The 46,412-nt window shown below is 71.1% G+C and carries 38 protein-coding genes (1 of these 38 cut by a window edge); 13 read left to right on the top strand and 25 right to left on the bottom strand.

Annotation, left to right across the window (positions count from 1 at the left end; genetic code table 11):
• From ACTMTJ_RS38155 to ACTMTJ_RS38130, 6 genes are all read right to left on the bottom strand, one after another.
• Positions 1–155, bottom strand: a 155-nt coding sequence (locus tag ACTMTJ_RS38155; RefSeq protein WP_441223617.1) for an adenosylhomocysteinase, incomplete at its 3' end; no start/stop codon positions are given.
• Between the two features lie 336 nt (positions 156–491).
• Complete coding sequence (gene manA / locus ACTMTJ_RS38150) at positions 492–1,589, bottom strand: mannose-6-phosphate isomerase, class I (RefSeq protein ID WP_441223600.1); 1,098 nt, start codon at positions 1,587–1,589, stop codon at positions 492–494.
• A 3-nt stretch (positions 1,590–1,592) separates the two neighbouring features.
• Positions 1,593–2,537 carry a cation diffusion facilitator family transporter gene (locus tag ACTMTJ_RS38145; protein WP_441223598.1) on the bottom strand — a complete coding sequence of 315 codons (945 nt, stop codon included), beginning with the start codon at positions 2,535–2,537 and terminating at the stop codon, positions 1,593–1,595.
• Positions 2,534–3,718 carry an SIS domain-containing protein gene (locus tag ACTMTJ_RS38140; protein ID WP_441223596.1) on the bottom strand — a complete coding sequence of 395 codons (1,185 nt, stop codon included), beginning with the start codon at positions 3,716–3,718 and terminating at the stop codon, positions 2,534–2,536. The genes ACTMTJ_RS38145 and ACTMTJ_RS38140 overlap by 4 nt, the downstream gene beginning before the upstream one ends.
• Positions 3,715–3,918 (bottom strand): Trm112 family protein, encoded by a 204-nt coding sequence (locus ACTMTJ_RS38135; RefSeq protein WP_441223594.1) that lies wholly within the window; start codon positions 3,916–3,918, stop codon positions 3,715–3,717. The genes ACTMTJ_RS38140 and ACTMTJ_RS38135 overlap by 4 nt, the downstream gene beginning before the upstream one ends.
• Positions 3,919–3,957: 39 nt before the next feature.
• Positions 3,958–4,716: an HAD-IIB family hydrolase gene (locus ACTMTJ_RS38130; RefSeq protein ID WP_441223592.1), complete on the bottom strand. Its 759-nt coding sequence runs from the start codon at positions 4,714–4,716 to the stop codon at positions 3,958–3,960.
• Positions 4,717–4,797: 81 nt separating this feature from the next.
• Here ACTMTJ_RS38130 and pgm point away from each other — a divergent pair, with 81 nt between their 5' ends.
• A complete protein-coding gene (gene pgm / locus ACTMTJ_RS38125; protein WP_441223590.1) occupies positions 4,798–6,453 on the top strand; it encodes a phosphoglucomutase (alpha-D-glucose-1,6-bisphosphate-dependent) in 1,656 nt (551 codons plus the stop codon).
• Positions 6,454–6,692: 239 nt separating this feature from the next.
• On the opposite strand, the gene ACTMTJ_RS38120 is transcribed toward pgm, so the two are convergent.
• Positions 6,693–8,132 (bottom strand): aldehyde dehydrogenase family protein, encoded by a 1,440-nt coding sequence (locus ACTMTJ_RS38120; RefSeq protein ID WP_441223588.1) that lies wholly within the window; start codon positions 8,130–8,132, stop codon positions 6,693–6,695.
• A gap of 113 nt (positions 8,133–8,245) precedes the next feature.
• On the opposite strand from ACTMTJ_RS38120, the gene ACTMTJ_RS38115 reads away from it, so the two are divergent.
• Genes ACTMTJ_RS38115 through ACTMTJ_RS38105 form a run of 3 tightly spaced genes read left to right on the top strand, consistent with a single transcriptional unit; the run spans position 8,246 to position 11,751 of the window.
• Positions 8,246–9,679: a gamma-aminobutyraldehyde dehydrogenase gene (locus ACTMTJ_RS38115; RefSeq protein WP_441223587.1), complete on the top strand. Its 1,434-nt coding sequence runs from the start codon at positions 8,246–8,248 to the stop codon at positions 9,677–9,679.
• Positions 9,680–9,682: 3 nt separating this feature from the next.
• Positions 9,683–10,963, top strand: a complete 1,281-nt coding sequence (gene gabT, locus ACTMTJ_RS38110; protein ID WP_441223586.1) for a 4-aminobutyrate--2-oxoglutarate transaminase — start codon at positions 9,683–9,685, stop codon at positions 10,961–10,963.
• A 44-nt stretch (positions 10,964–11,007) separates the two neighbouring features.
• Positions 11,008–11,751 carry a HipA domain-containing protein gene (locus ACTMTJ_RS38105; RefSeq protein ID WP_441223584.1) on the top strand — a complete coding sequence of 248 codons (744 nt, stop codon included), beginning with the start codon at positions 11,008–11,010 and terminating at the stop codon, positions 11,749–11,751.
• Between the two features lie 135 nt (positions 11,752–11,886).
• On the opposite strand, the gene ACTMTJ_RS38100 is transcribed toward ACTMTJ_RS38105, so the two are convergent.
• Genes ACTMTJ_RS38100 through ACTMTJ_RS38090 form a run of 3 tightly spaced genes read right to left on the bottom strand, consistent with a single transcriptional unit; the run spans position 11,887 to position 16,104 of the window.
• A complete protein-coding gene (locus ACTMTJ_RS38100; RefSeq protein ID WP_441223583.1) occupies positions 11,887–12,297 on the bottom strand; it encodes a roadblock/LC7 domain-containing protein in 411 nt (136 codons plus the stop codon).
• Positions 12,298–12,322: 25 nt separating this feature from the next.
• A complete protein-coding gene (locus ACTMTJ_RS38095; protein ID WP_441223581.1) occupies positions 12,323–14,848 on the bottom strand; it encodes a LuxR C-terminal-related transcriptional regulator in 2,526 nt (841 codons plus the stop codon).
• A complete protein-coding gene (locus tag ACTMTJ_RS38090) occupies positions 14,845–16,104 on the bottom strand; it encodes an Hsp70 family protein (RefSeq protein WP_441223579.1) in 1,260 nt (419 codons plus the stop codon). Before ACTMTJ_RS38090 ends, ACTMTJ_RS38095 begins: the two co-directional genes overlap by 4 nt.
• A gap of 158 nt (positions 16,105–16,262) precedes the next feature.
• On the opposite strand from ACTMTJ_RS38090, the gene ACTMTJ_RS38085 reads away from it, so the two are divergent.
• The 3 genes from ACTMTJ_RS38085 to ACTMTJ_RS38075 all read left to right on the top strand — a co-directional run bounded on the left by ACTMTJ_RS38085 (position 16,263) and on the right by ACTMTJ_RS38075 (position 20,619).
• On the top strand, positions 16,263–17,162 hold the full coding sequence (locus tag ACTMTJ_RS38085) for an IniB N-terminal domain-containing protein (RefSeq protein WP_441223578.1): 900 nt from the start codon (positions 16,263–16,265) through the stop codon (positions 17,160–17,162).
• Positions 17,163–17,318: 156 nt separating this feature from the next.
• Positions 17,319–19,139 (top strand): dynamin family protein, encoded by a 1,821-nt coding sequence (locus ACTMTJ_RS38080; protein ID WP_441223616.1) that lies wholly within the window; start codon positions 17,319–17,321, stop codon positions 19,137–19,139.
• Between the two features lie 52 nt (positions 19,140–19,191).
• On the top strand, positions 19,192–20,619 hold the full coding sequence (locus tag ACTMTJ_RS38075; protein WP_441223577.1) for a dynamin family protein: 1,428 nt from the start codon (positions 19,192–19,194) through the stop codon (positions 20,617–20,619).
• A gap of 312 nt (positions 20,620–20,931) precedes the next feature.
• Here the strand turns inward: ACTMTJ_RS38075 and ACTMTJ_RS38070 are convergent, their stop codons facing one another.
• The 9 genes from ACTMTJ_RS38070 to ACTMTJ_RS38030 form a co-directional block, all read right to left on the bottom strand.
• The gene (locus ACTMTJ_RS38070; protein WP_441223575.1) at positions 20,932–25,824 is read right to left on the bottom strand and encodes a DNA repair ATPase; all 4,893 of its coding nucleotides are present in this window, start codon (positions 25,822–25,824) and stop codon (positions 20,932–20,934) included.
• Positions 25,821–27,890 carry a flotillin family protein gene (locus ACTMTJ_RS38065; RefSeq protein WP_441223574.1) on the bottom strand — a complete coding sequence of 690 codons (2,070 nt, stop codon included), beginning with the start codon at positions 27,888–27,890 and terminating at the stop codon, positions 25,821–25,823. Before ACTMTJ_RS38065 ends, ACTMTJ_RS38070 begins: the two co-directional genes overlap by 4 nt.
• A gap of 13 nt (positions 27,891–27,903) precedes the next feature.
• Positions 27,904–28,494 (bottom strand): hypothetical protein, encoded by a 591-nt coding sequence (locus ACTMTJ_RS38060; protein ID WP_441223573.1) that lies wholly within the window; start codon positions 28,492–28,494, stop codon positions 27,904–27,906.
• A gap of 215 nt (positions 28,495–28,709) precedes the next feature.
• Positions 28,710–29,711 carry an agmatinase gene (gene speB / locus ACTMTJ_RS38055; protein ID WP_441223571.1) on the bottom strand — a complete coding sequence of 334 codons (1,002 nt, stop codon included), beginning with the start codon at positions 29,709–29,711 and terminating at the stop codon, positions 28,710–28,712.
• Complete coding sequence (locus ACTMTJ_RS38050) at positions 29,708–30,910, bottom strand: saccharopine dehydrogenase family protein (RefSeq protein WP_441223570.1); 1,203 nt, start codon at positions 30,908–30,910, stop codon at positions 29,708–29,710. The genes speB and ACTMTJ_RS38050 overlap by 4 nt, the downstream gene beginning before the upstream one ends.
• The gene (locus tag ACTMTJ_RS38045; protein ID WP_441223568.1) at positions 30,910–31,698 is read right to left on the bottom strand and encodes an ABC transporter permease; all 789 of its coding nucleotides are present in this window, start codon (positions 31,696–31,698) and stop codon (positions 30,910–30,912) included. Before ACTMTJ_RS38045 ends, ACTMTJ_RS38050 begins: the two co-directional genes overlap by 1 nt.
• A gap of 1 nt (position 31,699) precedes the next feature.
• Complete coding sequence (locus ACTMTJ_RS38040; protein WP_441223567.1) at positions 31,700–32,611, bottom strand: ABC transporter permease; 912 nt, start codon at positions 32,609–32,611, stop codon at positions 31,700–31,702.
• On the bottom strand, positions 32,608–33,738 hold the full coding sequence (locus ACTMTJ_RS38035; RefSeq protein WP_441223615.1) for an ABC transporter ATP-binding protein: 1,131 nt from the start codon (positions 33,736–33,738) through the stop codon (positions 32,608–32,610). Before ACTMTJ_RS38035 ends, ACTMTJ_RS38040 begins: the two co-directional genes overlap by 4 nt.
• A 2-nt stretch (positions 33,739–33,740) precedes the next feature.
• Entirely contained in the window at positions 33,741–34,955 is a 1,215-nt protein-coding gene (locus ACTMTJ_RS38030) for a polyamine ABC transporter substrate-binding protein (protein ID WP_441223566.1), read from the bottom strand.
• 158 nt (positions 34,956–35,113) lie between these two features.
• Between ACTMTJ_RS38030 and ACTMTJ_RS38025 the strand changes: the two genes are divergently transcribed.
• The gene (locus ACTMTJ_RS38025) at positions 35,114–35,599 is read left to right on the top strand and encodes an Lrp/AsnC family transcriptional regulator (RefSeq protein ID WP_441223564.1); all 486 of its coding nucleotides are present in this window, start codon (positions 35,114–35,116) and stop codon (positions 35,597–35,599) included.
• Here the strand turns inward: ACTMTJ_RS38025 and ACTMTJ_RS38020 are convergent.
• On the bottom strand, positions 35,596–36,609 hold the full coding sequence (locus ACTMTJ_RS38020; RefSeq protein WP_441223563.1) for a DUF4331 family protein: 1,014 nt from the start codon (positions 36,607–36,609) through the stop codon (positions 35,596–35,598). The genes ACTMTJ_RS38025 and ACTMTJ_RS38020 overlap by 4 nt on opposite strands.
• 59 nt (positions 36,610–36,668) lie before the next feature.
• Positions 36,669–37,283, bottom strand: a complete 615-nt coding sequence (locus ACTMTJ_RS38015) for a class I SAM-dependent methyltransferase (protein ID WP_441223562.1) — start codon at positions 37,281–37,283, stop codon at positions 36,669–36,671.
• A gap of 155 nt (positions 37,284–37,438) precedes the next feature.
• Here ACTMTJ_RS38015 and ACTMTJ_RS38010 point away from each other — a divergent pair, with 155 nt between their 5' ends.
• Positions 37,439–38,785: an aspartate aminotransferase family protein gene (locus ACTMTJ_RS38010; protein WP_441223560.1), complete on the top strand. Its 1,347-nt coding sequence runs from the start codon at positions 37,439–37,441 to the stop codon at positions 38,783–38,785.
• Positions 38,770–40,074 carry an NAD(P)/FAD-dependent oxidoreductase gene (locus ACTMTJ_RS38005; protein WP_441223558.1) on the top strand — a complete coding sequence of 435 codons (1,305 nt, stop codon included), beginning with the start codon at positions 38,770–38,772 and terminating at the stop codon, positions 40,072–40,074. Before ACTMTJ_RS38010 ends, ACTMTJ_RS38005 begins: the two co-directional genes overlap by 16 nt.
• Here the strand turns inward: ACTMTJ_RS38005 and ACTMTJ_RS38000 are convergent.
• Together ACTMTJ_RS38000 and ACTMTJ_RS37995 are read right to left on the bottom strand one after the other, a co-directional pair.
• Positions 40,046–40,810, bottom strand: a complete 765-nt coding sequence (locus ACTMTJ_RS38000) for a hypothetical protein (protein ID WP_441223557.1) — start codon at positions 40,808–40,810, stop codon at positions 40,046–40,048. The two genes, ACTMTJ_RS38005 and ACTMTJ_RS38000, sit on opposite strands and share 29 nt — an antisense overlap.
• A gap of 5 nt (positions 40,811–40,815) precedes the next feature.
• On the bottom strand, positions 40,816–41,805 hold the full coding sequence (locus ACTMTJ_RS37995; protein ID WP_441223555.1) for an ABC transporter substrate-binding protein: 990 nt from the start codon (positions 41,803–41,805) through the stop codon (positions 40,816–40,818).
• Positions 41,806–41,874: 69 nt separating this feature from the next.
• Between ACTMTJ_RS37995 and ACTMTJ_RS37990 the strand changes: the two genes are divergently transcribed.
• The gene (locus ACTMTJ_RS37990; protein ID WP_441223554.1) at positions 41,875–42,921 is read left to right on the top strand and encodes a FecCD family ABC transporter permease; all 1,047 of its coding nucleotides are present in this window, start codon (positions 41,875–41,877) and stop codon (positions 42,919–42,921) included.
• Positions 42,918–43,898 carry a FecCD family ABC transporter permease gene (locus ACTMTJ_RS37985; RefSeq protein ID WP_441223553.1) on the top strand — a complete coding sequence of 327 codons (981 nt, stop codon included), beginning with the start codon at positions 42,918–42,920 and terminating at the stop codon, positions 43,896–43,898. The genes ACTMTJ_RS37990 and ACTMTJ_RS37985 overlap by 4 nt, the downstream gene beginning before the upstream one ends.
• Before the next feature lie 8 nt (positions 43,899–43,906).
• Here ACTMTJ_RS37985 and ACTMTJ_RS37980 read toward each other — a convergent pair whose 3' ends face one another.
• Together ACTMTJ_RS37980 and ACTMTJ_RS37975 are read right to left on the bottom strand one after the other, a co-directional pair.
• Positions 43,907–44,983 carry a hypothetical protein gene (locus ACTMTJ_RS37980; protein ID WP_441223552.1) on the bottom strand — a complete coding sequence of 359 codons (1,077 nt, stop codon included), beginning with the start codon at positions 44,981–44,983 and terminating at the stop codon, positions 43,907–43,909.
• Positions 44,984–45,047: 64 nt separating this feature from the next.
• Positions 45,048–45,698 (bottom strand): hypothetical protein, encoded by a 651-nt coding sequence (locus ACTMTJ_RS37975; protein WP_441223551.1) that lies wholly within the window; start codon positions 45,696–45,698, stop codon positions 45,048–45,050.
• 53 nt (positions 45,699–45,751) lie between these two features.
• Between ACTMTJ_RS37975 and ACTMTJ_RS37970 the strand changes: the two genes are divergently transcribed.
• Positions 45,752–46,412 carry the 5' portion of an acetoacetate--CoA ligase gene (locus tag ACTMTJ_RS37970; protein WP_441223550.1) on the top strand. The gene runs 1,262 nt beyond the window's last position, so only the first 661 of its 1,923 coding nucleotides appear in the window; the start codon lies at positions 45,752–45,754; its stop codon lies beyond the right edge, outside the window.

Here is a 46,412-nt window from a genome sequence, read left to right as displayed (position 1 = left end):
AAGGCCATCAGCCCGGGCATCTCGTGCTCCGCGAGCTGGATCTCCTTGCGACCGAAACCGGCCAACGACAGGTCCGCTACCTTGTAGTCGCCTTCGGCGACGGTGCGCGGGCGGGCCGAGGCCGACGCGTCCGGCGCCGGCAGAGTGCTGGTCATGAAAGCTCCTGTCGAACGCGTCCGTTGCAACGAGCAACCACCATACGCGGGCGGCCTCAAGCGCAAATAGAGGGCTCGGATCGGGGCACTCTACGCAGCGCGCGGGGCGGCGGGTCATGAGCGGGCTCTCCGCTCAACTCCCACCGCCCCGCGCATCCCCCCGGTTTGGTTCCCCCGCGCGTGACTCGGACCTTTCGTCGCGATAACGCTGCGTGGTTATAGCGTTACATTGCGCTATGGCGGTGTCAAGCGAATCAGGAAATTTCTTGATCTGTACGTGTGTGCGAATGGCGCAAACGCCTAGGTGGGAACGGAGCCCACCCCAGAAGCCCAGAGTTACGCCGGCACGGACGCGACGTACGCCTCTCCGGATCCGACGAACGTGAGCGCGGCGGGACCGGCCGTGGCGAAGGCCGCCTCGCCACCGGCCAGCGCCACCTCGCCTGCGCCGTCGTCGACGATCAGGTCGCCGGCCAGGCAGATCACTACCCGCGGCCCGAGCACCGGCAGCACCGCGGCACCGGCGGTCGGCCGCACGCGGTGCAGGGCGAACTCCTCCACCGGCGCCGGCCACCGCACGATCCCCGGACCCACCTGCTCGGGACGCACGACCGGGTCGGCCAGCACTTCGAAGCGCAGCACCCGCAGCAGCTCGGGCACGTCGACATGCTTGGGCGTCAGACCGCCGCGCAGCACGTTGTCGCTGGCCGCCATGATCTCTACGCCGGTGCCCTCGAGGTACGCGTGCAGGTTTCCGGCCGGCATCCAGATCGCCTCGCCGGGCGCGAGCGTGACGTGGTTGAGCAACAGCGCCACGAGTACCCCGGGATCGCCCGGATAGCCGGCGGCGAGCCGGCGGACGAGCGCGGGCGCGTCGGGCCCCGCCGTCGCCTCGGTGACCGCGGCCGCCGGTAGCGCGACGAGGTCGGCCATCGCGGCGCGGAGGTCGCCCCGGCCGAGCGCGGCGACGACCGGCTTGAGTGCGGGTGCATCCATAGTGGACAGCGCGGCGGCGGACGCCGCGGGGTCGCGAAACCCGCACAGCGCCTCGAAATCCGACACCGCCACGAGCAGCTCGGGCTTGTGGTACGCGTCGACGTAGCTCGGATGCCCGGCCGCGAACCGCTCCCGCGCCTGCTCCGCGTCCGGGTGCGCCTGGAGCGACAGCGGCGCGGCGGCGGCGAGCACCTTCATCAGGTACGGCAGGCGCGGGCCGAAGCGCGCCACCACCTCGCCGCCGAGCATGCCCTCCGGCTCGGCGGCGATCAGGTCGGCCAGGCTCGCCCCGTCGACCGTGGCGGGGTCGCCCGGATGGGCGCCCAGCCACAGCTCCGCCTCCGGCCCCTCGCTGGGCACCGGCCGCCCCTGCAACCGTGCGATCGCGGTGCGGGAACCCCACGCGTACGGCCGGACGCGGCCGGACAGGCGGCGCACCGCTCAGCCCGCGGCCGGGGCGGTCTCGGCCGGCACCTGGTAGATGTCCGGCTCGAGGTAGATGACCCGGGCGATCGGGACGGCCGCGCGGATGCGCGCCTCGGTCGAGTTGATGTGCCGCGCGATGTCCTCGCCGCTCTCGTGCCCGCGAATCGCGATCTTCGCCGCGACCAGCAGCTCCTCCGGGCCGAGGTGCAGCGTCTTCATGTGGATGACCCGCTCGACCTCCGGGCCCGTGGTGATCGCTTCCACGATCTTGGCCTCGTCTTCGGGGGTGGCGCTCTCCCCGAGCAGCAGGCTCTTGGTCTCCAATGCGAGCACGATCGCGATCGTGACCAGCAGGATGCCGATGGCCGCGGTGCCGAGCGCGTCCCAGGTGCCGTCACCGGTGATCAGCGTCATCGACACGCCGATGAGCGCGAAGATCAGACCGACCAGCGCACCGAGGTCTTCCAGCAGCACCACGGGCAGCTCGGGCGCCCGGGCCCGGCGGACAAACTGGACCCACGATGCCTTGCCCCGCACGTGGTTGGACTCGACGATCGCCGTACGGAACGAGAACGACTCCATGACGATCGCGGCCGAGAGCACGACCACCGGCACCCAGTGCCACTGTGTGATGCCCTCGTCCCGGTGACCCCACTTGTGGTACGCCTCGTACAACGCGAAGCATCCGCCGAGGCTGAAGAGCACGATCGAGACGATGAACGCGTAGATGTAGCGCTCCCGCCCAAACCCGAAGGGGTGCTGCGGGGTGGCCTCCCGCCGCGCCCGGCGCCCGCCGAGCAGCAGCAGCGCCTGGTTGCCGGAGTCGGCCACGGAGTGGATCGACTCGGCCAGCATCGACGACGACTGGGTGAGCAGCCACGCGAGGAACTTCGTGACCGCGATACCCAGGTTTGCCAGCAGCGCTGCGATGATCGCTCTGGTGCCGCCGGAGGTACTCACGGGTTGCTCAGCTCCTTCATCTCGGTGACGGCCGGCACGGCCATGGGGTCGAGTCCGTGTGCGAGAGCGAGGTAGATCGAGGCGAAGTCGGGCACGGCGACCAGCGAGGCCAGCCGCTCCAGCGGTGAGCCGCCCTCGGCGGTGACCACGTCGCAGCGGACACCGCGCCGCTCGGCCAGCGTCTGCACCGCGTCGGCCCGCCGCTCCTCGACCGCGACCGGCTCGTCGGCGTCTTCCTCGTTGCCGAGGCCGCCGTCGCGGAGCAGCACCACGCGAAGCCGCGTGACGTCCTGCTCCTCCCCCTCGTCGGCGAAGATGTCGCGGGACGACTCCACCAGGCCGCCGAAGACGCCGTCGAGCAGGCCCACCCGACCGCGGCCGGCCTCACCCAGAGCGCCGGCGACCACGGGGTAGCGGGCGTTCGCGGAGATCGTGTCGGCGAAGCGCCGGGCGGCCACCGCGGCCAGCGGCGACGAGCCCCACACGATCGGCACCGAGCCGGCCAGGCCCAGCGCCAGCGACTTCGCCGGGTTGACGAAGGACTCGGCCGTCGGGCGGCAGCGATCGGCGTCCGCGTCGAGCCGCGACGCGGTCTCGGCCAGGTCGGCCTCGTTGACCTTCACCAGGCCGAACGTGCGGGCGGCCAGCAGCACCGGCACCGTCAGCCCCCAGAGGCTGGCGCGGGCCGGGGCCCGCCGAGGCACCGGGATGAACGGCGCCCGCGCGCCCTCCGCCACCGACTGGAGCAGCGAGTCGGGCGCGCCGACCGCCACGAGGCGCGCGCCCCGGCGGGCGGCCGCCTCGGCGGCGCCGAGCGCCTCGGGGCTGCGGCCGGAGGCGCTGACCGCGATCACCACGTCGGCGGCGCCGACCCAGCCGGGCACGCCGGCGCTGCGGTGCGCGATCACGGGGACGGGACAGCGGGGGCCGGCGACCGTCGCGAGGATCTCGCCGGTGCGGCCAGCGGTGCCGATGCCCGCGATCACGACGGCACGCGGGCGGCCCTCGTCACTCAGCGCGGCCAGGTTGGCCTCCGCGGCGAGCGCCGCCGTCTCGCGGACCTGCGCGCCCGCGGAAGCGGTGGCCCGCAGCATGCCGCCTGGGTCGTTTTCCGCCAGGGCGTCGGGGTTGTCCAACAGTGCCTCGTCGACCGTGCGGCGGCCGCGCACGCTCGCGCTCATTTCTCGCCTTCAGGGGTAGGGGGCTCGCCCTCCGGGGTACGGGCCTCGTCCAGCAGCAGCACCGGGATGCCGTCTCGCACCTCGAAGATCCGGCCGCACTCGGTGCAGGTCAGGGTCTCGGCGGCGGCGTCGTACTCCAGGGGTGCGTGATGCGTGTCTGGGCACGCGAGGATCTCCAGCAACTGCGTGTCCAGCGACACCGGACGCTCCTTCCAAACGCGGGCGGGGCTGCGATGATCCTAAACGTCCCCGGGTACACCGTCCGGCAGCGTGGTGAGCAGCCGCTCGACGTAGTCCGCGGTGTCCTGCCAGCGGGTCACCGCCACGGAGCGGATACCCATCGCCTTCACCGGGTAGTCGTTGCCGCCCTCGTCGAGGCGGTCGCCGACGAAGAGCACCTCTTCGATGGCCAGGCCGAGGTGCTCGATCAGTTTGCCCATGCCGTACGCCTTGTCGACGCCCATCTTGGTCACGTCGACCGACGTGGAGCCGCCGCTACGCACCTCCAGGTCGGGCAGGCGGGCGGCCGCGTAGTCACGCAGGGCCGCCTTCTTGGCGCCGTCGGGGTCCCACGCGTACTTGGCGTCGACCGGCGCCCGCTGCCCCAGCGCCGAGAACGTCACCTGGCTTCCGCGGTCTTCGACGATGTCGCCCCACGGCTCGGGCTCCCAGATGCCGAGCGCCTTCGCACCCTCGACCAGCACCGCGACGATGCGCTCCTTGGCCTCTTCGGTGAGGTCCTCGGCGTACACGAGGCCCCAGCCGCCGTCGATCCAGCGGTAGTAGCGGGTGCCGCAGGTGGGCATCAGGTGCAGCCGCTGACGCGCGACGGCATCGAGGTCTAGATGGCGCAGCACCTGGGTATCGAACTGCTCGAACCGCCCGCCCGAGATCACGCAGACGTCGACCTGAGCCAGCAACTGGGCCAGCAGCTTCGCCATCCGGTCGTCGATTTGGGACTTCGACACGGCGAGTGTGTCGTCGAGGTCAAAGGCCACGACCCGAATGTTGCCCGCCAACAGAAGCCTCCCACACGACTACGATCGAAACCGCTTCCCGACTTCCCGAGAGGATACGTCGTGTCCGATACTGCCCGGCTTCACCCTCGCGCCGGTCGCGTCGCCGAGTCTGGTGATCTCGTCGACGTGCCCCACCTCGTCTCGGCCTACTACACCGGTAAGCCGGACGTGGCGGAGGCCGGGCAGCGGGTCGGGTTCGGCACATCGGGGCACCGGGGGTCCAGCCTGAAGCTGGCGTTCAACGAAGACCACGTGGTCGCGATGAGCCAGGCCATCTGCGAGTACCGGGCGGAGCGCGGCATCGACGGCCCGCTCTACCTGGCCCGCGACACCCACGCCCTCTCCGAGCCGGCGCTGCTGAGCGCGCTGGAGGTCTTCGCCGCCAACGGGGTGCGGGTGCGGCTCGACAGCCGCGACGGCTACACGCCGACGCCGGCGGTGTCGCACGCGATCCTCACCTACAACCGTGGTCGGACGAGCGGGCTGGCCGACGGTGTGGTCGTCACGCCGTCACACAACCCGCCGCAGGACGGCGGCTTCAAGTACAACCCGCCGTCGGGCGGGCCGGCCGGCACCGACGTCACCAAGGTGATCGAAGACCGCGCCAACGCGCTGCTGGAGAGCGGGCTCAAGGAGGTCCGGCGGGTCACCGTCACGCGCGCGCGGGCCGCCGAGACCACCGAGACGTACGACTATGTCGGCACCTATGTCGGCGACCTCCCCAACGTGGTCGACATCGATGCGATCCGCGCGGCCGGGGTGCGCATCGGCGCCGACCCGCTCGGCGGCGCGAGCGTCGCGTACTGGGACGAGATCGCCAGCCGCCACGGGCTCGACCTCACCGTGGTCAACCCGCAGGTCGACCCGACGTGGCGGTTCATGACGCTCGACTGGGACGGCAAGATCCGGATGGACTGCTCGTCGCCGTACGCGATGGCCTCGCTGATCGAGCAGCGCGGCGCGTTCCAGGTGGCCACCGGAAACGACGCGGACGCCGACCGCCACGGCATCGTCACCCCAGACGGCGGCCTGATGAACCCCAACCACTACCTGGCCGTCGCGATCGACTACCTCTACCGCAACCGCCCGCGGTGGGCCGCGGACGCCGCCGTGGGCAAGACGCTTGTCTCCTCCTCGATGATCGACCGCGTGGCCAACGACCTCGGCCGCCGGCTGATGGAGGTGCCGGTCGGTTTCAAGTGGTTCGTCGACGGCCTCGTCGACGGCAGCGTGGGCTTCGGCGGCGAAGAGAGCGCCGGCGCGTCTTTCCTGCGCCAGGACGGCTCGGTGTGGACCACCGACAAGGACGGCATCATCCTCTGCCTGCTCGCCTCCGAGATCATCGCGGTCACCGGCCGCTCGCCGAGCGAGCGGTACGCCGAGCTGACCGACCGGTTCGGCGCGCCCGCCTACGCCCGGATCGACGCACCGGCCAGCCGCGAGGAAAAGGCCGTGCTGGCCAAGCTCTCGGCCGACCAGGTAACCGCGAGCGAGCTCGCCGGCGACCCGATCACCGCCGTCCTCTCCAACGCCCCCGGCAACAACGCCCCGATCGGCGGCGTCAAGATCGTCACCGCGTCGGGCTGGCTGGCCGCCCGCCCCTCCGGCACCGAAGACGTCTACAAGCTCTACGCCGAGTCCTTCAAAGGCCCCGACCACCTGGCCCAACTCCAGCAGGAAGGCCAAGCCCTAGTCTCGTCGGCGCTCAAGGCCTAGAGGATCTACCCCAAGAGATCGAAATTCTGAGCTACCGCGACGCCCGTCGTGGTCCAGACCGCTGCTCCCGCGGCCTCACCCGTCCGCCGTTGGTGAGGCGTCGCTTCGCGACGCCCAAGGGCTTGTCCCGCGGAGCTGGCAGCGGAGGCCGGGGATCTCGGCTCGCCCTGCGAGCCGCCGGGCTCCGCGGTCTCCGGCGGGAGCGGCGGTCCGCGGGTGACGCGGACCCGGGACCTGATCTAAAGGTCGATGCCGGTCAGGACCATGACTCTCGGTTCTGTGTAGTCGTCCATCGCGCTGCGGAGGCCTTCGCGGCCGACGCCGCTGCCTTTGAGGCCGCCGTAGGGCATCTGGTCGGCGCGGTAGGAGGGCACGTCGCCGATGATCACGCCGCCCACCTCCAGCGTGCGGTGTGCGGTGAACGCGGTCTGGAGGTTGTGCGTGAAGACGCCGGCTTGCAGGCCGAACGCCGAGTCGTTGACGGCCGCCAGCCCGGCCGCGTCGTCGGGAACGCGGGCCACCGCGAGCACCGGGCCGAAGACCTCCTCGGTGAGCACCTTCGCGCCGGCCGGCACGCCGGTCAGCACCGTGGGTGGGAAGGTGGCGCCCTGCCGCTGGCCGCCGGCGACGACGGTGGCGCCACCCGCCACGGCCTCGTCGACCCAGCTCTCCACCCGCTTCGCGGCGTCTTCGCTGATCATCGGGCCGACGTCGACGGTCTCGTCGGACGGGTCGCCGGTCTTCAGCGCTTCCACGGCGGCGACGAGCCGGGGGACGAATGCGTCCTCCAGGTATTCGTGCACGAACACGCGCTGGACCGCGATGCAGCTCTGCCCGGCCTGGTAGTTGGAGAAGAGCGCGATCCGCCGCGCCGCCCATTCCAGATCCTCGATCGACGACCAGTCGCCGCAGACCAGGGCCGCCGCGTTGCCGCCCAGCTCCAGCGTCACGTGCTTGTGCGGCACGCGGTCGCGGATCGCGTAGCCGACCGGGCCGGAGCCGGTGAACGACACGACCGGCAGGCGCGGGTCCTCGACCAGCGCGCCGGCGCGATCGTTGGGCACCGGGAGCACGGAGAACATGCCCGCCGGCAGGTCCGTCTCGGCCAGGATCGAGCCGAGCAGCAGCGCGGTCAGCGGGGTGGCCGGGGCCGGCTTGAGGACGATCGGTGCGCCGACCGCGATGGCCGGTGCCACCTTGTGGGCGACAAGGTTGAGCGGGAAGTTGAACGGGCTGATGCCGAGCACCGGCCCGCGCGGAAAGCGGCGGATCATGGCTATCCGCCCAGCCGCCGCCGGGTCCGTATCGAGGCGCTGGAGCTCGCCGGCGAAGCGGCGCGCTTCCTCGGCCGCCCAGCGAAACGTGGAGACGCCGCGTGCGACCTCGGCGCGCGCCCACTTGAGCGGCTTGCCGTTTTCGGCGGTGATCAGCTGTGCCACCTCGTCGACCCGCTCGGCGAGCCGGTGGGAGACGTGGTCCAGCGCCGCGGCGCGCGCGGCGGCCGGGAGCGCGGAGGCTTCGGCGGCCACGCCCGCGGCGGCCGCCACCGCCCGCTCGACCTGCTCGGGAGTGGCGTTCGCGGTGCGCCCGACCGTGCGACCGTCATAGGGGTGGTGAACGTCGAGGGTGTCGTCGCTGGTGCTCTTCTGCCCGGCCACGTAGAAGGGCGTGATCTCCATGGTCAAACTCTAGTCGGTTAACGAAAACAGTCGCCAAGCACCTTGTCTGCCGCGAATTCAGTCGCGAAGATGGCGGGTGAGATGCGATAACCGCCGTTCACCGGGAGACCTCGATGACTGACAAGCAAGTACTGCGCAACTTCGTCAACGGGGGCTACGTCGATCCGGTCGACGGCCGCTTCAGCGATCTTGTCGACCCGTGCACGGGCGAGGTCTTCGGCCAGGCGCCGGTCTCCTCCGAGCGCGACGTCGACCTCGCGATGGACGCCGCCGCGACCGCCTTCGAGTCGTGGCGCGACGCCACGCCCGCGGAGCGGCAGAAGGCGCTGTTGAAGTTCGCCGACGCGGTGGAGTCGCGGACCGCCGAGCTCGTTGACGCCGAGGTGCGCAACACCGGCAAGCCGCGCCAGCTCACCGCCGAGGAGGAGCTCCCGCCCGCGGTCGACGAGCTGCGCTTCTTCGCCGGTGCCGCGCGGATGCTGGAGGGGCGCTCGGCCGGGGAGTACATGGCGGGTCACACCTCCTACGTGCGGCGCGAGCCGATCGGCGTCGTCGGCCAGGTGACCCCGTGGAACTACCCGCTGATGATGGCGATCTGGAAGATCGCGCCAGCCCTCGCGGCGGGCAACACGGTCGTGCTCAAGCCGTCCGACACCACGCCGGTGTCCACGCTGCTGCTCGCCGAGATCGCTTCCGAGTTCCTGCCGGCGGGCGTCTTCAACGTGGTCTGCGGCGACCGCGACACCGGCCGCTCGCTGGTCGCCCACCCGACCCCGCAGCTGGTATCGATCACTGGCTCCACCCGGGCCGGCAAGGAGGTCGCCGCGGCGGCCGCCCCCGACCTCAAGCGCACCCACCTCGAACTTGGCGGCAAGGCCCCGGTCGTGATCTTCGACGACGCCGACCTGGCCGCCGCGGCCGAGGCGATCGCGGTCGGCGGCTACTTCAACGCCGGCCAGGACTGCACCGCGGCCACGCGGGTGCTCGCCGGCCCCGGCATCCACGACGACTTCGTGGCCGCGCTCGTCGAGCAGGCGCGGGAGACCAAGACCGGCGGCCCGGACGAGGAGGACGTGCTCTACGGCCCGCTCAACAACGCCAACCAGCTCGCGCGCGTAAGCGGCTTCGTGGACCGGCTGCCCGATCACGCCTCGCTCGGCATCGGCGGCTCGCGGGTCGGCGACCGCGGGTTCTTCTACTCGCCCACCGTCGTCTCCGGCGTACGGCAGCAGGACGAGATCATCCAGGACGAGGTCTTCGGCCCGGTGATCACGGTGCAGCGCTTCACCGACGAGGAGGAGGCGGTGCGCTGGGCCAACGGCGTGGAGTACGGCCTCTCCGCCTCCGTGTGGACGAAGGACCACGGGCGCGCGATGCGGATGACCCGCCGGCTCGACTTCGGCTGCGTATGGGTCAACACCCACATCCCGTTCGTCTCCGAGATGCCACACGGCGGGTTCAAGCACTCCGGGCACGGCAAGGATCTTTCCGTGTACAGCCTGGAGGACTACACCCGGCTCAAGCACGTCATGCACAACTGGGGTTAGGCGATGCCCACCTCAGAGGAGCTGCACAAGCGCCGCACGGCGGCGGTGGCCCGCGGCGTCGGCAGCGTCGTGTCGTCCTATGTGGATCACGCCGCCGGCGGCACGCTGACCGATGTAGACGGTCGCGAGTGGATCGACTTCGCGTCCGGCATCGCGGTCACCTCCGTCGGCAACGCGGCGCCCCGCGTCGTCGCGGCGGTGCGCGAACAGGTGGCCCGCTTCACGCACACCTGCTTCATGGTCGCGCCGTACGAGTCCTATGTGGCCGTCGCCGAGACGCTCAACTCGCTGACGCCGGGCGGGTTCGAAAAGCGCTCGGCCCTCTTCAACTCCGGCGCCGAAGCGGTCGAAAACGCCGTGAAGATCGCCCGCCACGCCACCGGGCGGCCGGCCATCGTGGTGCTCGACCACGCGTACCACGGGCGCACCAACCTCACGATGGCGATGACCGCCAAGAACATGCCGTACAAGCACCGCTTCGGCCCGTTCGCCGGCGAGGTCTACCGCGTGCCGATGTCGTACCCGTTCCGGGACGGCGGCCTGAGCGGTGCCGAGGCCGCGGCCCGCGCACTGGACCAGGTCGACAAGCAGGTCGGCGCGGCCAACGTGGCGGCGGTCATCGCCGAGCCGATCCAGGGCGAGGGCGGCTTCGTCGTGCCCGCTCCCGGCTTCCTCCCGGCCCTGGCCGCGTGGACCGCCGCGGCCGGGGCGCTCTTCGTTGCCGACGAGATCCAGACCGGCTTCTGCCGCACCGGGTCGTGGTTTGCCTGCGAGCACGAGGGTGTCGAGCCCGACCTGGTCACCACCGCGAAGGGCATCGCCGGCGGGCTGCCGCTCGGCGCGGTGACCGGGCGCGCCGAGGTCATGGACGCGGTGCACCCGGGCGGCCTCGGCGGTACGTACGGCGGCAACCCGCTCGCCTGCGCCGCCGCACTTGCCGCGATCGAGACGATGCGCGAGCTCGACCTGGCTGCCGCCGCCCGCCGCATCGAGTCGGTGATGGTGCCCCGCCTGCGCGCTTTGGCCGGCCACGACCCGCGCATCGGCGACGTACGCGGCCGCGGCGCCATGCTCGCCGTCGAGATCGTCCAGCCCGGCACGATCACCCCGGACGCGGCCGCGGCGGGCGCGGTCTCGGCCGCCTGCCACCGGGCCGGGCTGCTCACGCTGACCTGCGGCACGTACGGCAACGTGCTGCGCTTCCTGCCGCCCCTGGTGATCGACGACCCGACGTTGGAGCGCGGCCTGGAAATCCTCGAGGAGGCGTTCGCCGCCACCACCTGATTGCCGCTCACCCACCACACTCCGTGTCGGGCATGGTGTGGTTCATGGCACTCGTCGTCCTGATGGACGGTCAGATCGCCGGGGCGGTGAGGCAGGACCGCAACGGCGAACTGACGCTGACCTATGACGCCGAATTCGAAGCCGCCCGTGGTCTTGGCCTCGACGCGGCGGCTTCGCGCATCGCGTCGTTCGACGGCGAGCGGGTCATCGTCGTCGACCGCTATGACCGGCTCCCGCGCGCGGACGGCGCGATCCGCCGGCTGCACCAGGAAGACCTGTGCCAGGCACTCGGGATCCCACCGGTGATCAAGTACCAGAGCGAGGGCGGCCCCGGCCCGGAGCAGATCCTGGGCCTGCTCCGGTCGGACAGCTGCCGCCGCCGGTTCGTGGACGCACTGGCGTTCAACTGGATCATCGCGGGCACGGATGCCCACGCCAAGAACTACTCCCTGCTGCTCTCCGGCTCTGAGGTGCGACTGGCGCCGCTCTACGACCTGGCCAGCGCTCTGCCCTACGACGAGATGCACGCCCCGAAGCTGCGGATGGCGATGCGCATCGGTGGCGAGTACCGGATCGCGGCGATCCGCGCGCGGCATTGGCGCCGGCTGGCCGAAGGCGGCGGGCTCGACCCCGATGCCACCGTGACGCGAATCGACGATCTCGCAGCCCGCATACCGGATGCGTTCAAGGCGGCGGCACACAGCGCGCCTGGTGAGCTGGCCGAGCGCCTCTGCCAGCGAGTCACCACCCACGCCGACCGCTGCCGCGCAGCCCTCACCGACAACTAGCCAGCCGGCGGCGGGCAAACGCCGCCCACGGAAAGAGGGGTAACCGCGACCGGCGGCGGACGGGTGAGGCCGCGGGAGCAACGGCCTGGACCACGGCGGACGTCGCGGTAGCGCTGATCTCCCGGCCTGGGATTTTTACGACGAGGCGGCGAGTGCGGTGAACGCGGGCAGGTGGTGGTCGGCGCGGCCGGCGAAGAGTGCCATCTCGTAGGCGATCGCGTCGACGTCGGAGTCGGCCTCGAAGACGACGGCCAGGATGGCGCCGCCGGCGGTGGCGGTCACGAAGAGGAACTTTTCCCGCATCTCGATGGTGATCTGCCGGACGGCGCCGCTCTCGGTGTGGCGGCCGGCGGCGACCGCCAGTGCGTACAGGCCCGCGGCCACAGTGGACAGCTGGTCGGCGGCCATCGGGCCGGCGTGGCGGGAGGCGGCCAGCAGGAGGCCGTCGGGGGAAATCGCTACGGCATGCTCGGCACCGCGAACGCGGTCGACGACGTCGTCGAGAAGCCATGCCAGGTCATCGCTCGTAACCGCCGGGTGCGCCACGTCGTCTCCCCCTCGTCGAAAATCTTCAGTCCATCGGGCGGCGCGGCCAAGGGGCCCGGCGCGACGCTGCGCCCGGCCGGTCCGCGGTCATGGCACGCAGCTTGGCGAGCAGGTCGCCGCGGTTGGCGCAGCCCAGCCGCTGGCGCATGCGTGCCACGTGGTGCTCGACCGTCTTGGCCGATATGAAGAGGCGGTCGCCGATCTGTCGATACGTCAGGCCGTCGAGTACCAGATCCGCCACCTCCTGTTCGCGCTCGCTGAGCAGGCTCTCCGCAGGCGCGGTGAACGCCTCTGTGACTTGCGCCACGGCCGGCTGCGCCGCCGTCGAGGAACCGCCTCCGCGGGCGGAGCCCTGGAGCAACCGGGCGCAATCGAGCAACGCGGTCATGGCCTTGCGGTCCGACGTACGGATCGCCGCCTGCCCCGCCAGCCGGGCGCCGTCCCACCAGAGTCCCGCACCGTGCAACCCCCTGGCGGCAGCCTCCACTTTGGCCGGATCGACCGCCCCGCGCAGTGTCTCCAGCCAACTTTCCGCCGCTGCCGCTACCACCGCACCGTACCGGCTGTGCTTGGCGGTCGCCACCAACGCGGCGGCGTGTTCATCGGCAGTTGTGGGTTCCTCGGCGATGATGGCCGCGTGCAGGCCGCACCAGTGCAGCGGCGCCGTCCACAGTGGTGGGCGACCGATGCGGTCGAGCAGCCGCCACGCCTCGCCCAGGTGGGTCGCGATGCGGGACTGCTCGCCCAGGCGGGCGGCGGCGACGGCCAGCTCACCGAGGGGCAACAGCGAGTACAGGTCGACCGGGTGCCGCATCACCGCCTCGCGGGCCTGCGCCCAGGCGCGGTGCAGGGCGGCGAGGTCGCTGTTGCGGCGGGCGATGCCGGCCTCGAGTGCGGTGGCGAAGAGCAGGTCGCGCGGCTCCAGCGGCCGGGTGCCGGCGGTGGCGAGGTGCTCGGCGGCCGCGGCGGTGCGGCCGCGCACCATCTGCATCCAGCCCTGCAAAAGGCGGTGGCGGCGGGACATCAGCGCGGCGCCCACGTCGGCCGCGATGGCCCGGTCGAGCACCGCCTCGCCGGTGTCCAACTCGCCACAGTGGAGGGCCACCAGCGCGGCGAGCGCGGCCGGGCTGTCCGGCAGCAGCACCGCGCGGCCGGCCGGCTCCAGCAGCGCGGCCGCCTGGACCAATGTGGACAGCGCCGCGGTGGCCGAGCCGGTAAGGGACTCCCGGATGCCGCTCGCCATCAGCGCCGCCGCGCCGGTGAGCAGCGTGGGCGGACCGTCCGGCGGGACCAGGTCGTCGGCCCGGCCGAGCTGGCCCGTGCCGATGAAGCCGATCGCGGCGAACGACACCGAAGACGTGGTGCCCGACCACCGGTACAGCTCGGCGCTGCGGCCGAGCTGGCCCCGGTGGGCGAGCGCGGAGCCCGATACCGCCGCGCCCACCGCGCGGTCCGGCGAGCCCTCCGCGGCGACGAGGCGGTCGGCCAGGCGCAGGCCGGAGTCGAGGTCGCCGGAGAGTGCCGCGGCCAGCGCGCGGCGCGCGTCGGTCGGTCGCCCGGCGGAGGCCGCGACCGCGAACAGCTCAGCGGCCAGCGCCGGCTCGTCGACGAGGGCCTCTTCGGCCGCGGCCTCGAACATCGCGGCGAGACCACCACCGCTCACACCGGCCTCGCGCAGGGCACGCACCAGCGGGAGTACCGCACCGCCGCGCGCGAGCTGGAGCTCGGCCAGCCGCTGCCACACGGCGGTGCGGTGGGCGGCCGGGCTGAGCGAGGCGACCGCGCGGCGCGCGACCGGCACCAGCCGGCCGTCCGGGGCCAGGAGTCCGGTGGCGCGGGCCGCGTCGAGCAGGTCGTCGACGGCGTCCGGTGCGCGGCCGAGCAGCGCGCCGAGCAGGTCGGTGGGGAGCTCCACGCCCGTGGCGGCGGCGAGCAGCAGCGCGCGCAGCTCGGCGTCGAGGTCGTCGAGGTCGGCCCGAAACTGCACCAGGACCTGCGGGGGCACACCAGCATCCGGCCGCTCGGCCACCGGCGCAAGCCGGTCCACCAATCGGGGTACACCACCGGTCTGCGCGAACACGTACTTCGCGGCGGTGGCGCCCGCCTCGACGCCGAGGTGCTTCGCGGTCTGCTCGACGGTGAAAGGGCTCAGCACCAGCGGTGGCCCGTCCAGCCGGAGCAGCTCAAGCAGCTCGGCGAGGGCGGCTGGACGGGGCCACGGCCGGTACGCCAGCACGATGCCGGGCCGGCGCGCTTCGACGAGCGCGCGCAGCTCGCGCAGCCGCTCGTCTCCCAATCTGTGGGCGTCATCCAAAACAAGTACGAACGGACCGTCCTGCGGTGACACGTCCTGCCACGCGTCGACCACCGGCACGTCGGCATGGCGGTAGATCCGAGTCAGCTCCCGCAGCAGCAGGCTCTTGCCGTATCCGCCGGGTGCTTGAATGGCCACCCGCAGCGACGCGTGCGGCGCGGCGGTGGCCGCGTCGAGCAGCGCCGCGGTCGGTTCATCCAGGACGAGCCGCGGGGCCTGGACGATGCGGGAGCTCAAGCTTGGCCTCCTACCAGGCCGAAGAGGCGCTGTGTCGGCCGGAGTCGCAACGGTGTGATGTCGACGGGCGGGCGCGGTGGCGGGCCGGCGTCCATGCCATCTTGCACGAACGGCGGCGGCTCATGGTTCGACGACTCGATGGCCCGCTGCTCGGGAATCCACATTGGATCCTGCCGCCACGCGCTTGGCGGCGACAGCACCTGCACCGCGGCGAGCGCCGCCCCGGCGGCCGCCGTGCTCTGCGGCTCGGCCTCCACCGCGACCGGCCCGGGCAGTGCGGCGCGGAGCAGCTCCGCGACCAGCGGCATCCGCGCCGCGCCACCCACGAGGAGGACACCGTCCAGCTCGCGCCGCCGCAGGCCGCAGGACCGCACCACCTGCGCCAACGTCTCGACGCTCAGCTCCAGCGCCGGCCGGACCAGCTCTTCGAGCTCGGCCCGGCTGACCGGCACCCGCACGTGCCCGTGGGACGTGCTGAGCACCACTTCGGCCTCGGTGGACGTGGTCAGTTCCTCCTTCACCCGCCGGCACTCCCGGCGCAGGCCGAAGAGCGCGATCCGGGCCTGCGGGCCGCTCGTGAAGATCTCCCGCAGGTCCCGGTCGAGCCGCGACCGCACGTGGTCGACGAGGGCCTCGTCGACGTCCGCGCCGCCGAACGGCTCGATCGCGCCCGCACTGCCGAGGAGTTGGAAGCCGACACCCTCCGCCCAGCGCACGACCGAAGCCTCGTAGTCGCTGCCGCCCAGGGAGTACACGCCGAAGGTGCGGCCCCTCCAGCCGCTCGCGGCGTGACTCTCGGCAGCGACGACAGGCTCCGGCAGCAACGTGACGTTGGCCAGGCCGATCTCCCATAGCGCCCGGTGCAACAGCTCCCGGCGATACGCGCCCCATGCGGCGGGGTGGCTGATCACCACCTGCTCAGCCGGCTCCCCCTCGTGAGCCAGCACCCGCTCGACCACCCACATGGCCAGCACGGCGGTGAGCGCCTGCGGTGTGCAGGGCTCGCCACCCACGATGAGCGGCACGTCGTCGCCGATGCGCCGGACGAAACCGCGCGCGACCCGGCCAGCGTCAAGCTGCACCGGCTCGCCCACCGTAAGCGCGCCGTCACCCGCGACGTGCAGCACCGACGGCACGGCCGTGGACCTCGTCCCGAGTCGCACGACCTCGGGCACCAGCCATCTCGCGTTACCCAGACGCGAGACGGCGGCGGTCGTGGTCGTGCCACCGATGTCGATCCCCAGCACGTACGGCATCCGAGTGCTCTCCTCCCAGCGGACCCATACGTTCGTACCAGAGATGTTCGCCCTGCTGAGCCACTAATTCTGGCGCGACGGACCCCCTAATCCCCTAACCGGGAAACCCGGCGCGGTCCCCGATGCCCGGCGGTTGGCGCCCTCATACGGTCAGCGGCATGGAATCGACCCAGACACTGCACGACTTCGTGCTGAACCTCCTCACCAACCCCGAGGCGCGCTCGGCCTTCGAGCTGGACCCCGAGGGCACGCTCAACGCCGCGGGGCTCGGTGACATCACCGCCGCGGACGTGCAGGACGTGGTCCCCCTGGTCGTGGACTACGCGCCGGTACAGGGGATCACCGGCCTGGCGCCGACGAGCGACCTCGGCCTCGGCCAGGTGGCCGCACTCGGCGACACCACCAACGCGATCGGCCAGCTCCAGTCGGTCACGCAGCAGCTCTCGCTCGGCGTACCCGCCCCCAGCGCCGACGCGAACGTCAACGTCGCCGCGGTGGGTGCCATCACTGTGGACACCAGCGGCATCAGCCTCGCGACGACCGGCATCATCCCCGGCATCGGCGTCGCGGCAAGCACTTCGGGCGCATCCGTCGACCTCTCCGGCGTGCACGACGTGGCCGGCACGCTCGACTCCGATGTGGTCGGTCCGATCGGCGCGGACGCGACCGGCACGGTCGACGCGACGCTGGGCACCGCCACCGGCCTGGTCCCGGGTGCGCCCGTCGACGACGTCCTCGGCACCACCGACGACACCCTGGGCACCGTCGACGGGCAGCTCGACGGCGTGACCGGCCTGGTCGGCTCGGTGACCGCCGGCGTCGGCGTTCCCCCGGTCGACCTGCCGGAGCTCAACGACACCCTGGGCAGCGACTCGCTGCTGAGCGGCGCCACCAGCACCGTGGACAGCACGCTCGACGGCGTCGGCGTGGGTGGCCTGCTGGGCGGCGGCGCCGAGGCGCACGGCTCGGCTGGCGTGCACGGCACCGTGCACGGCTCGGCGACCGCCGACACGCACGCCGATGGCGGCCTCCTCGGCGTCACCGACATCCTGTTCTGATTTCGTCTGAAAAACCCGCCGTCACTGCCTGAACGACCCGGCGTCACGGCTGGTTTTCTAAGCGTTACCGCGGTCCCAGGGATGGGAGGCCGGACTCGGGCCCGGTCTCCCATCCCTCTTGATATATGAGTGGAAATCAGCAGACTTGGTCCGGTGATGGCACCGATCTGGCTCGACACCCTCGACGAGACGGCTCGGGTATGCGCGGCGCACAGCCGCACCGACCTGGTCCGGTGGCTCCTGCAAAAGCGGGAGCAGCTATTGGACCCCACCCTGCGCGTGCTTGTCGTGGGCGAGCCCAAGCAGGGTAAGAGCCAGCTCGTCAACGCGTTGATAAACGCGCCGGTCTGCCCCGTCGGCGACGGGCTCACCACGGCGATCCCCACGGTCGTGCGGCACGCGGAGTCGCCCTCCGCGGCGCTGGTGCACGACGGCGACGCGGACGAGCGCGTGCCGATGCCCGTCGCGGACATCGCCGCCCGGATCAGCGCCACGACGCCGGGCCGGCGGCCGGGCGCGAGCGAAGTGCACGCCGAGATCGGTGTCCCTCGTGGACTGTTGGCCAGCGGCATCGTGCTCATCGACACCCCGGGCGCCGATGGCGACGACCCGACCACCGGCGCGGGCATCGCCGCGGTGGGCCGGGCAGACGTCGTGGTGATGGTCACCGACGCGACCCGCGAGCTCTCCGTCTCCGAGGTCAACCTGCTGCTCCAGATCATGCAGTCGCACCCGCGGGTGGTCGTCGCGCTCACCAAGATCGACATCTCGCCGCACTGGCGGGCCGTGGCGGAGCGCAACAGGGAGCACCTCGCGAGCGCCGGCGTGCCGGCCACACTCGTTCCCGTGTCGGCGACGCTGCGGCTACAGGCCGCGCGCACCAACGACAAGGCGGTCAACGCCGAGTCCGGCTTCCCCGACCTGATCGCCCGGCTCAAGCGCGAGCAGGGCTCCAAGGGCGAGGTGCTCGCACCCGCGGCGGTCGGACTGATGGCCAGCACGGTCATCGAGCAGCTCGCCGCACCACTGCGCGCCGAGATGTCCACTGAGGACTCCGGGTCGCTGCACCGGCTGTACGAGGCGCAGCGCGGGCTCGACGAGCTGCGCCGCTGCGCCACCCGCTGGCAAAACACGCTGTCCGACGAGATGACGGATCTGATGTCCGACATCGAGTACGACCTGCGCGACCGCACCAGGCAGATCATGCGCAAGGTCGACGAGGCGTTCGAGACGGCCGACCCGCTGAAGACCTGGGACGACTACCAGGCATGGATGGAGCAGAGCCTGACCGAGGCCGCCGAGGCCAACTTCGCGTGGCTGGTGCAGCGGTGCGACTGGATCACCGGCCGGGTCGCCGACCACTTCGTCCGGTACGGCGCCGACATCCTCCCCGAGTGGCGGGCGGGCATCCCCGACCGGCTCGCCGAGCAGCTGGAGGAGATCGAGCGGCCGAGCGTGGAGAAGTTCACGCCGGTACAGAAGATCTTCAGCGGCCTCCGCGGTTCGTACGGCGGGCTGCTCATGTTCGGCCTCGCCACGACGCTCGCCGGCATGCCGCTGATCAACCCGGTCTCCCTCGGCGCCGGCGCGCTCTTCGGCGGCAAGACCATCCGCGACGAGGGCAAGACGATGCTGCGCCGCCGCCAGGCCGCGGCCAAGGTGGCGTCGCAGCGGCACGTCGACGACTTCTTCCTGCGGCTCAACAAGGAGTGCAAAGACACCGCGCGGTGGGTGCAGCGGGCGCTGCGCGACCACTTCACCGGGCTGACCGAGCAGCTACAGGAGGCGATCGTCGACTCGCTGCGCACGGCGAAGCAGGCCGCGGACGCCGACGCGCTGGAGCGCGAGCAGCGCAAGCGCGAGGTGCAGCAGCAGATGCGCCGGCTCGCCGCGCTGTACGAGCGGGCCCAGGCCCTGACCGCGCTCGGCAGCCCCCGCGTGCCGCAGCAGCGTCGCCCCCTGGAGCCGGTTGGATGAAGCACCCCACGACAACGCTCCGCTGCGCTCCACGTTTATGCGGGGACCCCGCGTGACATCAGCTCTGGAAGAGTCGGTGTGGCGCCTCATGCACGAAGCGCTCGACCTCTACCACGACAGCCCGCCCGCCACCGACCAGCTGCGCCACCACCTGAGCCGGTTCGACGAGCCGCTGCGGATCGCGATCGCCGGTCCCTGGCAGGCGGGCAAGTCCACATTAGTCAACGCGATCGTCGGCGAGGAGGTCGCACCCATCGAGGTGCCCGACGCCGAGCAGGTTTTCACCTGGTACCAGGACGGGCCCGAGCCGCACGCCACCGCGTACCCGGCGGGGGTCGAGCTGCCGGTCGCGCGCACGGCGAACGGGTTGCGGGTGGACATCCGGCGGTGGCAGCCGGCGCCCGTCAACGACCTGGTGGTCACCTGGCCCAGCCGGGCGCTGCGCAACGCCACCATTGTGGACACCCCGGCGCTGCCGGAGTCCGGCGACAAGGTGCTGCGCGACGCGGACGCGGTGCTCTACCTGACCCGCGACGGGCGCGGCACCGACCTGGAGTGGCTGGAAGCGGCACAGGACGGCACGGTCGCCCGCGCCGCACCGGTCAACGTGATCCTCGTCCTCTCCCGGGCCGACGAGATCGGCGGCGGCCGCATCGACGCGCTGCTCGCGGCGAAGCAACTGGCCCGCAAACACCACCGCGACCACCACGTCGGCTCGCTCTGCCTGGCCGTAGTGGCGCTCGGCGGCCTGCTCGCGCTGGCCGGCCGGGTGCTGAGCGACCGTGACTTCTCGGCACTGTCCACACTGGCCCGTACCCCACGGCCGGAGCTGGAGCCGTACCTGCTGACCACCGACAGGTTCACCGGTGAAGACTTTCCCGCGCAGGTCGACGTGGAGACCCGCGTCGACCTGCTCGACCGGCTCGGCATCTTCGGTGTACGGCTCGCCACGACGCTGATCCGCACCGGCACGGGCACCGACACGCGCGCCGGGCTGGCCGCCGAGCTGGTGCGCCGCAGCGGCCTCAGCGAGCTGCGGGAAGCGGTCGGCCGGTGTTTCGTCGACCGGGCCGACGCGCTCAAGGCCCGCTCGGCGCTCACCGCGCTGGAGTCGGTGCTCCGCGCCGAGCCCCGCCCGGGCAGCGAAAAGCTCCTCGCCGACCTGGAGCACACGCTGACCAACGCGCACGACTTCCGCGAACTGCGGCTCGTCGCGGCGCTCCAGGGGCACCGGATCAAGTTCGGCGCGGAGCTGGAGGCGGAGGCGCGCCGCCTCGTCGGGGAGGGCGGCACCGCACCTGCCGCACGGCTTGGCGTCGACCCGCGCACCAATCCCGGCCAGCTGTGGGAGCTGGCCACTGACGCGCTGACGCGGTGGCAGGAGCAGACCGAAGACCCGCTGCTGAGCCTGGAGCAGCGCCGGGCCGCCGGCGTCGTCGTGCGCAGCTGCGAAGGCATCCTCCACACCTTGTCGTCCTAGAGACCTTCCGGGTCAAGATCTCGAAACAGATTTCCCGGTCCGCGTCAGCGGCGGACCGCTGCTCCCGCCGGAGACCGCGGAGGTCGGCGGCTCGCAGGACGAGCCGAAATCCCCGACCTCCACTGCCACCTCCGCGCACCAAGCCCCACCAAGCCCCAAGAGGGCAGCCCTCTTGGGCGTGAATTCTCCGCAGGGGTCCCGTATACCCGCCCAGACAGTGAGAGGGCTGCCCTCTTGAGGGCAGGACAGGGCGGGAGGGGGAAGCGGGACCGGCGGCGGACGGGTGAGGCCGCGGGAGCAGCGGTCTCGCCCCTAGGAGGCTGGCTCTTGGAGGCGTTCGGCGGCACGGTCGATCGCCGACTCCACCGCGCCCACGCGGTCGGCGAGCAGGCCCACGGCGCCCACGGCGCGGCTCATCGGGTCGTCGCCGGCGCCGCCGAGCGCTTGGGCCTTCAGGTAGCCGGCCTTCACCTCGGCCCACCGCTCGACCCGCTCGCCGGTCAGCCGCCCGCGCAGCTCGGCGAGCTTGAGCAGGTTGGCCTCCGCGTTGGCGGCCAGCGTTTGCGCCTCGCCCAGGTAGTGGTCGTCGATGACGGCTTCGAGCTCTTCCTCGTTCATCACCGGCACGATCCGCTCGGCGAGCTTGTTCATATTTCGGTACGACCCCTGGAGCTGGTACGGCGGCTCGGTGCGGGACGCGTCCGACTGGGCGGCCGAGGCGATGTACGCCTGGTTGTTGGTGAGCACGACCTGCTGCACGCGCAGCAGCTTGCGCAGCACGGCGAGGATCTGTTCCAGCTCGACCCCGGAGTACGGGTGCTGGAGCTGGTCCGGCCGCACCGACTCGTCGCCCTTCGCCAGCCGCACGAGCAGCTCGATGTCACCACGGTCCCTTGTGGAGAGCGGGGCCAGCACCTGGTTGGCGGTCAGCGAGTTTTCGATGTAGCTGAGCGCGAAGAGCTGCTCCTTGCCGGAGAGCACGTCGCCGAGGTTCCACACGTCGGCGCGGTTGGCGAGCATGTCCGGGATCCGGAAGCGCTGGCCCGACTCCGTGTACGGGTTACCCGCCATGCACACCGCGAACCGCTTGCCCCGCAGGTCGTATGTGCGCGTGCGCCCGTCCCACACGCCCTCCATCCGGCGCTGCGCGTCACAGAGCGAGATGAACTTCTGGAGCAGCTCGGGCGAGGTGTGCTGGATGTCGTCGAGGTAGAGCAGCACGTTGTTGCCCATCTCCAGGGCGAACGAGATCTTCTCCACCTCCTGCCGGGCGGTGGCGTTGGGCGCCTCGGCCGGGTCGACGGAGGTGACCGCGTGACCGAGCGCCGGACCGTTGACCTTCACGAAGACCAGGCCGAGACGGCTCGCCACGTACTCCATCAGCGTGGTCTTGCCGTAGCCGGGCGGCGAGATGAGCAGCAGCAGGCCCATCTGGTCGGTACGTTTGGCGTCACCGACCGCGCCGAGCTGGCGGGCCAGGTTGTCACCGATCAGCGGCAGGTAGACCTCGTCGAGCAGGCGGTTGCGGACGAACGCGCTCATCACCTTCGGCTGGTGCTCGGCCAGGCGCAGCCGGGTGCGCTCGCGGGCGATGAGGTCGTTGCGCTGCCGCTGGTACGCCCGGAAACCCGGGACCCGCTCGGCCCGGAAGCGGCGCACCCGGGCCAGCACCTCGTCGAGCCGCAGGTCCAGCTTGCGGCTGGCGATCCGCGGGTGGGTGCCCAGCAGACCGTCCACAGTGGCGGACAGGACGGCGGACGAGTCGTGGCGCGGCACCTCGGCGCCGCAGAGCGTGATGGCGACGGCTTCCGGCAGCTCCGGCGCGGGTGTGTCGCCGACGAACGCGGAGAGCCAGGCGGACGCGAGCTGGTGCCGGGCGGCCAGGTCGTCGCCGAGCGCACGCAGATCCTCGACGAAGGACTCCACCTTCGCGCGGTGGAAGCGGTCGAGCAGGTCGCGGGCGCCGGCGCTGGTGACGAAGCCGAACGGCGCGCTCGCCAGCTCTTCGAAGAGGTACTCACCGGCGAGGTGGTCATCCACGGAAAGGCCGCGCTCACGCAGAAACGCGCTCACCGCCGAAGAGAGCGAAGCGCGCAGCTCTTCGATCGCCGGCGCGGCGCCGAACGCGGCACGGGCTCGAGCCAGCGAACCCGCCCTCGTGGACCACGCGGCGCGGGCGGCCTCGTCGGTGCCGTACGCCCAGAAGAGCTGCGCGGCCGCGCGGGCCGCGGGCGGGTAGCGGAGCAGGCCGGCGCCGGCGTGCAGGCGCAGCAGGGCATCCAGGATCGCGGCCGCGTCCTGGTCGTGCACCCCGCGCTCATACCCCTCGTCGTAGCGCGACTCGGCGGTGCGGCGCACCAGATCGCGTAAGCCGCCGTCGGCGACCGCGGCCTCGTGCAGGACGTCGAGGTCGCCGTCGAGGAGGATCGACGCGGCGAGGAACTCGGCCCGGTACACCTCCGCCGTCTCCGAGACCAGCAGCTGCTCCCAGTAGGGGCGGGTGGCCTCGAACGCCTCGTCACGCACGGCCGCCCGGTAGTCGGTGCCGGTGACCGCGACCGCCATCCGCCCGTCCTGCGGCACGAGCGTGAGGTCGATCGACTGGGTGTTGACCGCGAAACGGTGCCGGCCCAGCGCGATCGTCTCGCCGCCGTCGCTGTAGAGGTCGAGGCGGTCGCGCAGGCTGCGCCCGGCCTCCTGGCGGGCCGCCTTGATCCGGCCGTCGAGCTCTTCGGCGCGCACCGCGTCGCCCAGGTCGCGCAGGTCCTGCGCCACCGAGCGGAGCTTGGCCACCATCGGGTCGCCGGCGAAGTACGTGTTGACCTCGTCGATCGTCTTCAGGACGGCGATCCGCCGGTGCACGCTCGCGAGGATGCGGTCGGCCGAGTCGACGAGCCGGTCGGAGCGGCGCGCCCGCTCGTCGAGCAACGCCTGCTTGCGCGCGGAAAAGACCTCGTACACGTCGGTGCGCTTGGCACCGAGGTCGGCGAGGAAGTCGTCGAACTCGCCGAAGCGCGACTCGAGGTTTTCCAGCTGGAGCAGCAGCCGGCCGAGCTGCTCGTCGCAGCGCTCCGGGGTGTCCGAGACCGCGAGCGCGCCCGTGATGGCCTGGCCCAGCAGCGCGAACTCCGCCGCGAACTCGGCCCGCCCCTCGGTGGCGAGCAGCTCCTTGCGCCGGCCCTCCAATGTGGCCCGGGCCCGGTTGACGCCGCCGAGCACCTCGCCGATCCGCTCCAGGATGCTCGTGCGCACCGTGGCGTCGGCGATGTCGAGCGAGCCGACCACCTCGGTGATGACCTGCATCCCCTCGGCCTGCGCACCGAGCCGATCGCCGAGCGGCTCGGCCGCCGCGACGGTGGCGATGCCCTCGGCCTCGGCGACGAGCCGGTCGATCTCCGCGTGGTATCCGGTGAACGCGTCGTCGCGCTGGAGGAACGACACCGCGCGCTTCGCGGCGGATGCCAGCTCGTCGTCGAGTACCCGCGTCAGCTCGTCGATCCGCGCGATGTCCACGTAGCGCAGCTCGCGGAGCGTCACCAGATGGCCCTGCGCCGAGCGGAGGTCGGCCAGCTGCGCCACCCAGCCGTCCGTCGACTGTGGAGCCTCGCCACGGGTGCGGCGGATCAGCGACTGGATCCGGCCGGACGCCTCCTCCAGTGCGGTGGCGGCCTGCGTGGTGAGCGCCTGCACCTTTTCGAACTCGTCGAGCACCTGCTCGGCGGTGGCCCGCACTTCCGACAGCGGCGTGCGCAGGTCGCCGAGCTCCTGCTCGCCCAGCCAGTGGTAGTGGTCGAAGATGCGGGCGCAGGTCGCGATCAGGCTCTCGAAGACGCCGGTGGAGGGCCGCATCTCGTCGGTCATCCGGGCCACCGAGAGGCAGTCCGAGATGCCGCGAACCAGGTCGGCGTTGCCCACCCGCTCAAGTGGCCCGGTGCCGACCGGCTGCGCGGCCGCGTACGTGTCGGACAGGTACGGCGTCTGCCACACCTGCATCGGGTGCACCCGGGTCGGCTCCTCGGACGTCGCCCGAAACACCACGAGCGTGCCGTCGTCGAAGAGCGAGTAGCCGTGGCACGGGATCGGCGTGGCTACCTCTTTGCGGATCACGTTGTACGGCAACAGGAGCGAGCGACCCTCGGCCCGCGCGTGGAAGACGTAGAGCACGTCCTCCCCGTTTGTCGAGCGGATGACCCGGTCGAACTCCAGGCTCGCCACGTCGGTGTCGAACGTCTTGTTGACGCCCGTCGCGAGATAGTAGCCGCCGGGGAAGATGATGCCGTGGTCTTCGGGCAGCCGCTGGCACGCCTGCCCGATGCCGTCGAGCCGCACGACGGTCTTGGTGCGGGTGTTGAAGACGAGGTGGCGCCAGACCGTCTCCTTGTACGGCCGCACCCGCAGCAGGATCAGCGGCCCGACCCGCGCGTAGTGGATGTCGGCGTCGGCGAGGCTCTGGAGCGGCTCGTCGACCGGCTCGGCGTAGATGCCCTCACCGGTCTCGGTGTTGTTTTCCACCTTGACGGTGAGGTTGCCGCCGACCGCCTCCACGAAGACCTCGTCGGCGATGGAGATGTGCGGGTGGCGGCCGAGCACGTGGTTTTCCCGGGTGGTCTCGACCCACTCGAAGTCGTGCGGCGACGGAAACGTGTGGTCGCGCTCGCCCCGGTTGTCCATGTAGGACACCGCACCGTCGGTGGCCACCTGCCACCGCAGTACCCGGATGTCTTCGATGTTGGGACCGGTCTGGAAGATCGCGAGCAGCCGGCCGTCGAGACGGCGCAGCTGGAGCAGCCGGGTCTCCTTGTAGTACCGGTACAGCTCGCCGAAGTCGCGCAGGAACTGCGGGTCGCGCAGCCACGGCACCTCGCCGGCCGGCTCGAAGCGAAACGCCTCGCCGTCGCGGCTGAACGCGTGCACCGCGAACACGTCGTCGACGGTCGTCTCCGGCTTGAGCCCGATGAACACGTTGTAGCCGAAGAGCATCAGCCCGCCGATCGACACGATGTCGCGCGGCACGCAGTTGTTTTCCGTACGGATCCGCTCGGTGCCGACAAGCCGCATCTCGGCGCTGCCGAACACCTCCAGGCGGCGCGCGTTGAGCGCCTCCGCCCGGCGGGCCAGCTCGGCCGAACGATCGGCGAGCCGGCCGCGCAGGACCTCGTACGTGCCGACGTCGAGCTTCGGAGAAGCCTCGGCGGTTACCGTCATTTCGCGTTCAGCTCAGCCAGGGGCGCGTCGGCGAGGCCGAGCCGCTTCGCGGCCTGGAGCAACTCCTTCAGCTTTTCCGCGTCGGCACCGCCGGACTTGATCTGCTGGAGCAGGAACGCGGAGAGCGTCAGGTTTTGCACGTCGGCCGTGTTGAGCGACTTGAGCATCTCGGCCAGATCCTTGGTGAAGTCGGCCGACCCGTCGAGCCACGGCTTGGCGAGCGTCTGCGCCACGTCGGAGTGGCCGACGAAGCCGTCGACCGCCTTGCCCGCGGTGATCGAGCTCATCAGCCGGTCGAAGAAGATGCTGTCGCCGCCGACGATGTCGATGTTCGCCTTCTCCAGGCCCTTCGACACGACCGACGCCTGCGACTCGGCGATCTGCCGCTGCACGTCGAGGCCGGCGAGCCGGATCTCCTTCTCCGCCTCCAGCCGCAGGCGGTACTCCTCGTGCTCGCGGGTCGCCTCGTCGAGCGCGGCCATCGCGGCGGCCTTCTCGGTGAGACCCTCGGCCTCGCCCTTCAGCTTTTCGCGCACCGCGTCGGCCAGCGCGAGGGCCTTCTCCCGCTCGACCGCGGCCTCCGCCCTGCCCAGCTTTTCCGTGCCCTCGGCCGTGGCGAGCGCCTTCTCCCGCTCCACGGCGGCCTCGGCCCGGCCGACCTTCTCGATGGCGGCCGCGTCGCGCTCGCGCACCTGCACGTCAGCGAGCCCGGCGGCGGCCGCCTCGGCCTGTGCGCCCTCGGCCAGCCGGATCTTCGCCCGGGTGTCGAGCTCGGCCGCCTGCTGCCGCGCCTCGGCCAGCACCAGCGCCTCGCGGGCCTTGTGCTTGGCCGCCGCCTCGGCCGCCTCCGCCGCCTTGATGTCCTTGACCAACGCCTCCTGCGCCTCGGCCTCGGCCTGGATGACGGTCGCCTGGCGCACCCGCTCGGCCTCCTCGACCACCCGCAGGCGCTTGATGTTCTCCTCCTGCTCGGCGACCGTCTTCTCGACCGCGATCCGCTCCCGCACCACCTCGGCGATCAGCCGCTTTTCGCCCTCGACCTCCTTGTCCTTGGAGATCGTGGTCAGCTCGGTCTCCCGCTGCCGGGCGATGACCTCGAGCATGCGGTCCTTCTCGATCCGCTCGGTCTCGATCGCGATGACCCGCTCGCGGTTCTTCTCCGCGACCGCGATCTCGCGGGCCTTGTTTTCCATCTGGATGCCCAGCTGCTCTTCGGCCCGGATGTTGGCGCCTTCGGCCTTCTGGCGCTCCTCCGCCCGTACCCGGGAGATCTCCGCCTCCTCGCGGGCCCGCATGGTCTCGACCTCGCGGCGCTGCTTGATCTCCGCCTCCGCCTGCTGCCGCTCCAGCTCCAGGATCGCCTGGCGGGCGTCGACGTTTTGGCGGGTGATCTCCTTCTCTTCGGTCTTCTGGAACTCGTTGGTCCGCACGTGCTCGATCGCGGTCAGCTCGGTGATCTTCCGGATGCCTTGCGCGTCAAGGATGTTGGCCGGGTCGAGCCGGGCCATCGGCGTCTGCTCCAGGAAGTCGATCGCCGCGTCTTCGAGGCTGTACCCGTTGAGGTCGGTGCCGATCACCGCGATGATCTGGTCACGGAACTCGTCCCGCTTCGTGTACAGGTCGACGAAGTCGAGCTGCTTGCCTACGGTCTTGAGCGCCTCGGAAAACTTCGCGTTGAACAGCTCCTGAAGCGTCTCCTGGTCGCTGGCCCGCGCCGTGCCGATGGCCTGCGCCACCTTGATGACGTCTTCGACCGTCTTGTTCACCCGCACGAAGAATGTGATCCGGATGTCGGCTCGGATGTTGTCGCGGCAGATGAGCCCCTCGTTACCGGTGCGCTCGATGTCGATCGTCTTGACCGAGATGTCCATGATCTCGGCCTTGTTGAAGACCGGCAGCACGACCGCGCCGGTGAACGTGACGTCGACCTTCCGGATCTTCGAGATGATGAGCGCCTTGCCCTGCTCCACCTTGCGGAACAGCCGGCTCACCATGAACAGCAACACGATGACGACGAGAAGCACGACGGCGACGAGCACGCCGAAGCCGGTGGTGATGACGTCCATGAGGGGTCCCTCTTTATCCGTGTGGTTCGGGGTGTGGGACGGGGGTGACCCAGAAGAACTCCCCGTCGGCGTCGTATTCGTAAATCAGCGCGGCGGTGCCCGACTTGAACGTGTCGGTGCCGGTCTGCCGCACCTGGATGATCGCTGAGGAACCGTCGGCGGCGGTAACCTCCGCTTGGCCAAAAGTCTGGCTGACTCGCCCGGTGCGGATGACACACACCGACCCGACGAAGTCGGCGCGGGATGCCTCCGGCCCGCTGGGAAAGAGCCTTTGAAGCGGCTTGACGAGCAGCCGCGTGGCGAACCACGCGACCGCGAGCGCCACGAGCAGAGCGAGGATCGCGAGCAGCAGCACGCCGCCGAAAAGCACAGTGCCGGCAAGGCTGACGAACCAGGCGATCGCGATGAGGAGCGAGGCGGTGACCGCCACCGGCACGCCGGCGAAGCCCATGCCGCCCAACACATCGCCGTCGGCGTCGAAGTCGAGCGCCTCGATGTCGAGCGCGCCGAGCAGCACGAGGATCCAGTAGCCGACGACGACCACCAGGAGGAAAGTGAACAGCACGGCCGGAAAACCGAGCGCCGCGTCCACGAACTCACCCATCGATCCGCGCCCTACCCCCGCTGGCCCCACAAGATTCGGTAGCCAGAATGATGACACGGCTGGTCAAGCCGGTGTGTCCCGGTGTGACACTTCCGCGACGTCCGCCGTGGTCCATGCCGCTGCTCCCGCAGCCTCACCCATCCGCTGTTGGTCGCGCTCACCGCGTCGCTGTCGAGCTGCCCCGCCTGTGCGTCCAGGTCGACGGCCTCAGCGCTCTAGCGGCCGTCGAGCAGGGGCTGGCGGGGGTCCCAGGGCGGGCCTTGGCGGCGGCGGGCGATCGCGGAGAGGGCTTCCAGCACGACGCGGTTGCCGAGGTAGGCGGTGATGTCGGCGTGGTCGTACGGCGGGGACACCTCCACGACGTCGACACCCACGATCGGCAGCTCCAGGCAGCAGCGGCGGACCGCGTCGAGCAGCTGGCGGGCGGTCAGGCCGCCCGGCTCGGGGGTGCCGGTGCCGGGTGCCATCCCGGGGTCGACGACGTCGATGTCCACGGACAGGAATACGCCGTCGCAGTCGTCGACCGCCGTGGCGAATGCCTCGGTCAGGCATTCGTCGAGGCCGCGGGCGACGATTTCGCTCATCTCGTACGAGCGCATGCGCTGCTGGGCCATCCAGTCGAGCACCTCGGGGCCGGGCCAGTAGCCGCGCAGTCCTATTTGGAGGAAGCGGTCACCGCGGACGGCGCCGGACTCTATGAGGCGGCGCATTGGCTGGCCGTGGCCGTAGAGGGAACCGAAGTCGATGTCGGCGGTGTCGGCGTGGGCGTCGAAATGCACCATCGACACGCGGCCGAAGCCTACGTGGCGGGCCACGCCCGTCGCGTCCGGCCGGGCGATCGAGTGGTCGCCGCCCAGCACGATCGGGATCGCGCCGGCGCCGGCGACCGCGGCGACGGCGTCTTCCAAGGCGCGGTGCGCGCGCTCGATGTCGCCGGAGAACATCTCGACGTCGCCGGCGTCGTACACGCGCAGGTCGCGGAGGCCGTCGACGCGCAGAGCGAGGGACGGGCGGGAGCCGTCCTGCGCGAGGTAGCAGGCCTGCCGCATGGCCATCGGGCCGAACCGGGTGCCGGACCTCGCCGACGTGCCGCCGTCGAAAGGCGCGCCCACGATCACGACGTCAGCGTCCGCATAGGACGATTGCTCGCCGAGGTCGCACCTGTCGACGCCGAGGAAAGTCACGTCGGGCCCGTACATCGCGCCGTATCTGGTCATCGCTCTTCCATCCCCCATGGTGAGCCGTATGCCGTCAACAGGTCGAGGAACGGCCGGGCCGGAAACGCCTCCGGGCCCAGCACGCCGGTGCCCGACCAGGTGCCGGCGGCGAGCAACTCGAGCGCGACCACCGGGTTGACGGCGGTCTGCCACACCACGGCCTGGTGGCCGTACTCGCGCATCGACCACTCATTGTCCACCACGTGGTAGAGGTAGACGGCTCGCGGCTCGCCGTTCTTTCCGGTGCCGCGCACCCAGGTGCCGGCACAGGTTTTGCCGCGCATCCGGTCGCCGAGCGTCGCCGGGTCGGGCAGGCACGCGGCGACGACGTCGCGCGGTGCCACCGACACGCCGCCTACGCGAACCGCGTCGGTGCGGTCGAGGCCGAGCTTGTGCAGGGTGCGCAACACCTCGATGAACTCGCTGCCCAGCCCGTACTTGAACGTGACGCGCCCGGCCTTGACCCAGCGCGGGATCAGCAGCACCTCTTCGTGTTCGACGTTGACGCACTCGACGGGGCCGATGCCCGCCGGAAAGTCGAAGACCTCCGGCTCGGAGAACGGCTCGGTCGTATGCCACCCGCTGCCGGCCTCCCAGACCACCGGCGGGTTGAGGCACTCCTCGATGGTGGTCCAGATGGAAAACGAAGGCGCGAAGTCGTAACCCTCCACGACGAGGTTGGCGCCGTCGCGGACGCCGATCTCGTCGATCTCGCTGAAAAGGTCGTCGGCCGCATACCGCGCGAAGACGTCCGACAGCCCCGGCTCGACGCCCATGCCGACGAGCGCCAGCCGGCCGCTCGCCGCCCACCGGTCGGCCTGTGCGAACTGGTCGTCGCCGAGCTTCACGCCGGTCTCGGCGTGCGGCCGCTCGGGATGCGGCTTGGAGAGCGACATCGCCATGTCGACGTAGTCGGCTCCGGCGGCCAGTGCGCCCTCGAAGATGGGCATGACGAACCGCGGGTCGACCGCGTTGAGCACGTGCGTGATGCCGGCGTCCCGGCACAGGGAAGCCACGGAGGAGGCCGACGACGCGTCGACACCCGCGGCGCTGAATCGCCTGTCCATATCGGACACAGCGCGGCGGGCCCGATCAGGGTCGAGATCGGCGACCACCATCGCGTCGAAGAACGAGCGGCGCGCGGCGATGGGTACGGCGGCCGAGCCGACGCCGCCCGCCCCGACGACGAGGACGCGCATCAGGAGGCCTTCCGCCGGCGTACCGACGTGCTGAGCACCAGCAGCAGCGAGACGAGGAACATCGCGGTGCCGACGACGTTTACCTGCGGCGGGATGCCGCGCTGGGCGGCGCCCCACACGTACATCGGGAACGTCACCGTGGTGCCGGAGTTGAAGTTGGTGATGATGAAGTCGTCGAACGACAGCGAGAACGCCAGCAGCGCGGCCGCCACGATGCCCGGGAATACCAGCGGCAGCGTCACCTTGCGGAACGTCTGGAACTCGCTGGCGTACAGGTCCATCGCCGCCTCCTCCAGCCGGCTGTCCAATCCGGACAGTCGTGCCTTCACGGTGACGACGACGAACGAGACGCAGAACATCACGTGCGCGATGACCACCGTCCAGAAGCCGAGCGGGAAGCCGCCGGCCACGAAGAGCGCGAGCAGCGAGGAGCCCATCACCACCTCGGGCGTGGCCATCGGCAGGAAGATGAGCAGGTTTGTCGCGCCGCGGCCACGGAAGCGGTGGCGCACCAGCGCGAACGCCATCAGCGTGCCGAGCACCGTGGCCACCACCGTGGCGATGAAGCCGATCTGCACGCTGCGCACGACCGCGTCGCACATGTCGCCCGGACCGCAGGGGTTGGTCCAGTTGTCCACTGTGAACTTGTTGAAGTCGTACGACAGGCGGCTCGACGGCTCGTTGAAGGAGAGGCCCATGACCACGGCGATGGGCAGGAACAGGTAGGCGAGGACGAGCACTCCCACGCCCATCACCCAGTGGTCGGACAGCCAGCGCCCCAGTTTCATTTCAGAGCACCTCGTCCGTCCCGGCCCGCTTCACGTACACGAAGACCATCGCCAGGATCGCGGCCATCAGGATGAACGAGAGGGCCGCCGCCTGCGGGTAGTCGAGGCGCACCAGGAAGGCCGAGTCGATGACGTTGCCGATCATGTACTGGTTGGGCGTGCCGAGCAGCTCGGCGTTGATGTAGTCGCCCGCCGCGGGGATGAACGTGAGCAGCGTGCCGGCCACCACGCCGGGCATCGACAGCGGGAGCGTCACCTTCGCGAAGGCGCGCAGCGGGCTGGCGTACAGGTCGCTGGCCGCTTCCAGCAGCCGGCCGTCGAGGCGGTCGAGACTCGCGTAGAGCGGCAGCACCATGAACGGCAGGAAGTTGTACGTCAGGCCGAGCACCACCGCCGCCGACGTGGCCAGCAGCCGGCCGTCGGAGCCGAGGATCCCGACGTCGCGGAGCACGCCGACCACCCAGCCGTTGTCCGACAGGATCGTCTTCCAGGCCAGCGTGCGCACCAGGAAGCTGGTGAAGAACGGTGCGATGACGCAGACGAGCATGAGGTTTTTGAAGCGGGTGGCCTTCTGCGCGATCGCGTACGCCAGCGGGTAGCCCAGCAGCAGGCACAGGATCGTCGCGATGCCCGCGTAGACGAGCGAGCGCACGAAGTGGGGCCAGTACGCGGAGAGCGCGTCGGCGTAGTTGCCGAACTCCCACGTCATCGCGTAACCGTCCTGTAGCGACCCGCTCGGGTCGTACAGGCTTGTCGCGCCGAGCTGCACCGCGGGCACGGCGAAGAAGATGGTCAGCCACAGCCCGCCGGGCAGCAGCAGGAGGTACGGCAGGAGCCGCCGCCCTTTCCGCGGCGGCGGTGGCGGTGTCTCATGTGGACCGACTGCGGTGCCGATGTGCCCGACCGCACTCACGGCACCGGCTCCAGCAGCGGTTGGGTGGCGTCGCCGGCACCGGCCTGCCGGCCGAGCAGGAACGCGTGGTCCGGCCGCCAGTACGCCACGACCTGGGCGCCGACCGGCACCTGGGCGAGCACGCCGGCGTTGGAGGCGAAGGCGGATACCTCGGTGCCCCAAGGGGTGCGCACGAGGTACTGCGTGCTGACGCCCACATAGGAGGAATCCGAGACGACCCCGGTCACCCACTGGTGGCCCGCCGGCACCGAGTCGCTGTCTGGCGCCAGGTGGAGCTTCTCCGGGCGTACCCCCAGATAGACATCTCCGTCGACGGCCCGGCAGCGGCCGGCGGGCACGGAGAAGCGCGAACCGTACGCCGATACCAGGATGTCCTGGCCGGAACGGCCGGACACCTCGCCGGCCAGCAGGTTGGACTGGCCGAGGAAGTTGGCGACGAACGGCGTGGACGGAAACTCGTAGATCTCGGCCGGCGCGCCGAGCTGCTCGATGCGACCCGCGTTCATCACCGCGACCGTGTCGGCCATGGTCATGGCCTCCTCCTGGTCGTGCGTGACGTGCACGAAGGTCAGCCCGACCTCGGTCTGGATGCGCTTGAGCTCGATCTGCATCTGCCGCCGCAGCTTGAGGTCGAGCGCGCCGAGCGGCTCGTCCAGCAGGAGCACCTGCGGGTGGTTGATGAGCGCGCGGGCCAGCGCGACCCGCTGCTGCTGGCCGCCGGAGAGCTGGGCCGGGCGGCGCTTGCCGTATCCCTCCAGCTGCACGAGGGCGAGCATCTTCTCGACCTGCGCCCGGATGTCTCCGACGCCGCGCCGCCGGAGGCCGAACGCGACGTTTTCGAAGACGTCCAGGTGTGGGAAGAGCGCGTAGCTCTGGAACACGGTGTTGACCGGCCGCTTGTAGGGCCGCAGCCGGCTGATGTCGCGCCCGCCGAGCAGCACCTTGCCGGTCGTGGGCTCCTCCAGACCGGCCACCATGCGCAACGTGGTGGTCTTGCCGCAGCCCGACGCTCCCAGCAGGGCGAAGAAACCACCCTGCGGGATCGTGAGGCTGAGATCGTCGACGGCGGTGAAGACCCCGAACCGCTTCGTCAGGTTGACCAACTCCAGGTCGCCTTTATCCGCCATCGTCACGCCCCGATTGCCTGCTGGAACTTGGTTGAGTACGACCGCTCCTGCGCCTCGTCGAGCGCCATGAACACCTTCGTCTTGTTGAGCGTCGCGTCGTCGGGGAAGATCAGCGGATTTTTCGCCAGCTCGGGGTCGAGGTCGGTGATCTTCTCCTGGGCGCCCTGCACGGGGCAGATGTAGTTGACGTAGGCGGCCAGCTCGGCGGCCACGCTCGGCTCGTAGTAGTAGTCCATCAGCTTCTCGGCGTTCGCCTTGTGGGCCGCCTTGTTGGGGATCAGCATGTTGTCCGACCAGAGCATGAGGCCGGAGTCGGGCGCCACGAACTTGATCTTGTCGTTGTCGCCCTGTAGCTGGATCACGTCGCCGGACCAGCCGATGCACGCGGCGATGTCACCCTTGGCCAGGTCGGTGGAGTAGTCGTTGCCGGTGAACCTGCGGATCTGACCGGAGGCGATCGCCTTCTTGAGCTTCTCCAGCGCGTCGTCGAACTGCGCCTCGGTGAAGTTGCTCGGGTCGTGCCCGTTCGACAGCAGCACCAGGCCCATCGTGTCGCGCATCTCGGTCAGGCAGGTGACCTTGCCCTTGAGGTCGGCGCGGGTGAGCAGCTCGTCGATCGAGCGCACCTCCTTGGTCACCGCGCCGTTGTAGGCGATGCCGGTGAGACCGGACTGCCACGGCACCGCGTACTCGTTGTTCTTGTCGAACGGGCGGGCGCGCAGCGAGCGCAGGAGGTTGGCCTGCACGTTGGGCAGGTTGCCCTTGTTGAGCTTTTGGAGCCAGCCGAGGCGGATGACCCGGCCGGCCATCCAGTCGGTGAGGACGAAGATGTCGCGGCCGGTGGACTGGCAGCCGGAGAGCTGGTTTTGCACCTTGCCGAAGAACTCGTCGTTGTCGTTGACGTCCTCGGTGTAGGTGACCTGGATGCCGGTGCTCTCCTGGAACGCGATCAGCGTGGGGCGCTTGGACTCATCCTTCTCATCGACGTCCATATATTGTGGCCAGTTGGAGAAGGCAAGTTTCTTGTCCGTGCTGGAGGTGTCTTCGCTGACGCAGCTCTCCTCGGACTGCTTGGTGCCCTCGGTGCCGCAGGCGGTGAGGAGGCCACCGGCGGTGACGAACGCGCCCGACGCCATCGCACCCCGGACGAGGGTGCGCCGTGAGAACCTGGTGGCCGACAGCACGGCCCTGGCTTCGGGTGACAGGGGGCTATTCATGGGGCGCATGTGCGGCTCCAGAGTGGTTCGCGAGAATGCTTCGTACGATCCGACGCCTGATCCTGGCATGATGTATGCCGCGTCACAAGGATTCCGTTGCGGATGAGCCAATTCGCAACGAAATACGAACGAAACAGTGCGCTTGGAGGAGGGGTTGGATGGCGAAGCCGCGGTACGCGGTGGGCGACGGCGCGGCCCACGCCCTTCTCGATGACGTCGGCAAGCAGATCATCGAGCAGCTTCAGGAGGATGGACGGCGCCCGTACGCCACGATCGGCAAGGCGGTAGGGCTCTCCGAGGCCGCCGTGCGACAGCGCGTGCAGCGGCTCCTCGACGCCGGGGTGATGCAGATCGTGGCGGTGACCGACCCGCTCCAGCTGGGCTTTCCCCGCCAGGCCATGATCGGCCTCCGCACCACGGGCGACCTGGACGCGATCGCCGACCGGCTCGCCGAGCTGGAGGAGCTCGACTACGTCGTGATCACGGCCGGCTCGTTCGACCTGCTCACCGAGGTGGTCTGCCGCAACGACGACCACCTGCTGGAGATCATCAGCCGGCTACGGAAGGTCGAGGGCGTGGTCTCCACCGAGGCGTTCGTCTACCTCAAGCTCCGGAAGCAGACATACAGCTGGGGTACGGCTTAACCGGGCACGACGTACGGAAACCGGTCCTGGCGCTGGTCGGCCGCGGTCGACGGGCCCAGACCCGAAGGCGTCGCCTTGCCGAGGATCAGCGAAAACATCGCCTCGGGGGCGTTGTCCGCCAATGTCCGCCCGTTGATGCCGAAGCTCGCCGGAGTGCCGACCATGTAGGACAGCACGTCGGGAAAGAGCCGCCGCGCCACCAGGGCGCCGTAGCCCTGCGGGTCCGCCGAGGTGCCGTTCGCGGCCACCACGGCGCCGACCTTCTCGGCGATGTACTTGCCGTCCGCGTCGAAGTCCTCGGCCGGGTGACGGTCGTTCGCCGGGTTGGCGAAGTCGGTGTCGTCCGGCCAGAAGATCGGCCACATCATCGGGTGCCCGAACCTGTTGATCTGGCGCCACCCACCAGCGTCGGTGGCCAGCTTGGTGGCACACCAGACACCGGTCGAGGCGCCCGGCCGCAGACGCGGGTGGTCGTGTGTCACCTCTAGCACGATCGAGCAGACCGTCGTGCCGGCGAAGCTGTTCTTGGCTCCGGCCGCGGCCCACGACGTGAGGTCGACGGGCGCGCCGTCCCGGACGGCCGCGTTGATCACGTCGAGCTGGTCGAGGTCGACGTAGAAGGGGTCTTGGACGCGTCCCGCCCACACCCGCAGCGATCCCTGTTCGGCCGCCTCACCGGTGCGGCCCCGGGCCACGGGGATGCCGGGCGTGCCGTCGTCGTTGGCGGCGGCACCGGTGAGCTCGTACACCGTGTAGCTCGGGCGACCGTCGGCGTCCGGCCCGTCGAACGCGAACCGGTAGGTCAGCGCCTCCACGTCCGCCCCGTCGAAGTGGACCTTGAACTCGTACCGGCCCTCGGGGTGGAACCCGGGCGTGATGTCGGGGCCCGTGATGGTCGAGTTGACGTCCATCACGAACGTCGTGGCTCCCTCGCTCCCGAAGACGTACATGTCGTCGATGTACAGCCGGCCGTTCTGGCGCGCCAGTGGGGTGTCGAGGTGATGCGACATGGCTCGAAGCTATCCACGGAGGGGCCACCTCCACCTCGTTCGCCGGGGATGAGCGGCGGCTACGCCGCCCGCGGGCGGCGGGCGTGGTAGACCAGCGCGGGTGGCACGTTGCGCCAGACCGTGCGCCCGACGACGACCTCCTCGAATGCCGCGCGCAGGGCCGACCGGAGCCGGCGGGCCGGAGGTGCCCAGAGGGTGTGGACGTACGCGAAGGTCGTGAACGCACCGCCCGGGGCGATCACCCGCCGCACCGCGTCCAGCACGCTGCCCTGCCGCCCCGCCGAGAACGCCGCCCAGGGCAGCCCGCTCACGATCGCGTCGGCCCGGCCGAGGCCGCGCTCGTCCAGCAGGTCCCGCAGGCGCGCGGCGTCGGAGACGGCGACGTCCACGCCGGGGTACCGGTCCGCGAGCCGGCCGGCGAAGACGGGGTTGAGCTCCACCGCGAGGTGGTGGCCACGGCCGCCGAGCCGCCGCTGGATGACATCGGTGAACGCGCCCGTACCCGGTCCGAGCTCGACCACCACCGGGTCGCCGCCCTCGGGGACGGTCGCGCAGATGTGGCGGGCCAGGACGGCGGAGCTCGGGGCTATCGCGCCCACCGAGAGAGGGGCGCGGGCGAACTCGCGGAAGAAGCGCAACGCATCGTCGGTCACGCCGCCAAGTCTCGTGATCACCCGGACCGTCACCCTCCTCCGCCCGGACCGGGCGCCGGCCAGTAGGAGGAGATTGTGGTCAACGCGGGGAGTAGGTCAACGAAATCCGTTGCGTCTGGTTTATCGAGTGACGGATTCGCTTGCCTGAGCCCCCAACTTTGTGCGGTAATCGTGGCATGGGCAACGCAACCGATCATCTCTGGATGCATTTCACCCGCATGGGCGGCTACCGCGACGGCGAGGTGCCGACGATCGTCCGCGGTGAGGGTGCCTACGTGTGGGACGCCCAAGGCCGCCGCTACCTCGACGGCCTCGCCGGCCTCTTCGTCGTGAACGCCGGCCACGGGCGCACCGAGCTTGCCGAGGCCTCCGCCAAGCAGGCCGCCGAGCTGGCGTTCTTTCCGCTGTGGTCGTACGCGCACCCGACCGCGATCGAGCTGGCCGAGCGGATCGCCGCGCTCACGCCGGGCGACCTCGACCGGGTCTTCTTCACCACCGGCGGCGCGGAGGCGGTCGAGGCGGCGTGGAAGCTTGCCCGCGCCTACTACAAGCGGGTCGGCAAGCCCACCAAGCACAAGGTGGTGAGCCGGTACATCGCGTACCACGGCACGTCGATGGGCGCGCTGTCGATCACTGGCCTGCCCGGCATCAAGAGCGACTTCGAGCCGCTGGTGCCCGGCGGCATCAAGGTGCCCAACACCAACTTCTACCGCGCGCCGGAGCACGGCGACGACATCGAGGCGTTCGGGCGGTGGGCGGCCGACGAGATCGCCCGCGCCATCGAGCGGGAGGGGCCGGACACCGTCGCGGCCGTCTTCCTGGAGCCGGTGCAGAACTCCGGCGGCTGCTTCCCGCCGCCGCCCGGCTACTTCCAGCGGGTACGCGAGATCTGCGACGAGTACGACGTGCTACTCGTGTCCGACGAGGTGATCTGCGCCTGGGGCCGCCTCGGCGAGTACTTCGGCGCGGTGCGGTACGGCTACCAGCCGGACATCATCACCACCGCCAAGGGACTCACCTCCGGCTACTCGCCGCTCGGGGCGATGATCGCCTCCGACCGGCTGATCGAGCCGTTCCTCGCCGAGACCGGCATGTTCGCCCACGGCGTGACCTTCGGCGGCCACCCGGTCTCCTGCGCGGTGGCGCTGGCCAACCTCGACATCTTCGCCCGCGAAGACCTCACCGGGCACGTCCGCGCCAACGAGGCCGCGTTTCGCGCCACGCTGGAGAAGCTCAACGACCTGCCGATCGTCGGCGAGGTGCGGGGCGACGGTTACTTCTACGGCATCGAGCTGGTCAAGGACAAGGCCACCCGGGCCACGTTCGACGACGACGAGTCCGAGCGGCTGCTGCGCGGCTTCCTCTCCACCGCCCTCTTCCAGGCCGGGCTCTACTGCCGGGCCGACGACCGGGGCGATCCCGTGGTGCAGCTGGCACCGCCGCTGATCGCCGGGCAGGAGCAGTTCGACGAGATGGAGCAGATCCTGCGCGCCGTCCTGGGCGAGGCATGGCTACGTCTCTGAAGGCGGGCAGCCTCTGGATGTCCACCGTGGACGACGATCTGACGCCGAGACCGGCGCTGGACGGCTCACTCGTGGCCGACGTCGCGATCGTCGGCGCCGGCTACACCGGCCTGTGGACGGCCTACTACCTGGCGGCGGCCGAGCCGTCGCTGCGCATCGTGGTGCTGGAGAAGGAGTTCGCCGGGTACGGCGCGTCCGGGCGCAACGGCGGCTGGTGCTCGGCGCTCTTCCCCACTCCGGAGCGGCTGATGGCCCGCCGCCACGGCAAGCAGGCCGTGGTGGCCATGCGGCAGACGATGAACTCCACTGTGGACGAGGTGGGGCGCGTCGCCGCGGCGGAGGGCATCGACTGCCACTGGAGCAAGGGCGGCACCGTGGCGGTCGCCCGCACGCCCGCCCAGTTGCGCCGCGCCCGTGCTGCCGTCGAGGAGGACGAGGACCTCGTCCTCCTCGGCGCGGAGGAGGCGGTGAAGCGGTGCGGCGCCACGAACGTGCTCGGTGGCGTTTACACCCCGCACTGCGCCGCGATCCACCCGGCCCGGCTGGTGCGTGGCCTGGCCCGCGCGGTGGAGCGGCGGGGCGTCACCATCTACGAGGGCACGCCGGTCGTCGGGCTGCGCAAGGGTGCGGCCGACACCCCGGTCGGTACCGTGCGGGCCCCGGTCGTGGTCCGCGCGACGGAGGCGTACACGCCGGCGCTGCCCGGCGCCCGCCGCGCGATCGCGCCGGTGTACTCGCTGATGATCTCCACGCCTCCGCTGCCCGACGACTTCTGGGCCACCGCCGGGCTGGCCGAGCGGGAGACGTTCGCCGACTTCCGCCGGCTCATCATCTACGGGCAGCGCACGGCGGACGGGCGGCTGGCATTCGGCGGGCGCGGTGCGCCGTACCACTTCGGGTCGAAGACGAGCGCGGAGTACGACAACGAGCCGCGCGTCTTCGCCGCCCTGCACCGGGCACTGGTCGAGCTCTTCCCCGCGCTCGCCGGCGTGCCGGCCACGCACAGCTGGGGCGGTCCGGTCGGTGTCACGAGCGACTGGTCCGCCTCCGTGGGGCTCGACCGGGACACCGGGCTGGCGTGGGCCGGCGGCTACGTCGGCGACGGCGTCGGCACGACGAACCTCGCCGGCCGTACGCTTGCCGACCTGATACTCGGCGTGGAGAGCGAGCTGACGTCGCTCCCCTGGGTAGGGCACAAGTCTCCACGCTGGCCCCCGGAGCCGCTGCGGTGGATGGGCATCAACGCGGTCCGAAAGCTCGTCACATGGGCTGACGCAGCCAGGTTGTGATCTGGTCGTGCCGGGTCTCGTCATCGAGCTTGGGGCAGACCCGCTCGCAGTGCTCCAGACCCGGGCGCTTGTAGGCGAGGCAACACGCGGAGGAGAGCGGCACCGAGCCCACCCACCGCCGCCGCACCGCCAGCGGCCCGGCGCCGGCGCTGGCGAGCAGCCGCTCCGCCTCGGCGGCGGCGGTGTACGCCGGGACCGGCGGCAGCTCACCGGCGAACGCGCTCATCACGGTGTCGGCGACGAGCGCCCAGGCCGTGCGGCGGCCGAGCCGCGACACGCCGCGCAGCGTGTCGACGACGGGAGTGGACAGGGCGAGAATCGTGCCCAGCAGCTGGCCTTCCATTGTGGACGTGACCTCGACGCCCGGCGCACCGGCCAGGGGATCCCCCGGCCGCACGGCGAGCACGGGCGCACCGACCGCCAGCGCGTTGAACCAGCCGCCCTCGTCCACGCGGAGGGCGGTGCCGTCCATTGTGAGCAGTGGCAGCCGCCGCTCCCGCTGGTACGCGTAGACGAGCAGCCGGACGAACGAACCCGTTACCCAGCCGGCCATGTGCGTCGCCGCGGTCTCCGGCGGGCAGCCCGACGACGCGACGAACGCCCGCATCTGCGTGGCCAGCACGCCGCCGTCCGCGTGCAGCTCGCGGAGTGTGTACCAGCCGTCGCCCGCCCGCCCGGTCGCCGCCGGCGGGTAGCCGTCCGCGGCGTTGTAGCGCTCCAGGAGGTCGGGCAGCACGGCGGTCAGGCCACGGTTTTGAACGTGCTCAGCTTGCCGGTCAGGTCGCGCAGCGCCTTGCCGAACGCCGCCCACGTGGAGGGCGTTTCCGGGTTCCACGCGACAGCCTGGTTGGCCTTGATGGCCGGCAGGTTCGCCACCGTCGGGTACCGGGCCAGGTCGGTCGTGAAGTATGACGGGTTGCGCGAGTCGTAGAGCAACACGTCCATCGGGTACTTGCCGGCCTGCTCCCAAGAGAGCACCTCCCAATGCGGCTCGTTCGCCGGCACGGCGGGTTGTACGAAGTTGACGCCGAGGTTCTGCATGTACGCCAGGTCGGAGAAGATCTTCGCGTTGCCGAGGTAGAGGTTTTCCTTGTTGCCGCTGACAAACGCCACCTGCAGGCCGGGCTTGGCCTTGACCGTTTCGCCGAACGCCGCGCCGGCCGCCTCGAACTCCGCCTTGGCGCCGGTGACCGCGGTGGCGTTCAGGTCGGCGCCGAGCGAGCCGGCCAGCTCGGCGAAGCGGCCGATCACCTTGTCGACCGGCACCTCGAACTGGTTGATGCCGACGCTCGGGCAGAGCGGCTCGATCTTGGCGACCGCGTCCTCCGGCACGTACCAGAGCTGGTCCTTGGTCTGCATCGGCGCGACCAGCAGGTCAGGGGTGAGTGACGCGAGCTTCTCGATGTTGAAGTCGCCCCAGGTCTGGCCCACCCACTGTGCGGAGTTGACGTCGACGTTGCCCTTGAGCACGTCGCTGTTCTTCGCGTCGCCCCAGATGCCGACCGGGCGGATGCCGAAGTCCCAGAGCGTCGCGGCGGCGCTGATCTGCGCGACGACCTTCGTGGGGCGGCTGTCGCGGGTCGCCTTCTTGCCGCGGTCGTCGGTGAACTCCCACGGCCCGCCGCCAGCACCCGCCGGCGCACCGCTTTCGTCCTCGCCACCACACCCGGCCAGCACGAACAGCGCCGCGCCACCGCCGATCAACAGCCGCCGCCGACTCAGTCCGCTCACGTGCCACCCTCCTGCTTGAACTAAGGGCAGGCTAAGCTAACCGGCACCGGAATGTCGAGGAGGGATCTTGTGACCGTGACCGCAGCCGCTGGCGTGTCCAAAGCCGGCGTCCGCGCGCGGCCGGCACTCGCCCTCGGTCTGGCCGCGGCCGGCGCCGTCCTGGTCGTCACCGCGCTGCTGTCCATCGCGATCGGCTCGAAGTCGATCCCGCTCGGCACGGTGTTCGACGCGCTCCTGCACTACGACGCACGGATCGACGACCACGTGGTCGTCCGTGACCTGCGGGTGCCGCGCACGCTGCTCGGCCTCGTGGTCGGTGCCGCGCTGGGGCTCGGCGGCGCGCTGATCCAGGCACTCACCCGCAACCCGCTGGCCGACCCGGGCATCCTCGGCATCAACGAGGGCGCCGGGCTCGGCGTGCTCGTGGCGATCGGCATCGCGGGACTGACCAGCCCGTGGGCGTACGTGTGGTTCGCGTTCGCCGGCGCGGCGGTCAGCGCAACGCTCGTGTACGCGGTCGGCGCCCGCGGCCGTGAGGGAGCCAGCCCGGTCCGGCTCGTGCTGGCGGGCATCGCGTTCACGTACGTGCTGCACGCGATCGGCCGGGCCATCCTGCTCACCGACTCGGCCACCTTCGACCGCTGGCGCAGCTGGATGGTCGGCTCGCTGGCCAGCGCCGACCCGGCCGTGATCGTGGCCGTGCTGCCGTTCATCGCGGGCGGCGCGGCGATCGCGCTCGGCCTGACCCCGTCGCTCAACGCGCTCGCACTGGGCGAGGAGGCGGGCCAGGCACTGGGCGTCCACCGAGGCCGGACGCGGGTGCTCGGCGCGGTGGCGGTCACGGTGCTCTGCGGCGCGGCGACCGCGGCGGCCGGGCCGATCGCGTTTCTCGGGCTGATGGTCCCCTACGCCGCCCGCATGATCACCGGACCGGACTACCGCTGGCTCGTGCCGTACTCCCTGGTGCTCGCGCCGATCCTGCTGCTCCTCTCGGACATCGTGGGCCGGGTGGTGGCCCGACCCAGCGAGGTCGGCGTCGGCGTGGTGACCGCCGCGCTCGGCGCGCCGATGCTGATCGTGCTGGTCCGCCGCCGCGGAAGGCTTCCCCGGCTGTGAAGCGCTCGTTCGCGGTCGGTCTGGCGCTGCTCGGCACCTGCGCGCTCGTCGCCGTCGTCGCCCTCGGCACGGGCGACTACCCGATCTCGCCGGCCGGCGTGGTGCGGACACTGGTGGGGCGGGGCAACCCGGCGGCCGAGTACATCGTCATCGACCTGCGGCTGCCCCGGGTGCTGACCGCGCTGGCGGTGGGCGCGGCGTTCGGCGCGAGCGGGGCGATCTTCCAGAGCATCACCCGCAACCCGCTGGGCAGCCCGGACGTCATCGGCTTCACCGCCGGCGCGAGCGTGGGCGCGCTCATCATGATCATCCTGGTTGGCGGCGGCCTGGTCGAGATCGCCTCCGGCGCCGTGCTGGGCGGGGCGCTCGCCGCCGTCGCGGTCTACCTGCTCGCCTACCGGCGCGGCACGCAGGGGTACCGGCTGGTGATCATCGGGGTGGCCGTGCAGGCACTGCTCACCGCGATGACCACGTACCTGCTGGCCCGCGCCAACATCTTCGACTCCCAGCGCGCCGCTCTCTGGATCATGGGCAGCCTGAACGCCCGGGGCTGGGCACACGCGGCCGTGGCCGGCGGTGCGCTCGTGGTACTGCTGCCGGTCGTCCTGATCCTGCACCGGCGCACTCTCGTGCTCGAGATGGGTGACGAGACCGCGCGCTCGCTCGGCGTCTCCGTGGAACGGGTACGCCTGGCGCTGATCGCCGCGGCGGTGGGCCTGGCCGCGGTGGGCACCGCGTGCGCCGGGCCGATCGCGTTCGTCGCGCTGGCCGCGCCGCAGCTGGCCCGGCGGCTCACCCGGGCCACCGGTCCCAACCCGCTGCCGTCGGCCGCGATGGGCGCCGCGCTGCTGCTCGCCAGCGACCTCGTCGCGCAGCGGGCGCTCGCGCCGACCCAGCTCCCGGTCGGCGTGGTGACCGCCGCGCTGGGCGGCATGTACCTGATCTGGCTGCTCGGCTGGCGCCGCCAGGCCGCGTGACGGGTCCGTCAGCGCGCGGGCTGGGTGGCTTCCGGGTCGTCGAGGTCGTCGTCTTCTGGCTTACGGGCGCCGGGCGGCGTGATCGGCGGCGGCGTCGGAGCGGACCAGGCCGGCCTCGGGTAGGCGTCCTTCGGGGGCGGACCCTTCAGGAGCTGGGTGGCCTCCGTGTCCTGCTGCGCACCGAGCCGCGTCGTGGTCTGGTCACCGCCCGGCGGGATGGCGGTCGTGGGCGATGTCGGGATCCGAGTCGTCGGAGCCTCGGCCGGCGGCGCGGGCGGGGCGACCGTCGGTGACGTCGGGATGCGCGTCGTCGGAGCTTCGGCCGGCGGCGCGGGCGGGGCGACCGTCGGCGATGCCGGGATGCGCGTCGTCGGGGCCTCGGGCGGCGGCTGGCTGAGCCGCGTCGTCGTCTCCTGCTCGGCCGGCGGTGGCGGCGTCTGCGCCGGGATCCGCTGGACGGGCGCGGCCATCGGCGGTGCGGGCGGCGCGCTCGACGGCGGCGCGGACGACGGGAAAGCCGTCGTCGGCGCACCCGAAGGCGGCGGCGCGAGGTAGCCCGGCGTAGCGGCGAACGTGGGCTGCGGGGCGTAGGCGCCACCCGGCGGCACCGCGCCCGGGGGCATCCCGGCGGCGGGCATCGGGTACGGCGCGGGAGCGGCCGGCGTCGCGGCGGCCGGGTGGGCGTAGCGCCGCCAGCGGCGTGGGCTCAGCAGCGTGGCGAGCAGCGGCACGGCGAGCATGGCCGAGTACCCGAGCGCGGGGAACGTCAGGGCGAAGTCACCGTCGCGCAGGTCGGTGGGCATCGTGTCGAAGTAGGACTCCGGGTCGAACGCCGCCCAGGACGCGAGCGCGAGGAAGATCAGCCCGATGAGAGCCGGCCCGATCGGGGAAAGCCGTGCCATCGTCAGCAGCGCGTACAGCCCGCCGGCCGCCAACAGCGCGAGCAGGCCGAGCAGGATCTCGATCTCGAACCCGCCGAGCAGCTGCGCCCGCGCCTTGTTGACCTCGGTCAGGCCGTAGCCCGTGCCGACCCAGATCAGCGGCGCCAGAAACAGCGACAGCAGGAGCGAACCCGCGTGGCGCATGTGCCCTCCCCATCATCATCCGCAGGGGCACCGTACCCCCCGGGAGCAAGCCCCTGAACTGGCGCTACTTGGCGTCGGTGCCCTTGCTCGCCCCGGCGGGAGGCGCCGACCACGGAGTGCTACCGGAGGGCCGGTTGGGCACGGTCGGCGTCTCGTCGGATTGCGTATCAAAAGCGTTTCCCGCGCTAAAAGCGTTGAAGGAGGACGTCGCCGGCGGCACGGTGATCAGGTCGGGCAGCGTGTCCGGCTCGTCCTTCGGTGTGAACGGCTCGGGCGCGTATCCGCTCGCCAGGGGCCACCGCCGCCACCGCTGGACGCTGAACGTGGCGATCACCAGCAGCGCGCCGAGCAGCAGGAGCGTGCCGTTGTCGAGCGGCACCAGAAGCGGGATATCCCGATCGATGACCTCCCAGCCGTCCGGCACCGCGTCACGAACGGCGATCGGGTCGGCGAAGAGCGCGGCGTACGGCGCGATCAGCAGCAGCCCGGCGACCAGCGGGCCCAGCGGCGAGAAACGCAGCGTGCCGATCACACCGAGGAGGATGCCGGCCACCGCCAGATATACGGCCGGCTCGATGAGGTCCAGGGTGTCGAACCGGCCGGCCTCCGCCCATCTGGCCACCGTGCTGGACGAGCCGGACTGGCCCATGGAGACGAGCACCCAGGTAAGCGGCGCGGCGACCACGCCGGCAAGCAAACTCCATAGATGTCGCATGCGCGCACCGTACCGGTTTCGCCGCTCGCGCGGCAGGCGGGCAAGATGTTCGGATGAGCGCGGGCACAGTGTTGTGGACGCCGCCGGCCGACGTGCGGGACAGCTCCCGGATCGGGGATTACCTGCGCTGGCTGCGCGAGCACCGTGGGTTGGACTTCGCCGGGTACGCCGACCTGTGGCAGTGGTCGGTCGACGATCTGCCGGGCTTCTGGCGGTCGATCTGGGACTACTTCGACGTCAAGGCGTACGACCAGCCGACCGCCGTCCTGGACGAGCCCGTGATGCCCGGCGCCCGCTGGTTTCCCGGCGCCACCCTCAACTACGCCGAGCACGTGCTGCGGATGCCGGGGTTGGGTCCGGACGACCCGGTCGTAATCGCGTACTCGCAGACCCGCGAGCCGGTCACGCTCACCAAGGCACAGCTGCGCGAGCAGGTGCGGCGGGCGCGGGCCGAGCTGCGCCGGCTCGGCGTCGGGCGCGGTGACCGGGTCGCGGCGTACGCCCCGAACATCCCCGAGACGTACGTGCTGATGCTCGCCACGGCCAGCCTCGGCGCGACCTTCTCGTCGTGCGCGCCGGAGTTCGGCACCCGCAGCGTGGTCGACCGGTGGCAGCAGATCGAGCCGGTCGTGCTGGTCGCGGTCGACGGCTACAGGTACGGCGACAAGGCGATCGACCGCCGCGCCGAGGTGGCCGCGATCCAGGAGGCGCTGC

Source organism: Phytohabitans sp. LJ34 (assembly GCF_052068095.1).
Taxonomy (GTDB): Bacteria; Actinomycetota; Actinomycetes; order Mycobacteriales; family Micromonosporaceae; genus Phytohabitans.
Note: the sequence above shows the minus strand (reverse complement) of the source record. Positions and strands in the feature narration are given on the sequence as shown.

Excerpts from the sequence above, each read along its gene's own strand:
- ACTMTJ_RS38035 (WP_441223615.1), bottom strand. The coding sequence starts at position 33,738 with ATGGCGGATAAAGGCGACCTGGAGTTGGTCAACCTGACGAAGCGGTTC.
- ACTMTJ_RS38060 (WP_441223573.1), bottom strand. The coding sequence starts at position 28,494 with ATGGGTGAGTTCGTGGACGCGGCGCTCGGTTTTCCGGCCGTGCTGTTC.
- ACTMTJ_RS38065 (WP_441223574.1), bottom strand. The coding sequence starts at position 27,890 with ATGGACGTCATCACCACCGGCTTCGGCGTGCTCGTCGCCGTCGTGCTT.
- ACTMTJ_RS37975 (WP_441223551.1), bottom strand. The coding sequence starts at position 45,698 with ATGCGACATCTATGGAGTTTGCTTGCCGGCGTGGTCGCCGCGCCGCTT.
- ACTMTJ_RS38005 (WP_441223558.1), top strand. The coding sequence starts at position 38,770 with ATGGCTACGTCTCTGAAGGCGGGCAGCCTCTGGATGTCCACCGTGGAC.
- ACTMTJ_RS38045 (WP_441223568.1), bottom strand. The coding sequence starts at position 31,698 with ATGAAACTGGGGCGCTGGCTGTCCGACCACTGGGTGATGGGCGTGGGA.
- speB (WP_441223571.1), bottom strand. The coding sequence starts at position 29,711 with ATGACCAGATACGGCGCGATGTACGGGCCCGACGTGACTTTCCTCGGC.
- ACTMTJ_RS38020 (WP_441223563.1), bottom strand. The coding sequence starts at position 36,609 with ATGTCGCATCACCTCGACACCCCACTGGCGCGCCAGAACGGCCGGCTG.
- ACTMTJ_RS38080 (WP_441223616.1), top strand. The coding sequence starts at position 17,319 with ATGGCACCGATCTGGCTCGACACCCTCGACGAGACGGCTCGGGTATGC.
- ACTMTJ_RS38120 (WP_441223588.1), bottom strand. The coding sequence starts at position 8,132 with ATGGAGATCACGCCCTTCTACGTGGCCGGGCAGAAGAGCACCAGCGAC.
- ACTMTJ_RS38010 (WP_441223560.1), top strand. The coding sequence starts at position 37,439 with ATGGGCAACGCAACCGATCATCTCTGGATGCATTTCACCCGCATGGGC.
- ACTMTJ_RS38085 (WP_441223578.1), top strand. The coding sequence starts at position 16,263 with ATGGAATCGACCCAGACACTGCACGACTTCGTGCTGAACCTCCTCACC.
- gabT (WP_441223586.1), top strand. The coding sequence starts at position 9,683 with ATGCCCACCTCAGAGGAGCTGCACAAGCGCCGCACGGCGGCGGTGGCC.
- ACTMTJ_RS38140 (WP_441223596.1), bottom strand. The coding sequence starts at position 3,718 with ATGAGCGCGAGCGTGCGCGGCCGCCGCACGGTCGACGAGGCACTGTTG.
- ACTMTJ_RS38105 (WP_441223584.1), top strand. The coding sequence starts at position 11,008 with ATGGCACTCGTCGTCCTGATGGACGGTCAGATCGCCGGGGCGGTGAGG.
- ACTMTJ_RS38050 (WP_441223570.1), bottom strand. The coding sequence starts at position 30,910 with ATGCGCGTCCTCGTCGTCGGGGCGGGCGGCGTCGGCTCGGCCGCCGTA.
- ACTMTJ_RS37980 (WP_441223552.1), bottom strand. The coding sequence starts at position 44,983 with ATGCGCCACGCGGGTTCGCTCCTGCTGTCGCTGTTTCTGGCGCCGCTG.
- ACTMTJ_RS38025 (WP_441223564.1), top strand. The coding sequence starts at position 35,114 with ATGGCGAAGCCGCGGTACGCGGTGGGCGACGGCGCGGCCCACGCCCTT.
- ACTMTJ_RS38070 (WP_441223575.1), bottom strand. The coding sequence starts at position 25,824 with ATGACGGTAACCGCCGAGGCTTCTCCGAAGCTCGACGTCGGCACGTAC.
- ACTMTJ_RS38030 (WP_441223566.1), bottom strand. The coding sequence starts at position 34,955 with ATGAATAGCCCCCTGTCACCCGAAGCCAGGGCCGTGCTGTCGGCCACC.
- ACTMTJ_RS38090 (WP_441223579.1), bottom strand. The coding sequence starts at position 16,104 with ATGCCGTACGTGCTGGGGATCGACATCGGTGGCACGACCACGACCGCC.
- ACTMTJ_RS38115 (WP_441223587.1), top strand. The coding sequence starts at position 8,246 with ATGACTGACAAGCAAGTACTGCGCAACTTCGTCAACGGGGGCTACGTC.